Annotated in this window: 54 protein-coding genes and 1 tRNA gene; 30 read left to right on the forward strand and 25 right to left on the reverse strand. The window is 67.3% G+C overall.

Annotation, left to right across the window (positions count from 1 at the left end; all coding sequences use genetic code 11):
* Positions 1 to 253: 253 nt before the first annotated feature.
* The 8 genes from AC5RTY_RS11845 (at position 254) to AC5RTY_RS11880 (ending at position 9,645) form a co-directional block, all read left to right on the forward strand.
* Positions 254 to 1,528 (forward strand): cytochrome P450, encoded by a 1,275-nt coding sequence (locus AC5RTY_RS11845; RefSeq protein ID WP_494002247.1) that lies wholly within the window; start codon positions 254 to 256, stop codon positions 1,526 to 1,528.
* Positions 1,529 to 1,532: 4 nt separating this feature from the next.
* Entirely contained in the window at positions 1,533 to 2,708 is a 1,176-nt protein-coding gene (locus AC5RTY_RS11850) for a PEP/pyruvate-binding domain-containing protein (RefSeq protein ID WP_494139580.1), read from the forward strand.
* Positions 2,709 to 2,856: 148 nt separating this feature from the next.
* On the forward strand, positions 2,857 to 4,725 hold the full coding sequence (locus tag AC5RTY_RS11855; protein ID WP_494024371.1) for a PEP-utilizing enzyme: 1,869 nt from the start codon (positions 2,857 to 2,859) through the stop codon (positions 4,723 to 4,725).
* A gap of 107 nt (positions 4,726 to 4,832) precedes the next feature.
* Positions 4,833 to 5,636: an SDR family NAD(P)-dependent oxidoreductase gene (locus tag AC5RTY_RS11860; protein WP_494128104.1), complete on the forward strand. Its 804-nt coding sequence runs from the start codon at positions 4,833 to 4,835 to the stop codon at positions 5,634 to 5,636.
* A gap of 24 nt (positions 5,637 to 5,660) precedes the next feature.
* On the forward strand, positions 5,661 to 5,981 hold the full coding sequence (locus AC5RTY_RS11865) for a 2Fe-2S iron-sulfur cluster-binding protein (protein ID WP_494002250.1): 321 nt from the start codon (positions 5,661 to 5,663) through the stop codon (positions 5,979 to 5,981).
* 2 nt (positions 5,982 to 5,983) lie between these two features.
* On the forward strand, positions 5,984 to 7,294 hold the full coding sequence (locus AC5RTY_RS11870) for an NAD(P)/FAD-dependent oxidoreductase (RefSeq protein ID WP_494139581.1): 1,311 nt from the start codon (positions 5,984 to 5,986) through the stop codon (positions 7,292 to 7,294).
* Between the two features lie 39 nt (positions 7,295 to 7,333).
* Positions 7,334 to 8,104 carry an HD domain-containing protein gene (locus tag AC5RTY_RS11875; protein ID WP_494013088.1) on the forward strand — a complete coding sequence of 257 codons (771 nt, stop codon included), beginning with the start codon at positions 7,334 to 7,336 and terminating at the stop codon, positions 8,102 to 8,104.
* Positions 8,101 to 9,645 (forward strand): aldehyde dehydrogenase family protein, encoded by a 1,545-nt coding sequence (locus AC5RTY_RS11880; RefSeq protein ID WP_494139582.1) that lies wholly within the window; start codon positions 8,101 to 8,103, stop codon positions 9,643 to 9,645. The genes AC5RTY_RS11875 and AC5RTY_RS11880 overlap by 4 nt, the downstream gene beginning before the upstream one ends.
* 36 nt (positions 9,646 to 9,681) lie before the next feature.
* Here the strand turns inward: AC5RTY_RS11880 and AC5RTY_RS11885 are convergent, their stop codons facing one another.
* A complete protein-coding gene (locus AC5RTY_RS11885) occupies positions 9,682 to 10,701 on the reverse strand; it encodes a glycosyltransferase family 4 protein (RefSeq protein WP_494002254.1) in 1,020 nt (339 codons plus the stop codon).
* Between the two features lie 160 nt (positions 10,702 to 10,861).
* The gene (locus tag AC5RTY_RS11890; RefSeq protein WP_494139619.1) at positions 10,862 to 13,009 is read right to left on the reverse strand and encodes an amylo-alpha-1,6-glucosidase; all 2,148 of its coding nucleotides are present in this window, start codon (positions 13,007 to 13,009) and stop codon (positions 10,862 to 10,864) included.
* Positions 13,010 to 13,380: 371 nt separating this feature from the next.
* Here AC5RTY_RS11890 and AC5RTY_RS11895 point away from each other — a divergent pair, with 371 nt between their 5' ends.
* From AC5RTY_RS11895 to AC5RTY_RS11905, 3 genes are all read left to right on the forward strand, one after another.
* Positions 13,381 to 13,734, forward strand: coding sequence for a DMT family transporter (locus AC5RTY_RS11895; RefSeq protein ID WP_494002255.1), 354 nt, complete (start codon positions 13,381 to 13,383; stop codon positions 13,732 to 13,734).
* Positions 13,734 to 14,051 (forward strand): DMT family transporter, encoded by a 318-nt coding sequence (locus tag AC5RTY_RS11900; protein ID WP_494002256.1) that lies wholly within the window; start codon positions 13,734 to 13,736, stop codon positions 14,049 to 14,051. Before AC5RTY_RS11895 ends, AC5RTY_RS11900 begins: the two co-directional genes overlap by 1 nt.
* A gap of 77 nt (positions 14,052 to 14,128) precedes the next feature.
* A complete protein-coding gene (locus AC5RTY_RS11905; protein WP_494013084.1) occupies positions 14,129 to 14,437 on the forward strand; it encodes a hypothetical protein in 309 nt (102 codons plus the stop codon).
* Between the two features lie 24 nt (positions 14,438 to 14,461).
* On the opposite strand, the gene AC5RTY_RS11910 is transcribed toward AC5RTY_RS11905, so the two are convergent.
* Positions 14,462 to 15,316: a TspO-related membrane protein gene (locus AC5RTY_RS11910; RefSeq protein ID WP_494139583.1), complete on the reverse strand. Its 855-nt coding sequence runs from the start codon at positions 15,314 to 15,316 to the stop codon at positions 14,462 to 14,464.
* A gap of 26 nt (positions 15,317 to 15,342) precedes the next feature.
* Positions 15,343 to 16,002, reverse strand: a complete 660-nt coding sequence (locus AC5RTY_RS11915) for a DedA family protein (protein ID WP_494139584.1) — start codon at positions 16,000 to 16,002, stop codon at positions 15,343 to 15,345.
* 46 nt (positions 16,003 to 16,048) lie between these two features.
* Here AC5RTY_RS11915 and AC5RTY_RS11920 point away from each other — a divergent pair, with 46 nt between their 5' ends.
* Positions 16,049 to 16,570: an O-acetyl-ADP-ribose deacetylase gene (locus AC5RTY_RS11920; RefSeq protein WP_494139585.1), complete on the forward strand. Its 522-nt coding sequence runs from the start codon at positions 16,049 to 16,051 to the stop codon at positions 16,568 to 16,570.
* Here AC5RTY_RS11920 and AC5RTY_RS11925 read toward each other — a convergent pair.
* The 3 genes from AC5RTY_RS11925 to AC5RTY_RS11935 form a co-directional block, all read right to left on the reverse strand.
* Complete coding sequence (locus AC5RTY_RS11925; protein ID WP_494139586.1) at positions 16,567 to 17,478, reverse strand: FRG domain-containing protein; 912 nt, start codon at positions 17,476 to 17,478, stop codon at positions 16,567 to 16,569. The two genes, AC5RTY_RS11920 and AC5RTY_RS11925, sit on opposite strands and share 4 nt — an antisense overlap.
* Positions 17,478 to 18,221 (reverse strand): MBL fold metallo-hydrolase, encoded by a 744-nt coding sequence (locus tag AC5RTY_RS11930; RefSeq protein WP_494024363.1) that lies wholly within the window; start codon positions 18,219 to 18,221, stop codon positions 17,478 to 17,480. The genes AC5RTY_RS11925 and AC5RTY_RS11930 overlap by 1 nt, the downstream gene beginning before the upstream one ends.
* A 61-nt stretch (positions 18,222 to 18,282) precedes the next feature.
* On the reverse strand, positions 18,283 to 19,164 hold the full coding sequence (locus AC5RTY_RS11935; protein WP_494002263.1) for a manganese catalase: 882 nt from the start codon (positions 19,162 to 19,164) through the stop codon (positions 18,283 to 18,285).
* Between the two features lie 278 nt (positions 19,165 to 19,442).
* Between AC5RTY_RS11935 and AC5RTY_RS11940 the strand changes: the two genes are divergently transcribed.
* Positions 19,443 to 19,790, forward strand: a complete 348-nt coding sequence (locus AC5RTY_RS11940; RefSeq protein ID WP_494002264.1) for a hypothetical protein — start codon at positions 19,443 to 19,445, stop codon at positions 19,788 to 19,790.
* Here the strand turns inward: AC5RTY_RS11940 and AC5RTY_RS11945 are convergent.
* Entirely contained in the window at positions 19,787 to 20,830 is a 1,044-nt protein-coding gene (locus AC5RTY_RS11945) for an SDR family NAD(P)-dependent oxidoreductase (protein WP_494139587.1), read from the reverse strand. The two genes, AC5RTY_RS11940 and AC5RTY_RS11945, sit on opposite strands and share 4 nt — an antisense overlap.
* 304 nt (positions 20,831 to 21,134) lie before the next feature.
* Between AC5RTY_RS11945 and AC5RTY_RS11950 the strand changes: the two genes are divergently transcribed.
* Complete coding sequence (locus tag AC5RTY_RS11950) at positions 21,135 to 21,614, forward strand: DUF4383 domain-containing protein (RefSeq protein ID WP_494002266.1); 480 nt, start codon at positions 21,135 to 21,137, stop codon at positions 21,612 to 21,614.
* Between the two features lie 45 nt (positions 21,615 to 21,659).
* Here AC5RTY_RS11950 and AC5RTY_RS11955 read toward each other — a convergent pair whose 3' ends face one another.
* From AC5RTY_RS11955 to AC5RTY_RS12010, 12 genes are all read right to left on the reverse strand, one after another.
* Positions 21,660 to 22,655: an RluA family pseudouridine synthase gene (locus tag AC5RTY_RS11955; protein WP_494075741.1), complete on the reverse strand. Its 996-nt coding sequence runs from the start codon at positions 22,653 to 22,655 to the stop codon at positions 21,660 to 21,662.
* Between the two features lie 44 nt (positions 22,656 to 22,699).
* The gene (locus AC5RTY_RS11960; RefSeq protein ID WP_494139588.1) at positions 22,700 to 24,652 is read right to left on the reverse strand and encodes a DUF6541 family protein; all 1,953 of its coding nucleotides are present in this window, start codon (positions 24,650 to 24,652) and stop codon (positions 22,700 to 22,702) included.
* 145 nt (positions 24,653 to 24,797) lie between these two features.
* Positions 24,798 to 25,586, reverse strand: a complete 789-nt coding sequence (locus AC5RTY_RS11965; RefSeq protein WP_494139589.1) for an Fpg/Nei family DNA glycosylase — start codon at positions 25,584 to 25,586, stop codon at positions 24,798 to 24,800.
* Positions 25,579 to 30,549: an Lhr family helicase gene (locus AC5RTY_RS11970; RefSeq protein ID WP_494139590.1), complete on the reverse strand. Its 4,971-nt coding sequence runs from the start codon at positions 30,547 to 30,549 to the stop codon at positions 25,579 to 25,581. The genes AC5RTY_RS11965 and AC5RTY_RS11970 overlap by 8 nt, the downstream gene beginning before the upstream one ends.
* Positions 30,550 to 30,625: 76 nt before the next feature.
* Positions 30,626 to 31,264, reverse strand: coding sequence for a DUF4232 domain-containing protein (locus AC5RTY_RS11975; protein ID WP_494139591.1), 639 nt, complete (start codon positions 31,262 to 31,264; stop codon positions 30,626 to 30,628).
* 102 nt (positions 31,265 to 31,366) lie between these two features.
* Positions 31,367 to 32,083: a YcnI family copper-binding membrane protein gene (locus tag AC5RTY_RS11980; RefSeq protein ID WP_494139592.1), complete on the reverse strand. Its 717-nt coding sequence runs from the start codon at positions 32,081 to 32,083 to the stop codon at positions 31,367 to 31,369.
* A gap of 101 nt (positions 32,084 to 32,184) precedes the next feature.
* Complete coding sequence (locus AC5RTY_RS11985; RefSeq protein ID WP_494139593.1) at positions 32,185 to 32,811, reverse strand: hypothetical protein; 627 nt, start codon at positions 32,809 to 32,811, stop codon at positions 32,185 to 32,187.
* Positions 32,808 to 33,275: a 23S rRNA (pseudouridine(1915)-N(3))-methyltransferase RlmH gene (gene rlmH / locus AC5RTY_RS11990; RefSeq protein WP_494002273.1), complete on the reverse strand. Its 468-nt coding sequence runs from the start codon at positions 33,273 to 33,275 to the stop codon at positions 32,808 to 32,810. The genes AC5RTY_RS11985 and rlmH overlap by 4 nt, the downstream gene beginning before the upstream one ends.
* Positions 33,272 to 34,132 carry a thioesterase family protein gene (locus tag AC5RTY_RS11995; protein ID WP_494139594.1) on the reverse strand — a complete coding sequence of 287 codons (861 nt, stop codon included), beginning with the start codon at positions 34,130 to 34,132 and terminating at the stop codon, positions 33,272 to 33,274. The genes rlmH and AC5RTY_RS11995 overlap by 4 nt, the downstream gene beginning before the upstream one ends.
* An 80-nt stretch (positions 34,133 to 34,212) precedes the next feature.
* Complete coding sequence (locus AC5RTY_RS12000) at positions 34,213 to 35,838, reverse strand: hypothetical protein (protein WP_494139595.1); 1,626 nt, start codon at positions 35,836 to 35,838, stop codon at positions 34,213 to 34,215.
* Positions 35,839 to 35,847: 9 nt separating this feature from the next.
* Entirely contained in the window at positions 35,848 to 38,133 is a 2,286-nt protein-coding gene (locus tag AC5RTY_RS12005) for a transglycosylase domain-containing protein (RefSeq protein ID WP_494139596.1), read from the reverse strand.
* A 463-nt stretch (positions 38,134 to 38,596) separates the two neighbouring features.
* Positions 38,597 to 38,806 carry a hypothetical protein gene (locus AC5RTY_RS12010; protein WP_494139597.1) on the reverse strand — a complete coding sequence of 70 codons (210 nt, stop codon included), beginning with the start codon at positions 38,804 to 38,806 and terminating at the stop codon, positions 38,597 to 38,599.
* Positions 38,807 to 39,106: 300 nt separating this feature from the next.
* Between AC5RTY_RS12010 and AC5RTY_RS12015 the strand changes: the two genes are divergently transcribed.
* The 13 genes from AC5RTY_RS12015 (at position 39,107) to AC5RTY_RS12075 (ending at position 49,222) form a co-directional block, all read left to right on the forward strand.
* Positions 39,107 to 39,295 carry a hypothetical protein gene (locus AC5RTY_RS12015; RefSeq protein WP_494013067.1) on the forward strand — a complete coding sequence of 63 codons (189 nt, stop codon included), beginning with the start codon at positions 39,107 to 39,109 and terminating at the stop codon, positions 39,293 to 39,295.
* 126 nt (positions 39,296 to 39,421) lie between these two features.
* The gene (locus AC5RTY_RS12020; RefSeq protein ID WP_494013066.1) at positions 39,422 to 39,775 is read left to right on the forward strand and encodes an ArsR/SmtB family transcription factor; all 354 of its coding nucleotides are present in this window, start codon (positions 39,422 to 39,424) and stop codon (positions 39,773 to 39,775) included.
* Between the two features lie 298 nt (positions 39,776 to 40,073).
* A complete protein-coding gene (locus tag AC5RTY_RS12025; protein WP_494013065.1) occupies positions 40,074 to 40,682 on the forward strand; it encodes a gluconate 2-dehydrogenase subunit 3 family protein in 609 nt (202 codons plus the stop codon).
* Positions 40,675 to 42,393 carry a GMC family oxidoreductase gene (locus AC5RTY_RS12030; protein ID WP_494024649.1) on the forward strand — a complete coding sequence of 573 codons (1,719 nt, stop codon included), beginning with the start codon at positions 40,675 to 40,677 and terminating at the stop codon, positions 42,391 to 42,393. The genes AC5RTY_RS12025 and AC5RTY_RS12030 overlap by 8 nt, the downstream gene beginning before the upstream one ends.
* 12 nt (positions 42,394 to 42,405) lie before the next feature.
* Positions 42,406 to 42,606: a tautomerase family protein gene (locus tag AC5RTY_RS12035; protein WP_494013062.1), complete on the forward strand. Its 201-nt coding sequence runs from the start codon at positions 42,406 to 42,408 to the stop codon at positions 42,604 to 42,606.
* A gap of 83 nt (positions 42,607 to 42,689) precedes the next feature.
* Positions 42,690 to 43,502: a cyclase family protein gene (locus tag AC5RTY_RS12040; RefSeq protein ID WP_494139598.1), complete on the forward strand. Its 813-nt coding sequence runs from the start codon at positions 42,690 to 42,692 to the stop codon at positions 43,500 to 43,502.
* A 153-nt stretch (positions 43,503 to 43,655) separates the two neighbouring features.
* Positions 43,656 to 45,065, forward strand: coding sequence for an MFS transporter (locus tag AC5RTY_RS12045; protein ID WP_494013060.1), 1,410 nt, complete (start codon positions 43,656 to 43,658; stop codon positions 45,063 to 45,065).
* A 73-nt stretch (positions 45,066 to 45,138) separates the two neighbouring features.
* Entirely contained in the window at positions 45,139 to 45,537 is a 399-nt protein-coding gene (locus tag AC5RTY_RS12050; protein ID WP_494013059.1) for a GlcG/HbpS family heme-binding protein, read from the forward strand.
* A 9-nt stretch (positions 45,538 to 45,546) separates the two neighbouring features.
* The gene (locus AC5RTY_RS12055) at positions 45,547 to 46,302 is read left to right on the forward strand and encodes an SDR family NAD(P)-dependent oxidoreductase (RefSeq protein WP_494013058.1); all 756 of its coding nucleotides are present in this window, start codon (positions 45,547 to 45,549) and stop codon (positions 46,300 to 46,302) included.
* Between the two features lie 259 nt (positions 46,303 to 46,561).
* Positions 46,562 to 46,765, forward strand: coding sequence for a cold-shock protein (locus AC5RTY_RS12060; RefSeq protein ID WP_494002279.1), 204 nt, complete (start codon positions 46,562 to 46,564; stop codon positions 46,763 to 46,765).
* Between the two features lie 328 nt (positions 46,766 to 47,093).
* Positions 47,094 to 47,273 (forward strand): zinc-ribbon domain-containing protein, encoded by a 180-nt coding sequence (locus AC5RTY_RS12065; RefSeq protein ID WP_494013750.1) that lies wholly within the window; start codon positions 47,094 to 47,096, stop codon positions 47,271 to 47,273.
* A 269-nt stretch (positions 47,274 to 47,542) separates the two neighbouring features.
* Entirely contained in the window at positions 47,543 to 48,850 is a 1,308-nt protein-coding gene (locus AC5RTY_RS12070; RefSeq protein ID WP_494013057.1) for a Glu/Leu/Phe/Val family dehydrogenase, read from the forward strand.
* A gap of 174 nt (positions 48,851 to 49,024) precedes the next feature.
* Positions 49,025 to 49,222, forward strand: a complete 198-nt coding sequence (locus AC5RTY_RS12075) for a hypothetical protein (RefSeq protein WP_494002281.1) — start codon at positions 49,025 to 49,027, stop codon at positions 49,220 to 49,222.
* 138 nt (positions 49,223 to 49,360) lie between these two features.
* Here the strand turns inward: AC5RTY_RS12075 and AC5RTY_RS12080 are convergent.
* Both AC5RTY_RS12080 and AC5RTY_RS12085 read right to left on the reverse strand, forming a co-directional pair.
* Positions 49,361 to 49,448: transfer RNA gene (locus AC5RTY_RS12080), tRNA-Ser, on the reverse strand.
* Between the two features lie 60 nt (positions 49,449 to 49,508).
* Positions 49,509 to 49,988 (reverse strand): nucleoside deaminase, encoded by a 480-nt coding sequence (locus AC5RTY_RS12085; protein WP_494013022.1) that lies wholly within the window; start codon positions 49,986 to 49,988, stop codon positions 49,509 to 49,511.
* 61 nt (positions 49,989 to 50,049) lie between these two features.
* On the opposite strand from AC5RTY_RS12085, the gene upp reads away from it, so the two are divergent.
* A complete protein-coding gene (gene upp / locus AC5RTY_RS12090) occupies positions 50,050 to 50,685 on the forward strand; it encodes a uracil phosphoribosyltransferase (protein ID WP_494024648.1) in 636 nt (211 codons plus the stop codon).
* 653 nt (positions 50,686 to 51,338) lie between these two features.
* Positions 51,339 to 52,202 carry a winged helix-turn-helix domain-containing protein gene (locus AC5RTY_RS12095; RefSeq protein ID WP_494013021.1) on the forward strand — a complete coding sequence of 288 codons (864 nt, stop codon included), beginning with the start codon at positions 51,339 to 51,341 and terminating at the stop codon, positions 52,200 to 52,202.
* A 26-nt stretch (positions 52,203 to 52,228) separates the two neighbouring features.
* On the opposite strand, the gene AC5RTY_RS12100 is transcribed toward AC5RTY_RS12095, so the two are convergent.
* On the reverse strand, positions 52,229 to 53,680 hold the full coding sequence (locus AC5RTY_RS12100; protein WP_494139599.1) for a dihydrolipoyl dehydrogenase family protein: 1,452 nt from the start codon (positions 53,678 to 53,680) through the stop codon (positions 52,229 to 52,231).
* 55 nt (positions 53,681 to 53,735) lie between these two features.
* Here AC5RTY_RS12100 and AC5RTY_RS12105 point away from each other — a divergent pair, with 55 nt between their 5' ends.
* Positions 53,736 to 54,257 carry a SixA phosphatase family protein gene (locus tag AC5RTY_RS12105; protein WP_494002286.1) on the forward strand — a complete coding sequence of 174 codons (522 nt, stop codon included), beginning with the start codon at positions 53,736 to 53,738 and terminating at the stop codon, positions 54,255 to 54,257.
* 62 nt (positions 54,258 to 54,319) lie between these two features.
* On the opposite strand, the gene AC5RTY_RS12110 is transcribed toward AC5RTY_RS12105, so the two are convergent.
* On the reverse strand, positions 54,320 to 55,237 hold the full coding sequence (locus AC5RTY_RS12110; RefSeq protein WP_494139600.1) for an NAD(P)-dependent alcohol dehydrogenase: 918 nt from the start codon (positions 55,235 to 55,237) through the stop codon (positions 54,320 to 54,322).
* Complete coding sequence (locus tag AC5RTY_RS12115) at positions 55,231 to 55,407, reverse strand: hypothetical protein (protein WP_494139601.1); 177 nt, start codon at positions 55,405 to 55,407, stop codon at positions 55,231 to 55,233. Before AC5RTY_RS12115 ends, AC5RTY_RS12110 begins: the two co-directional genes overlap by 7 nt.
* Positions 55,408 to 55,453 lie beyond the last annotated feature (46 nt).

Below are 55,453 nucleotides of genomic sequence, written 5' to 3' on the forward strand. Positions count from 1 at the left end.
CGTTGCCGGGCAGCCATGAGGCGCCCAAGGCCTGGGCGCCCGGCCCAACAGCCCACCCGGGCTTATTGCTGGCCAGTCACATCGCGCCCAAGGGCCGTACGCCGCCGCATGCCACGAGATGCTAAGCACTATTCGTTTCCACTCAGTGGAAGAGCCCCTTAGGCCCCGCGAGTGACGTGGGCAACACTGGAGTCTAATCAGCCCGCTGAAACCGACAACGGCGACGGCGGGAGCAGACCCCAAGGAGTTCCAGATGTCATCTTCGACCGAAACGGCAGCTTGCCCGTTCGGCCACGGTGCCGAGGCCCCCGCAGGACACCACGGCTATGAGCCGTTCCAAATGAAGGACCCGTTCCCGGCCTACGCGGAGTTGCGGAACGAGCAGCCCGTCATGTTTGACGAGCGCGTCGGCTACTACGTGGTTTCCCGCTACGACGACATCAAGGCCGTTTTCGAGGACTGGGAGACCTTCTCCAGCGAGAACGCCCAGGCACCGGTCCGCCGGCGCGGCCCGCAGGCCACCAAGATCATGGAAGAGGGCGGCTTCACCGCATACTCGGGTCTTTCCGCCCGCCGCCCGCCGGAGCACACCCGGATCCGCGCCGTCGCCCAGAAGGCTTTCACCCCACGCCGCTACAAGGCGCTGGAACCGTTCATCCGGCAGAACGTCGTGGACCAGCTGGAAGCCATGCTGGCCCGCCCCGATCGCCGCGGCGAACTCGTGAAGGACCTGGCCTACACCGTCCCGACGGTCACGATCCTGACGCTGATCGGCGCCGACGTCTCCCAGGTGGACACGTTCAAGCGCTGGTCCGATTCCCGCGCGGCGATGACCTGGGGCGACCTCAGCGACGAGGAGCAGATCCCGCACGCCCACAACCTGGTGGAGTACTGGCAGGAATGCCTGCGCCTGGTCCGTGTCGCCCACGAGGAAGGCGGCGACAACCTGACCGGTGACCTGGTCAAGGCCCAGCAGGACGGGGCGGAGATCAGCGACCACGAAATCGCCTCGATCCTCTACTCCCTGCTGTTTGCGGGACACGAGACCACCACCACCCTGATCGCCAACTCCCTGCGCGTGTTGCTGGCGCGTCCGGACCAGTGGCAGCAACTGGTGGAGGAGCCCAAAAAGATCCCGGCAGCCATCGACGAGGTGCTGCGCTTCTCCGGATCCATCGTCGGCTGGCGCAGGAAGGCGCTCAAGGACACCGAAGTCGGCGGGGTCAAGATCCCGGAGGGCGGCGAATTGCTGCTACTGATGGGCTCCGCCAACCGCGACGCCGCCCGCTTCGAAGACGGCGAGGAGTTCGACATCTCCCGCGGCAACGCCCGCGAACACCTGTCCTTCGGCTTCGGCATCCACTACTGCCTGGGCAACATGCTCGCCAAGCTGCAGGCCAAGATCGCCCTGGAAGAGGTGGCGCGGCTGGCACCGAACCTGAAGCTGGAGAACCCCGGGAACATCGAGTTCCGCGAGAACATCTCCTTCCGTGTCCCCGAAACCGTCCCCGTCAGCTGGGAGGCCTAAGCCCATGCGCAGCAACGAATTTATCCAGTTTTTTGACGGCGGCATCGAGCCCCGGCTCGAGAACCTCGGCGGCAAGGGCGCCTCGCTGGTCACCATGACCTCTGCGGGCATGCCGGTGCCCCCGGGATTCGTCGTCACGACCGCCCAGTTTGACCGCTTCATGCAGGAAGCCGGGATCACCGAGCACATCAACCAACTGCTGGCCGGCCTGGACCCGGAAGACATCGCCCAGGTGGACGCGGTATCCGCCTCCATCCGCGAAGACATCTGCTCCCGCCCGGTACCGGCCGACATGCGCGCCCAGACCGTCGAGGCCTATGACGCCCTGATGTCCCGCTTTGACGCGCCGGTCCCGGTGGCGGTGCGTTCCTCCGCCACCGCCGAGGACCTGCCGGATGCCTCCTTCGCCGGACAGCAGGACACCTACCTCTGGCTGGAAGGCTTTGCCGCCGTCGGCGAACACATCCGCAGCTGCTGGGCATCGCTCTACACCTCGCGCGCCATCATCTACCGGCTGAAGAACAACATCCCGGACCAGGGCCTGTCGATGGCCGTCGTCGTGCAGAAGATGGTCAACGCCAGGGTCTCCGGCGTCGCCATGACGCTGGACCCGGCCAACGGCGACCGCTCCAAGATCACCATCGACGCGTCCTACGGCGTCGGCGAAATGGTGGTCTCGGGGCAGGTCACGCCGGACAACATCGTGCTGGACAAGGTCACGCTGGCCCGGGTCGCCGAACACCTGGGCGACAAGCACGCCGAACTGATCCCCGATGCCGCCGCGCGCACCCTCGTGGAGCGGGAGGTCGACGCCGAGCGGCGGGCCCGGCGCAGCCTGACCGACGACGAACTGCTCGCGGTGGCTCGGATGGCCAAGCGGGCGGAGAAACACTACAAGTGCCCGCAGGACATCGAGTGGGCGCTGGACAGGGACCTGCCCGACGGCGAAAACCTGCTGCTGCTGCAGTCCCGGCCGGAGACCGTGCACTCCTCCAAGAAGCCGGTCGCGGCGTCGTCCGCGGTACCGGGGGCCGGCGGATACGCCGCGGCCCTGGTTGCTGCGCCCGGGACGGCGGCGCCCGCCGGAGCCGGGAACGCCGGAGCCGCGAACGCAGGCACCGCCACCGGCGGCTTCAGCCTGGGCAGCATCACCGCCTCACTGCTGAAGCCCTCCGCCTGACCATTGCCCTGAACTGTTCCGCCTGTTCCACCGCAAGGCAGCAAGGCTTCAACAGCCCCACCGCAAGGAAGCAAGGCAACAAGGTTCCACCGTTCCACCGAACCGCCCACCGAAGGCTCAATGCAGAGCCGCCACCGAAAGGACCGCCATGTCTATGAAGTCCTTCCCGAAGCCCTCCGAACTGCCGGTGCCCGCCGGCGCCGAGGGCTGGGAGAAGATTTACCCGTATTACCTGGTGTTCCAGGACAAGCTCAAGGAACAGGAAGACGCCAAGTTCTGGTTCTGCGACAGCCAGCACTGGCCCACCGTCTACAAGCCGTTCGAGACCATCGGCGGCGAGTTCGCGGTCAAGTGCCTGGGCCAGTACAACGCCCGCCACCTGATGATCCCCAACGCCAACGGCATCGAGTTCCGGGTGCACCTGGGCTACCTGTACATGTCGCCGATCCCGGTGCCGGAGGACCAGATCGCCGCCCGCGTCCCGCATTTCGAGCAGCGCGTGGGCCACTACTTCCAAAACTGGGAGGAACTGCTCAAGCAGTGGCACGTGAAGGTCCGCGGCACGATCGACGAAATGGAAACCATTTCGTTCAAGAAGCTGCCGGACATGGTGCCGATGGAAGACATCACCACGGGCAAGGCCAAGGACGGCTCCGAGGTGCTGCTGGAGAACTACGACCGGCTGATCCAGCTGGCCTACCAGAACTGGCAGTACCACTTCGAGTTCCTGAACCTGGGCTACATCGCCTACCTGGACTTCTTCAACTTCTGCAAGGAAGTCTTCCCGAACATCCCGGACCAGTCGATCGCCACCATGGTGCAGGGCGTGGACATGGAACTCTTCCGCCCCGACGATGAGCTCAAGCACCTCGCCAAGCTGGCCGTGGAGCTGGGCCTGCAGTCCGCCTTCGGCAACACGGACGACGTCGATGCCACCTTGGCCGCGATCCGCGCCTCCGAGGGCGGCGACCGCTGGATCGTCCGCTACGAGGAAGCCAAGGACCCGTGGTTCAACTTCACCGTGGGCAACGGCTTCTACGGGCACGACAAGTACTGGAACGAACACCAGGAAATTCCGCTGGGCTACATCGCCGACTACATCCGCCGGCTCGACGAAGGCCAGCACATCATGCGCCCGGTCGAGGAGCTGGTGGCGGAGAAGGAACGGATCGTGGAGGAATACCGCGAACTGCTCGACGGCGAGACCTTGGCCGCGTTCGACGCCAAGCGCCAGCTGGCCGCGACCGCCTACCCGTACGTGGAAAACCACAACTTCTACATCGAGCACTGGACCATGGGCGTCTTCTGGCGCAAGATCCGCGAGCTGTCGCGGATGCTGCACGCCGAAGGCTTCTGGACCGAACCGGACGACCTGCTGTACTTGAACCGGAACGAGGTCCGCGACGCGCTCTTCGACCTGGTCACCGGCTGGGGCGTGGGCGCCGAACCGATCGGCCCCACCTACTGGCCGGAGGAAATCGAGCGCCGCCGCAAGATTGTGGACGCGCTGAAGACCGCGCGGCCGGCACCGGCACTCAACACACCGCCGGCCTCGATCACCGAACCCTTCACCCGGATGCTCTGGGGCATCACCACCGAACAGGTCCAGCAGTGGCTGGGCGAGGGCGAAGAAGTGGAAGGCGGCGGACTGCGCGGCATGGCCGCGTCCCCCGGCGTCGTCGAGGGGTACGCGCGGGTGGTCCACGACTCCGACCAGCTCTCCGAAGTGCAGCAGGATGAAATCCTGGTGGCCACCGTGACCGCGCCGAGCTGGGGGCCGATCTTCGGCAAGATCAAGGCCACCGTCACGGACATCGGCGGCATGATGAGCCACGCGGCGATTGTCTGTCGCGAGTACGGACTGCCGGCGGTGACAGGCACCGGCTCGGCCTCCACCACCATCAAGACCGGCCAGCGGCTGCGGGTGGACGGGACCAAGGGCACCGTGCAGATCCTGGACGTTGAGGAAGCCGCCGAACCGGCCGTCGCCGGGCCGGGAGCACACAGCCACACCTGAGTTTCCGGCAGCACTGCAGCCGACTCAAGCACACCAAGTGCCGGGCCGGGAAAAGCCCGCACCCCCAGCGGGTCCCGGCCCGGCACACCGAACATGAAAGCGTGACGATGACACAGCCTCCCCCCGACGCCACGGCCGGCCAAGGCTTCCCGAACCCCGACCAGGGGCCCGGCACCCGGACCGTGCTGGTCACCGGAGCCGCCGGAGGGCTGGGCCGCGCCTTCGCCCTGGGCTTCGCGGCCCGCGGGTACCGGGTGGCAGCGGCCGACACCAACCTGGCCGGTGCCGAAAAGACTGCCGCACTGGTCCGCGAAACCGGTGCGGAGGCCGAGGCCTTCGAAGCCGACGTCACCGACGTGGCCTCCACCGAGGCCCTCGCCCGGCGGTGCGCCGACTTCGGGCAGGGGAGCATCGACGTCGTCCTTAACAACGCCGCCATCTATGCCACGGTGACCCGCACCCCGTTCGAGGAGATCGACCCGGCCGAATGGGACCTGGTCATGAACGTGAACCTCAAGGGCCCCTGGCTGGTGACCCGAGCCGCCAGCCCCTACCTGCCCGACGGCGCCCGCGTCATCAACCTTTCCTCCGCAACCATCTACTCCGGCTCGGAGCAGTGGCTGCACTACGTCGCGTCGAAGGGCGGCGTGGTGTCGATGACCCGGGTGCTGGCCAAGGAACTGGGCCGGCGCAACATCACCGTCAACGCCATCGCGCCGGGCTTCACGCTCACCGAGGCCAGCTACGGGCTGATGGAGAACGCCGAGAACTACGGCGTGGACCGCGGTGCGCTTAAACGCGCCAGCCAGCCCGAGGACATCGTGGGCGCGGCGCTCTTCCTGGCCGGCCCGGACAGTTCCTACATCACCGGACAAACCATGGTGGTCGACGGCGGCCGCCAGTTCATCTGAACCACTGCAACCCGAAGGAGAACCATGCCTACGGTACATTTCACCGACGCTGAAGGCGCCGTCCGTGACGTCGAAGGCAACCCCGGCGACTCGGTCATGGAAACCGCGGTGCGCAACGGCGTGCCGGGCATCGTCGCCGAATGCGGCGGCTCGCTGTCCTGCGCCACCTGCCACGTGTTCGTCCGCGAGGACACCATGGACCAGCTTCCGGAGATGGAAGACATGGAAGACGAAATGCTCTACGGAACGGCGGTGGACCGCCAGGAGAATTCCCGCCTGTCCTGCCAGCTCAAGCTCGCCGAGGGCCAGGACGTGTACGTCACCACCCCGGAAACGCAGATCTGATCATGGAAACCACCACCACAACGACGACGGCGGCCCCCGCGCAGGCGGCGGAGGGTGCCGTGCAAACCGGGCTGCTGATCATCGGCGCGAGCCAGTCGGGAGTCCAACTGGCCGTTTCACTGCGGGCGCTCGGCTTCACGGAGCACATCACGCTGCTGGGCGAGGAAAACCACCGGCCCTACCAGCGCCCGGCCCTGTCCAAGGAGTTCCTGCAGGGCACGGTGGAGAGCGAATCGCTGATCTTTCGGTCGAACCAGTACTGGGCGGAACACAACGTGGCCCTGGTCAAGGGCGAGCGGATTGAGCGGATCGAGAAGGAAGCGGACGGCTCCGGGGTAGCGCACGCGGTCTCCGGGGCGCAGTTCCCGTTCCGCCGACTGGCCCTGACCGTGGGCGCCCGGGCCCGCAAGCTCCAGGTGCCCGGTGCGGATCTGGACGGCGTGGTCTACCTGCGCAACGCCGACGACGCCCTGGCGCTGAAGGCCCAATTGGAGGGCGTGCGGGACGCGGTGGTGATCGGCGGCGGCTTCATCGGACTGGAGGCTGCATCCAGCCTGCACAAGATGGGCAAGAACGTCACCGTGCTTGAGTACGGGCCGCGGCTGATCGGCCGGGCCGTGGGTGAAGAAACGAGCGACTACTTCCTGACCGCGCACCGTGAACGCGGCCTCGACATCCGGTTGAACTCCCGCATCCGGGAACTGGTGCCGGCGGACGGCGGGGGCAGGGTAGGCGGCGTCGGACTCGACGACGGCACCGTCGTTGCCGCCCAGCTGGTGTTGGTGGGCATCGGCGTCGTGCCCAACACCGAGCTGGCCGAGCAGTTGCGCCTGGAGGTGGACAACGGCATCGTGGTCGACCGGCACGCGCTGGCCTCCGACGGAACCACGGTGGCGGTGGGCGACGTGGCCAACATGCCCAACCCGCTGCCCGGCTCCCCGGAGGGCGAGCGAATTCGGCTGGAAAGTGTGAACAACGCGATCGAACACGCCAAGGTCGCCGCCTATTCGCTGATGGGCCGGCGGGAGGACTACGCCGGAATCCCGTGGTTCTGGTCGAACCAGGCGGACCTGAAGCTGCAGATCGCCGGCCTGACGCTGGGCTACGACCGGACCGTTGTCCGCCGCGACGACGAGCGCGGCAAGTTCTCCGTCCTCTACTACCGCGACGGCCGGATCATCGCCGCCGACTGCGTGAACGCCCCGCTGGACTTCATGGCGGTCAAGAACGCCCTGGCCAAGGGCCAGAACATCCCCGCGGACGCGGCAGCCGACCCCGCCGTCGTCCTCAAGACCATTGCGACGGACGACTGACTGCCCGCCGTGCGGCTGCACGACAAGGAGACCCACCCCATGAGCACCCCCGAGACACAGACCCCGGAGGCCAAGGGCCAAACCCCGGCATGGGCCGCCGGCGGCCAGCCAGACCCCGCCGAGGATCCGCGCGCCGCCGCCTTCGCGGCCGCCCACCCCGTGCGGCCGCTGCCGGCCACGGGCGACATCGACACCACGCCCATCGCCACCACCCCGGCGGCCGCCGCCGACCTGGACCCGATCTGGCAGGCCGTGGTGCCGGAGACACGCACCCGCGCCAACGACATCCACCTGCCGATTTCGCTGGCCTTCGCCGAGCGGCTGTGCCGGGCGTACCCGCAAGCCGACGCGGAACTGGTCCGGGTAGCCGTCCTGCTGCACGACACCGGCTGGGCGCACGTGGACGAGGAACGGATCCTCTCCGAGGGGTTCACCGGCGACTGGCGCAAGGCGGCCATCCGCTTCGAGCACGAGGCCGAGGGCTGCAAGGTGGCACGCACGGTGCTGCCCGGCCTCGGGTATTCGGAGGAGTTCGTCGACCGCGTCTGCGAGATCATCGACGGCCATGACACCCGCCATGTGCCGTACTCGCTGGAGGACGCCCTGGTCCGGGACGCCGACCGGCTATGGCGGTTCGACCACGCCGGCATCGCGGTGGCCGCCTCCTGGTTCGGCATGACGCCGGCCGTCTACACCGACCGGCTCGGCGCCGAAATCATTCCGGAACTGATCACCGAGGCCGCCCTTGCCATGGGAACGGCCGACCTGGAACGTTCCAGGGCCCTGCTGAAGACAGGAGTCATCCGATGACCACCACCCCCGGCACCACCACCCCTGCACCTGGGGGAGCGCCGGCGTCGTCCGCCCCGCCCGCCCTCGCCGCGCGCGCAGCGTTGCACCTGCCCTACACCCACGTCGACGACGTCTTCATCGACGGCGCCTGGGTTCCCGCCCGCGGCACCGGGCGCAATCCGGTGACCGACCCGGCCACCGGCGACGTCTGGGGGTCGGTGCCGGACGGTACCCCCGAAGACGTGGACGCCGCCGTGGCCGCGGCGCGGCGGGCCTTCGACTCCGGCCCGTGGCCGACGCTGGCGCCGTCCGAACGCGCGGCGTATTTGCTGCGGATTGCGGACGAAGTCGAGAAACGGTCCGAGGAGCTCTCGCTGACCAACACCCGCGAAAACGGTTCGCCGGTCTCCGAGTCGTCCCGGGCCGCCGGCAATGCCGCAGGAATCTTCCGATACTTCGCCACCCTGGCCGGCTATCTCGAACACGAAGACGTGCGCCCGTTCCCGCACGGCGGCGGCGAATCCGTGGTGCGCCGGGATCCGGTGGGGGTGTGCGGGCTGATCGCGCCGTGGAACTTCCCGATCAACCTCATGGTGATCAAGCTGGCGCCGGCGCTGCTGGCCGGCTGCACCGTGGTGATGAAACCGGCCTCGCCCACGCCGCTATCCTTCCGCCTCATCGTCGACGCCGTGGCCGCCGCCGGAGTGCCAGCCGGCGTGGTCAATCTGGTCACCGGGTCGGGCAGGCTCGGGGACACCCTGGTCAAGCATCCCGGCGTGGACAAGGTCGCCTTCACCGGTTCCACCCCGGTGGGACGCAAAATCGCCGCCGCCTGCGGCGAGCTGCTGCGCCCCGTCACGCTTGAACTCGGCGGCAAGTCCAGCGCGGTGGTGCTCGAGGACGCCGACCTGGACGAGATGTCGAAGGTGCTGATCCGCTCCAGCATGCGCAACACGGGCCAGACCTGCTACATCTCCAGCCGCATCCTCGCCCCGGCCGGCCGCTATGACGAGGTGGTGGACATGGTGACGGCGACCATCGCCGCCGGCGTCCAGGGCGACCCGCTGGACCCGGCCACGGACTTCGGCCCGTCGGCCACCGAGTCGCAGTACCGGACAGTGCTCGACCATCTGGAGGCGGCCAGGGCCGAGGGGGCCCGGGCCACCACCGGCGGGCGGGCCGCGCGGCTCGGCGGCGGGCTCGAGGGCGGTTACTTCGTGGAGCCCACGGTGTTCGCCGACGTGACACCGGATATGCGCATCGCCCGCGAGGAGGTCTTCGGGCCTGCCCTGGCCGTGTTGAAGTACACGGACCTGGACGAAGCCGTGGCACTGGCGAACAACACCGGGTTCGGGCTGGGCGGACTCGTGTTCGGCCAGGACCAGGACGCGGCGCTCGCCGTGGCCGATCGCATGGACACCGGCTCGGTGGGCATCAATTTCTTCGCTTCCAACCACTCCGCTCCGTTCGGCGGCAGGCACGACTCGGGCCTCGGCACCGAGTACGGGATTGAAGGACTCAACGCCTACGTCAGCTACAAGTCCATCCACCGTCGCTAGCCCTGTGCGGCCGTCGGTAGGCCTGTCCCGCCGTCGTTAGGTTTGTCTGGCCAGCAGCCGGGCGTAGAGGTTCAGGTGGTCAGCCGTCATGCGTGCCGCGCTGAAGCGATCCTCGGCGGCCGCCCGGCAGGCGCGGCGGTCCAGCGCGGCGGCCTGGGGCAGGAACCTGGCCAGTTCCCGATGGTCCTCGGCCAGATGCCCGGTGGCGCCGGGCTCGACGATTTCCCGGGCGGCTCCCCGCGGCGTGGCGACCACGGGGGTCCCGGCGGCCAAAGCCTCGATCATGACGAGGCCGAAAGGCTCGGCCCACTGGAGCGGGTTCAACAGGGCGACCGCCTCGCCCAGCAACCGGTATTTGTCGCCGCCGGCGACTTCGCCGAGGAACTCCTCATCCGGCCCGAGCATGGGTTCGATGACGTCGTGGAAGTACCGCAGTTCCTCGGGCTCGCGCATCTTGGCGGCGATCTTCAACGGCATCCCCGCCATGCGGGAAATCCCGATGGCCTCGGCCACTCCCTTGTCCGGACACATCCGGCCCAGGAAACAGGCGTACCCGCCCCCGCCCGCGCCCACCGGGATGGCGGCGGTATCGATCCCGTGGTGAATGACGGCGGAGACGTCGAGGCCGGTACCGGCCACCTGCTGGTGAGAGATGGCGACGAGGGCGACGTGTCGTTCTGCGGCGCGGTAGATACCGGTCAGCTGCGCGGTCAGCCCGGTGTGGATCGTCATGACCCCCGGCACCGAACCCGGCCGGTCCCGGTAGAACGGCCCCGTCAGGGTGTGGTCGTGGATCAGGTCGACGCCGTGGAGCCCCTCGTAGGCGCGGATGATGTGGTGGAGCTCCGACCAGTTGGTCCCGATGGCCTCCGGATCGGACGGCTCCGTGCCCGGCACCAGGGGAACGGGGCATGTGCTGTCGGCGGCGGCGGCCAGCACCACGTCGTGTCCTGCGTCCACGAAGCCGCGGGCGAGGTTGTCAACGACCTCTTCGATACCGCCGTAGCCGCCCGGCGGAACCGGAAACCACGGTGGGGCGATCAGCCCGATACGCATCGTTGGCCTTTTCTCCCGGAGGGGCTCCGGCGTACGACTGCGCAGCCGGGGTTGGCGAGGCGCGCAGGTTCGACGCCTGTGGTCCGGCGGAGCGGCGGCCGGTCACCGGCGGCGGGCGGCGCGGGCCGCAAGGGTCGGCCAAGCAGGGCATCGAGGCGGCTCATCTGTCCCCGGCGGAGCTTTCAGACCCTTCCGTTTCCCGGCCGCTGAGCACCAGCAGCTCCGCCAGCGGCGACCGCGCGCCGTGACGCACCCTCACCTCGGGAGCCAGGCCCTCCACCGTAAAAGTTTTCCCGGTGGCGGCCAGTGACACCCGGGATTTCCCGAGCAGCAGGTTGTCCGCGCGGAACGAGCCGAAGTCTGCCGGAATCTCAGGAGCGAGCCACAGCTCATCCGCCGGGAGATAAGGATCCAGGCGCAGGAGCATGCGCATCAGATGGACCGGCGAGGCGGCGGCCCAGGCCTGCGGCGAGCAGGACGTGGGGTAGGGCACGGGCACGTCGTATTCGCTCCGGTCGAAACCGCAGAACAGTTCGGGCAACCGTCCGTCGAAGTGAACGGCGGCATCAAAGAGCCCGCCCGCCACCCTCCGGGCCTCCTCGACAAACCCGTAGCGCATCAACCCGCTGGCGACCAAGGTGCTGTCATGGGGCCACACGGAGCCGTTGTGGTAGCTGACCGGGTTGTAGGCGCCCATGTCCGATGCCAGCGTCCGGATCCCCCAGCCCGTGAACATCTCGGGGGACATGAGCCGGGCGGCCACTTGCGGTGCCTTGTCGTCATCGACGATGCCCGACCACAGACAATGCCCCATGTTGGAAGTGCAGGCGTCCACCGGCCGCTTTTTTCCGTCCAGGGCCACGGCGTAGTACCCCAGGTCGGGAAGCCAGAAGCGCTCGTTGAACTCCTCCTTCAGCCTTGCCGCGCGGCGCCCCCACTCGGCGGCAAGGTCCTGATCACCGGCCGCGGCGGCCAGCAGGCCGCGGCCGATGTAGGCGCTGTAGACATACCCCTGAACCTCGCACAGGGCGATCGGCGGCTCTGCCAGCCGCCCGTCGGCGAAGTTAATGCCGTCCCAGGAATCTTTCCAGCCCTGGTTGAGCAGGCCGTGGGGAACAGCCCGGTTGTACTCCACAAAGCCGTCACCGTCCCGGTCCCCGAAGTTTCGGATCCAGTCCAGCGCACGGTCCGCGTGCGGCAGCAGCGACTGCAGGACGTCCCGCTCCATGCCCCAGCGGTTCAACTCCGACATCAGGACGACGAAGAGGGGAGTCGCGTCCGCCGTCCCGTAGTACGCCGCGTGGTCGCCCAAAACTACTCCGGCCGCCACCCCCAGGCGCACCTCGTGGAGAATCCGGCCGGGCTCCTCCTCTGTATCGGGATTGAATTTGGTGCCCTGCCGGGCGGCGAGCGTCTGCAGCGTCCCGCGTGCCAGCGAGGGGTCCACGGGCAACGCCATGTAGGCGGACAGGAGCGAGTCCCGGCCAAAGAGCGCCATGAACCAGGGGGCACCGGCGGCAACCACGGCGCGTCCCGGATGGGCGGGGTCGAAGATCCGCAGCGCACCGAGGTCCTCGTGGCTTCGCCGCAGCACCGCTTCAATGTCGGTGTTGGCAATGTCCAGCTGCGGCGTTGATTCCCCCCAGGCCCGGTGGCGGCGTGCCGCTTCCAAGTCGGCGACGGAGCCGGTGGCTTCGAACGGCTCGGCGGGCCGGTCCTGTTCCACCAGCGGAGTGACGATGACGCTCGTGGTCCACTTCCCGCGCGCCGGAATGATTGCCTCGAAGTGAAGGACGTCCTCGTTCACCGCTGCGCCGCGCCCGTGCACGAGGATGCCGCGCCGGCGGCCGCGGCGTACTACTTCGAGCTGGAGTTCATCACCGTGGGCCTGCCGGACCAGCTGGACCGCAGGCGCCGCCCGCCCGCCTTTCACGTCAAAGAGGTCGGCAAAGTCGGCTTCCACCCGCAACTCCAGGACGCACTCCGCCGGCAGGGCCGAGTGATTGGTCACCACCAGGTCCTCGCGCAGGCCGGCCCCGACGAGGCGTTCGCGTTCGACCACCAACTGGGAGTCGGCCAGGCCGTCCGCTCGGCGGGCCCGCCCGACGAAGAGCGCACGGTACGGCTCCAACACGCGGGACAACAGGGGTTCGAGGGGAAGCCCGTTGACGGTCAGGCACCAGCCGGACAAGATCCGGGTGTCCTGGTAGAAGGCGCCCTGCGTCAGGCCGGGAAACATGTCGCCTCCCGCCGAGGAGATGCAGAAGGACGAACCCTCCACCACCGTCACCGCTCCGCCGGCGCTCATCGGCCCGGCCGCGGTATCGGCATTCCAGCCGCCGTCGGACTGCGCCTGCCCCGGCGCGGCGCCTTCTTGTTGAGCGGATGCAGGGGCGATCGATTGCTTTTCCACAGTTGACTCTCTTGAACTGCGCAGCGGAACCCTGATGCTGAAACCGGCTGTTGAGGGAGGCTGCTCCGGCGGCCCGCCTCAGCGGTTTCTCTTTATTTGATGTTCTGGCGGATTAGTACGTCAAGATGGCGGCGCCATAATTCCGGTTCGTCCTGCCTTTTGCCCGGGCACGGCGCGCGCCGCGCCGTCATACCGCACCCGGCGATCCGTGCTCCGGGCGTGCAATGAACTCCGTAACCTGTTGTGCTGGTGGGGGAGGTTGATAGATGAAGAATTGGTTGCTCCTCGCGGGAGCGATTGTTTGCGAGGTGGCGGCGTCCCTGTCGTTGAAGGCTGCCTTGGATTCGCCGGGAATGTACGCGGTGGTGGTCGCCGGCTACGTCACGTCGTTTGCGCTCCTCGCCGCCGTCCTGCGTGCGGGAGTGCCCGTCGGGGTCGCCTACGGGATATGGGGTGCGCTCGGCGTCGCCCTCACGGCCGTCCTAGCGGCAGTGTTGTACCAGGAACCGTTAACGGCCTTGATGGTTGCCGGCATGGCGCTCGCCGTCGCCGGGGTGGTGCTCGTGCAATGGGGCGGGCACCGGGCTTCGTCGCGCCGGGCAGAGCGGGCGCGTACCTAATGGCCTGGGTCTTCCTCGCTGTCGCGATCGTCCTGGAGGTAGCCGCCACGCTCTCGCTGCGGGCCAGCATCGACGGGCACAAAGCCTGGCTGGTGGCCGTCGTGTCGGGCTACCTCGTAGCCTTTACCTGCCTGTCCTTCGCCCTGCGTCAGGGGCTGGGAATCGGGATTGCTTACGGCATCTGGACTGCCTGCGGCGTGGCCTTGACGGCGCTGGCCGGAAAGTTCCTCTTCGACGAACCGCTGACCAAGCTGATGGCGGCCGGAATCGCCTGCATCGCGGCCGGCGTGCTGCTGATCGAACTGGGCACGCCGTGACGCCCTCCGCCACAGGGCTGCGAACGCGCCCGGTTGACCGCCGAGGCGGGTGGCCCGGACGCAGCTAAAGTTGAGGTATGCCATCCTTCCGCGCCCAGTTGGAGATCACCGGACTACGGCCCGGCAACCCTCCGGAAGCGGTGATGGACGCCGCAACGGCAGCTGTGGGTTCCGCCCACGTGGTGGAAGCACACCAGTTGGACGTGGTGGCCGGCGTCCCGCGGATCACCGTCCGCTTCACCGTTGACGCCAACGCTTATGCCGTGGAGAACCGCCAGGCGTTGCAGGCCGGCGCCAACATGCGCCACGCGGTTGAAGAAGTCGCCGGTACCGCCGGTCTTGCCGTGCTGCGCCGCTCGCGCGGCAAGTGGGCTCCGGTCCGCTAAGGGGGAGATGCGCCGCCCTCGGGGTTAGTCCAACGGTTCGCCCCGGCGGATGGCGAGGCGCTCGGCATGCCCCACCTGGAATCGGCGGGACATGCCGCACACGAGCACGAAGAACAGGCCGAAGCCGGCCGCCATCGCCACCGGCGGGGACGGTGAATCGCCCAGGAAACGGTCGTAGAGCAGCCAGCCCAAACCCCAGCAGACTGCCAGCACCACCGCCATCCGGCCGCGGCCGGTCATGGCTGCCACGGCCGCGGCAAAGGACACGGCCGCCACCGCCAGCACGGCCCAAGCCGCGGCGCCCCAGCCGAACAAGTCGGCGCCGCGACCGGTCAGCCAATCCGCGGCATGGACCGCCGCTGCGAGCAGCATCCACCCGGTGAAGAGACCGATCGGAGCATCCGCCAAGAGGGCTTCCACCGGTTCCCGGCCGGGGTGGCGGGTCAGTCCGTAGACCGCCCAGCCCAGGGATGCCAGCACCAACAGGGTAAGGGCCAGCGTCAGCCCCGCCTGTCCGGCCCGCGCTGCCACGACGGTGCCCGCGGTCAGCAGCATCGCCGCCGCGACCGGCCATCCGGTGGAGCGCTGCCGTGCCGACTCGCGCACGGCCGGCCACCACTGGAAGATCGTGTAGCCGAAGAGGCCCAGGTAAATCAGCGACCAGATCTCGGCTGCACGGGCGTCCAGCGACAGCAGGGTCTGGTCGGGGGAGGGAGGCCCGCCGCCCGCATCATGGATGGGAGTGCCGCCGAGCAGGCCCACGGTGCTGGCTCCTGCCAGCAGGCACGCGACCAAAGCGACGGTCACCGCGCTCTGGCGTGCCAGGTCGGCGGCCAGCAGGGATCGAAGCCGGCGGACCGGGGGCGGCGCGGTAGCCATCAAGGGTTCCATGGAAGGCGCAGTTTTCACTCTGCTCCCAGGTCGGCGGAAGGGGATGCGGCGGGACGCGGGACGACGGCGTCGGCAGCGCCAGCGGCACGCAGGTAGGCCCGCCGGCGGAAGCCGATCACGGCCGTGATCACCGAAGCCACCAGGACGCCCACCACCGTCCCGATCAGGATGTTGACCCAAAACGGGAAGGTGGACACCGTGCCCGCGACGTAGCCCAGCCCGATCATCCACGCGGCCCACAGCACCGATCCGGCGGCGGAGGCGAGCAGGAACGGCTTGAACGGCACATCCGCCAGCCCGGAGGCCGCAACCGAGGCCGTCCGGCCGCCCGGGATGAAACGGGCCGCCACTACCGCGGCGTAGGTGGAGGATTCACCCGCTTTGCTCAGGGCCAGCGTCACCCCTCGGTCGATCATCCGGCCCCAGCTGTAACGGTTAAGCCAAGCGTTGACGCCGCGCTGAAACAGCAGGAAAAGCAGGAGGTCGCCGAGCCAACTGCCCAGCACCGCGGCCAGGATAACCAGCGGCAGGATCAGTTCACCGTTGGCCAGCAGGGTGCCGCCGCCGATCACCATCACTTCCGACGGAGATGCCGGCATCGCGGCGTCGAGAATAACCAGCAGCAGCGTCATGGGGTAATACACCCACTGCAGCGGCCCCTCGGGAATCTCCATTGGCCCAATCTATCGGGAATACAGGCCCGGTGGCAGACTGGAAAAGATGGAAATCCGCATCCTTGAAGGCGACATCACCCAGCGTCAGGTGGACGCCATAGTGAACGCCGCCAATTCCAGCCTGCTCGGCGGCGGGGGAGTGGACGGGGCCATCCACGCCGCCGCGGGACCGCAACTGCTGGAAGCCTGCCGACGGCTGCGCGCCACCGAACTGCCGGACGGGCTGCCGCCGGGCCACGCGGCGGCCACCGAGGGCTACTTCCTGCCGGCCAAGTGGGTGATCCATACCGTGGGGCCAAACCGCCGCGCCGGCCAGACCGACCCGGAGCTGCTGGCCAGTTGCTTCCGCGAATCCCTCCGCGTGGCCCACGGGTTGCGGGCCGAGACGCTGGCGTTCCCGGCGATCGGTGCCGGCGTCTACGGCTGGGATGCGGAGACGGTCGCCCGCCGCGGCATCGGCGAGGCTCTGAAGTACGACGGCGGCGGGCTCCGGGTGGTCGAATTTGTCCTGTTTTCGGCGGGGCTGGCGGAGACCTTCCGCCGCGTCCACGCGGAACTGGGCGGTTAGCCCTTATCCCGAAGGCTGTAGTAGCGGCGCAGCCACAGCGAAAGGCCGTCCAGGCCCGGGAAGAGCACCCGTTCGGTGACATTGGCCTGGTCAAGGTGGTCCCGGATGCGCCACTTGAGTGGCGCCGGGATGATGATCTTGCGGTAAATTCCGGGATGGCGTCGCAGCCACTCGTCCAGGCCCGCCGATGAGTCCGACATGGTGGAAAAGATTGCCGCCTGGTTTACGATCCGCTCGTCCAGCGACGGCGGTTCGAAGAACAAGGGCACGCTCCGCCCGTCCGCGTCGGTGAAACGGTCGAACTCGTCCAGGGTGAAGGCGGCACGGGAGAGAACGCCGGTGGTGAACAGGCCGCCGCCCAGTGACTCGACCGCCGCGCGCAGTTCCTCGGGCAGCGTGCGGTGGGCGGCCGCATAGTCGACGCACCAGACGGCACCGTCCTCGTCGTACCTGCTGGTGTCCCGGGTGGCGAAGTGCAGCGCCACGTAGGGCGAATGCGACCAGTCCAGCAGGCGGGTCGGCAGGCCATGGTGCTGGGCGACGCTCAGCCAATTCCAGTCCGAGTCCCCGGGTGAGGTGTCCCGGTGGGCATACTTGCGGAAGTTGCGCAGGATGTGCCGTTCCACATCCGTCTCCTGCTGCCCGCGCAGCCGGACCAGCCCGGTGGAAAGATCCCGTGCTGCGGAGGTGTGGCCGCGGTAGGCAACCGTCGGCCTGAACTTCCCCTGCGAGGATTGCCAGCGGCTCTCGGTCAGGGTGGCGATCAGGCCAAACAGGTCGTCGCCGTCCGGGTGGACGACGGACTCCTGCCCGCCTCCCGCGGCGGCAGGGCCGTTTCCGGCCACGCCTCCCGCGGGGGCAGGGCCGTTTTCGGCCACGCCTCCCGCGGGGTGGCCGTTTTCGGCCATCAGGACGGTCCGCGCTCGATGGCCTGCTGCACCGCCGAAGCGATGCCGCCGGCGAACGGCTCCCCGTGGCCCGGGAGGGCGATTCGTGCCTCCGTCTGCGCCAAGGCCTGGAGCGACTGGAGTGCTTGCCGAGTGTCCGCGGTGGCGGCGGCAGCTACTATGTGCGGTCCCCGGGCGCCGGTATACGGGTCGAGGGTGACCAGCGCGTCGCCGGTGATCAAGGCCCCGCGCCCGGGGAAGTGCAAGGCGCAGTGCCCGGCAGTGTGTCCGGGAGTGGGCACCACCGTGGGTGCGCCGGGCAGCGTTGCGGCGGCACCGTCGTCGAGCGTCCGCAGGTCCGTGACACCCTTGACCATGAGCGCGCCGGCTGCCGTCATCCGGCTCAGGATGGGTATGCACCGGGGGTACTTGACGGGATAGATGAGGCGGTTTTTCTCGTGCTTGTACCGGTAGGGATGGGCGGCGATGTAGTAGTCGCCGGGGTGGCAGTACACCGGGACGTCGAGGTCGTGCTGCAACCGGGCGGCAAACCCCACATGATCGAAATGGGCGTGCGTCAATACCAGGGCACTGATGTCGCGGGGCGAACGGCCCAGCTCCCGGATGGCTGCCACGGTCATCTTCCACATGGCCGGCAGTCCGGCGTCGACCAGCATGATCCTGTCGCCGTCCTCGACGATGTAGAGGTTCACATCGGCATGGCCGACGCGGTGGATGTTTTCGGCGACGTTGCGTTGAAACATATCTGCCTTTCGGAGTCAGGGCATCCCCGCGGCGCTGCCGGCCGCGGGGATGCGTGGCGTGCTATTCCTTGCGCAGCTTGTCTTGGACTGCCCCGGCAGTCTTCTCGACCAGGTTGGGAAGCTCCGTGGTCCCGTAAAAGCGTGCGTCCGGGTGGGTCGGCTTGGGCATCGGGGCTGCAGTGGTGGGGCCGTCGTGGTAGGTGAACTCGCCCTTGCCGTCGGGGGAAGCCCCGCTCGCCCAGGACCCTTGTGCCGCGGCGGCCCCGTCGGAGAAGTTCTGGTACTGGTAGGCCACGTCCCGGTTCTCTTTGGACAGCGGGAAGTTGCTCGGCACCGGCAGGGTTTCGGACCCCTCTTCCTGGAGTTCCCGTGCCGCGGCGATCCACTGGTTCTGGTGCATGGTGTCCCGGGCGAGCAGGAAGGAGAGCATATCGCGCACGCCGTGGTCGTCCGTCATGTGGTAGAGCCGGGCTACCTGCAGCCGGCCCTGCATCTCCGCGTTCGCGTTGGAGGTGAAGTCTGCGAGCAAGTTGCCGCTGGCGGTGATGTAGCTTCCCGACCAGGGGTTTCCGTTGCTGTCCACCGGGCGGGCGCCCGCGCCTGCGACGATGGCCTGCTGGACATCGGTTCCGCCCACCACCGCGGCGATCGTCGGATCAGACTGGACGGCTTCGTCGGTGATGCCGAGCGGGGCTTTCTCCAGCAGCTGCGCAATCATCTTGGCCAGCATCTCCACGTGGCCAAACTCCTCCGCGGCAATGCCGAAGAGCAGGTCCTTGTACTTGCCGGGGATGTGGATGTTCCACGCCTGGAAGCTGTACTGCATGGCAACCGTGATCTCGCCGTACTGACCGCCCAGGACCTCCTGAAGTTTCCGGGCGTAGACGGCGTCCGGCTGGTTTGGTTCGGCTTTGTATTGGAGCTCTTGTTTATGGAAGAACATCTGCGGCAACCTCCGCGAAAATGGGCTCGCCGTCGCTACTGCCAACTCATCTGTCCGGGCTGGCCACGTGCGGGCCGGATGCCTTCCACGCTAGGCACGCTGAATTTAATAAGCAACCTTAGTGACCGGCAGCGGGTTGCCCGGACTTCGATTGAAGCCAGTCCTTCGGCAGCACGCGGGTCAGGGCGGCGAAGCGTGGATTTTCATAGTCCCCTGCGGCACAATTGCCGCAGGCACACCGCCCAGATCCACTCCGACGACGGCGAGAGGTGTTCCGTATGCGCCAGGCAGGTTTGGCCGTCGCCCACGGCGTGTTCAACGTGGCCTTCGGGGTGTGGCCGCTGCTGCACTACCGCAGCTTCGAAGCGGTGACTGGGCCGAAAGCGGAGCCTTGGCTGGTCAAGACTGTCGGCGGCCTGATGATTGCGGCGGGCCATGCGCAGATCAGGGGCGCCGGGACTTCCGACGGCACAGCCGCTGCCCGGCGGATTGGCATGGGGGCGGCTGCCACCTTTGCGGCCGTCGACATCCTCACCGCGGTGCCCGGACGGATCAGTAGGATCTATCTTCTCGACGCCGTGGTCGAGGCCTGCTGGCTGGTCGCCTGGGCGCGGCGCCCGGTCTAAGGGCGTCGCCGCTTGCGGGTTCCGCGGAGCCCGGCGCGCGGGTGCCGCCGCTTCCGCGTCCTTCGGTAACCGGCCACCGCCAGGCCTGCCAGTCCGCCGGCCATCACACGGGCGCGTCCCGAACGCCAGTTCCCGCTGACTTTGTTCGACGGCGGATCCGGGGCGAAAACAGTTCCCGCCGATGGCGCGACGCCCTGTCCCCGAAGTGCCAGGGTGTCCATGAGTGGCCCCGATACGCGGTCGTGCAGGCCCGGGAACCAGCGCTGGAACGGAATGAATACGTGCTGGAGCCGGCCCACCACCACCTGGCGGCGGGGCTTTGAGGCCATCCGGGCGATGACCTTGGCCACCCGGTACGGGCTGACGACCGGAGGGAGGGGGTGGACGCTGCGGCCGGTGTAGTTGGCCGCGTGCTGGAAGATCGGAGTGTCGACGGTGGCGGGCAGGACGGTGCACACGTGGATGTCCTTCTCGTCGAGCAGTTCCTGTCGCAGCGCGTTGGCCAGCCCCAGCAGCCCGGCATTGCCGGCCACATACGCGGACACGTAGGGCGTGCTGATCTTGGAGTAGACCGAGCCGACGAGGATCAGGACTCCACGCCGCTGCCGTCGGAATTGCGGCAGCACGGCCCGAATGCTGTCGGCCTGGCTTAGCAGGTTCGTCTCGACTATCTTCCGAAACACGTCGGCCGGTGTTTGTTCGAACGTGCCGTAGCCATAAACGGACGCAGCCCCGATCCACACGTCGATCCGCCCGAACCGGTCCAGCGCAGCTTGAACCAGCCTCTCGGAGCCGCCCTCATCCGTGATGTCGGTGGGCACCGCGATGGCCTGTGCACCCAGCCTTGAGCACTCGGCCGCCGCCTCGTCGAGGCTGGAGGCGCTGCGCGCCGCCAGCACCAGGGCAGCTCCGCGCTTGGCCAGGATCCGGGCTGTCGCCCTGCCGATTCCGCTGGAGGCTCCGGTGATCACGGTGACCGGGCCGGTGGTCTGATCGGTGGACCGGCCGGTTGCCCGGCTACGGGGTGATTGCTCTGCCAATGCTTCTCCTCGCCTGGCCCTCTGGCGGACGTGGCATCAGCGTAGACCGCTACCCCGGGCCTGGCTAGGCGGCGGGACCTTAAACCGGCAGTGGCCCTGCCGTGTGACGGCCCGCCGGTCCGGAACAGCGGCGGCAGGAGCTGCCGCATCTGGTTTTCCGCACAGTAAAGGCAGCCGAATTCGGCTGAGGCTGGCTGCGGGGGCTTAACTAGTAAGCAAGCTTATTGTAGAGTGTTTTGATCAGGGTCCATATCGAACGGCGTCGGGGCACGCACCTGCCAAGGCGTCAGAGGGGAAGATCGCCATGGCAAGAGAAGGCAACGTCCAGGCCCGAAGCACCGGACGGACCCCGCTCCAGACGGCGGCAATGGTCTTCGGTGCCGTTTTTCTGTTGATCGGGCTCTTGGGCTTCATTCCGGGAATCACCTCAAACTATGACCAGATGTCATTCGCGGGACACCAGTCCGAAGCCATGCTGATGGGCGTGTTCCAAGTTTCGATTCTGCACAACATCGTCCACCTCCTGTACGGCGTGGCAGCATTCGCGCTCGCGAGGACTGTGTCCGGTGCCCGGAACTTCATGATCTGGGGCGGCGCGGTCTATCTGGTCCTCTGGCTGTACGGCCTGTTTATTGACCAGCAGAGCGCAGCCAACTTCGTGCCGTTGAACACCGCGGACAACTGGCTGCATTTCGTCCTGGGCGTGGTCATGATCGCCCTCGGCCTGCTGCTCGACCGCCGGCGCGACACCAGCGCTCGCGGAACCGCTGCCGGCCGGGCCTGAAGCGGCCGAATATCGTAGTCCGCCAGGCCCGAATCCCGTAGTCCGCTAGGCCTGCGGGGCAGGGGCGAACGCGCCGCCGGCAGCAATTGCTCCGGCGGCGCTATCTGCTGCCCCTCCGCGTCGTGCTGCCCATTCGGCTGGCGCTGCCCATTCGGACAGTTCCAGTTGGCTGCGGTATTCCACCGGTCGTCCGCTGATCGGGTCGGTGAAGGAGATGCCGCGGGCCAGTAATTGCAGGGGACGCTCGAAGTCGTCAGGAGCCTGGTCCAGCAGCACCGGGTAGAACGGGTCGTGCAGGATCCCGATGCCCAACGACGCCAGGTGCACGCGCAGCTGGTGGGTCTTCCCGGTATGCGGTTCCAGTTTGTAGCGGCCCAGCCGTCCGCGCTGTTCCAGCAACTCGATCCGGGTCTCCGCGTTGGGCTCTCCCTCGACGACCTCGGCCAGCAGGTAGGTGCGGGACTTGACCATGCGGTTCCGCACCGTGTGCGGGAACTGCAGCCGCGGATCCACCGGTGCGATGGCCTCATATTCCTTCTGCACCAAGCGTTTCTCGAAGAGCACCTGGTACTTGCCGCGTGTGGCGGGATTAGTGGAGAAGAGCAGCACTCCGGCGGTGAGGCGGTCCAGCCGGTGCATGGGAATCAGATCCGGGATATCCAGTTGACGGCGCAGCCGGACCAGCGCCGACTCCTGGATGTAGGTGCCACCGGGGGTGGTCGGAAGGAAATGGGGCTTGTCCACCACCAGGATGTTCGCGTCCTGGTGGAGGATGCTGATCTCCACCGGCAGCCGCTTCTCCCGCGGCAAGGTCCGGTAGTACCAAATGAACGTGTGGGCATCCAGCGGGGTGGTCCGGTCCAGCACGGCTCCGCCTTCGCCAACGATCTCGCCGCGGTCGAAGCGGTCCCTGATACCGTCGGGATCCACATGGCCCCACCGGTGGAGCATGTAGTCCAGCGCCGTTTCCCACGGCCCCTCCCCGGGGAGGCGCAGGCGGGTGGCGTTGACGCCGTCGCGCACCGGTAGCGGGGATTCCATCACCCATCAAGGGTACCGGGTGGCACCACCCGCAACCGCAATGCTCAGGGACAGCCGGTGACCCGATAGAGCTTTGCTTCGCCTTCGGAGTCCACCAGCTCGAACCCGTTGGCCTCGGTCAGCTCCTGGAGGCCCGGCACCGAGGTCCTCTCGCCGGGGTGCACCGAGTGGTCTCCGAAGTCCAGCACGAACTGCACGTTCTGGGCCTCGACGGCGGCGCACACCGCCGGATCCGTCTTCATCTGATCCAGTTTGTCCATGATGAGCTTGCCGTCCACCCGCGGGGACGTGACTCCCGACGGGACCAGCGCGGGACGCCCGGTGTAGGCGTAGGACAGCGAGGCGCCGGTGAGCGGGTTGCCGGCGATGACCGCGCCTTCCGGAACGTGGGCGGGAATCCTCTTGATCAGCGCGAGCTCGTCCGCGGTGAGCAGGTGGGAGCTGTCCGTGAACCGGTACTTGGCGGCGGCCTCGGAAATGCCCCGCTGCACGGCAAACAGCGGCACCACTGCCAAACTGGCGACCACCAGCAGGCCTGTGGCGGCCGGCCGGAACCACGACGGCTGCTTCTTCTCGCGACGAACCAGCGTGGCCCGGAAGAAGGAGCGCGCCGTCCCGGCCAGTGCGACGCCGCCGATGGCTGCGATCAGCAGTCCGGCCACCGGAAGCATGGCGCTGATGCGGAAGAAGTCGTTGTACCAGATACCGGTCACCCACCAGCGCAGGCCCGGCATCTGGTGCCAGTTGCCGATCACGTAGAGGGCAGCCGCGATAGCGTACATTGCCAGCGCGAAGCGGTTTTTGCGGAGATTGAAGACGACCGCGGCGCCCACGATCGTCAGGACGGTCGCGAGGATGGAGATGGGGCGCTCGAGCGGCGAATGCAGCACCACGTCGGCCAGGGCCTCGGCGGCACTGCCCAGGTTGTCCCAGTTGGTGCTGCTGCTGCGGGCGGGCCGGAGCGTCATCCAGAGCGCGGCCAGCACCACCAGATAGGCGACGGTGCCCGCCAGGGCGCGCCGTCGTCGTCGTTGTTCGCCGGAGCGCAGCGCCGGGTGGGCGGCCGCGAAGATCGGCGGCACCGAGAGCGCCAGCAGTCCCATGATGGTGGCGGGATGGGACAACGCCATGCCCGGCAACAGTCCGATCAGCAGCAGCACGTTGCCTTCCGTTGACACACGCGTGTGCACGCCCACCCGGAGCAGTTGCAGCACCACCCCCAGCGCGGCCGGAAGCATGGCGATGGAGAGCATGAACGGATAGACGACGCCGAACTCCAGCAGCAGGTAGGGGAAGCTGCTGTAGGCGAGCGAGAGCACCGCGGCGACCAGCAGCGGCATGGTGCGTTCACCGGTGATCCGGCTGACCAGGAACAGGCAGCCGCTGCTCCAGATGCCGGTGATCAGCACCAGGTTGGTGATGTTGATGGCGGCCGCCGGCTGCAGCCCCGCGGTGATCATCACCAGGGAGACCACGTCGTGCCAGCCCGCCGGGTAGAAGGTGCCCCGGTCCGTGGTGCCCAGATAGCCCAGCGTCAGCGAGGAGGCGTTGCCCGAGTCGGAGATGTAGCGCAGCGCGTTGAGGTGGAAGATGTTGTCGTGTGACTGCGCGATGTTGTCCGGGGCGCCGAAGATCCAGAGCATGGCGGCCGCCAGCGGCACCGCCGACACCGCCCAGGCCAGCACGACCGACCGCCAGGGCGCCGGCCGGTCCGGGGTTTCGGGATCGTGGTGCAGGCGGTGGCCGACGCTGCGGCGGAGCAGCCAGAGCAGGACGGCCACGACCACGGTCACGGCCAGAAGTTGCGGCCAGGCCCAATCCAGCCCGACCAGGCGGCCAAGCTCGGCGGCGACCACGATGGCGGTGACGCCGAACGGGCCGGCCAGTGCGACCAGGGACAACCGGCGCAGACCGAGCACTGCACCCCAGAGCAGGCCGGGTCCGAAGACGAGGACGATGGCCAACAGCGCGGCCGGAATCGTCTGCAGCCAGCTCATGGGCCCCCTTCGTCGGTCATCGTCACCATATTACGGTTTGTGCTGCCCGGCCGCCGTCGGAGCAGGCCACGGGGGGCCTGTGGCAGGCGGAGGGCGGCCCCCTGAACCGGGGGCGGCGGGGTGTGTCGGGCGAACGCCCCGCGCGTCAGGGAGCCAGCGGTTGGCAGTGCGGGCAGAAGTAGACGTCGCGCTGGTCGGCGTCGGTATTGCCTTGCTGGTCGTGGACAATCGGGGTGCCGCAGCGGCCGCACGGCCGGCCGGCCCGCCCGTAGACCCAGAACGATTCGCGGCGGGCGGGCGACGCGGTGGTGCTGCGGCTGCCGCGATCCTTGTTGACCTCCAGCAGTTGCTTGGACTTCAACACCATGGCAGGGAGATCCGGCACCTGGCCCACCGGGGTGGACGGGTGCACCCGGGCAATGAAACAGACCTCGCAGCGGTAGACGTTGCCGATCCCGGCGAGGTTGCGCTGGTCCAGCAGGGCCAGCCCGATCGGGCGGTCCGGCTCCTGCCGCAGCCGCCGCAGCGCCTCCGCCTCGTCCCAGTCCGGCCCAAGCAGGTCGGGACCGAGATGCCCCACCAGCGTGTCTTCCTCGGTCCGCGGCACCACGTCCAGCGCGGCCAGCGCGAAGCCAACCGCCGTCGTCGCGCCGGTGGAGAGGATGAGGCGGGCCTGGAAGGCGGGTTTGCGCCAGCGCTCGCCGGGTTGGTAGATCTGCCAGCTGCCGTCCATGCCCAGATGCGAGTGCACCGTCAGCGGGCCGATCCGCATCAGCAGGTGCTTGCCGCGGGAGCGGACTTCGTCCACGGTCTGCCCGGACAGGTCCAGCGTGGCATAGCGCGGCACGCGGAAGTCGCTGCCGGTGAGCTGTTGCCCGGCCAGCGCCGCATGCAAGCGCCGGGCGGCACGCCAGATGGTGTCCCCTTCAGGCACGGAACCTCAATCCCCGTGGGGTGGAATAGAAGCCGGCATCCATCAGCGCATGGGCCAGGGGCGTGTCCAGGATGCCGGCCCCATTGACCTTTTCCACGGCCATCTTGTCCGCGGCACCGCGACGGATCACCTGCACCAAGGCCCGGGCACACAACGCCAGCGCCTCCTCATCCTCGGTGAAGGCCAGCAGCGTCTTGCCGCCACGTTCTGCGTAGAGGGCAAGCTCTCCGTCCACCAGGACCACCAGCGCGCCCGCCTTGCGGCCGGGCCGGTGGCCGGAGTCCTGCGGGGGCCAGGGCAGGGCGGCCCCATAGGGGTTGGCCGGATCGGTCGCAGCCAGGGCCACGGCCGACGGCGCCTGCTCACCCAGCTGCGCATCGCGGCTGAAGGAGCGCAGCCGGTCAACGGTGGGGGAGACCGCGAACTGGGCCGCCCCGAGGTGTTCGATGAAGTAACCGCGGCGGCAGCGGCCGGTTTCCTCCAGTTTGCCCAGCACCTTGTACATCAGCCCGAACCCGCCCGGGATCGACTCGGCGGCCACCGAGCCCCGGGTGACCACGCCGTAGCGGTCCAACAGCAGTTCGGCGGTGGCATGTGCGCGCACGGTGGGCTCGGTCTCCGGCGCCGGCAGCAGCGACCAGCGCCCCGCGACGGTCGGTGGCGCGGTGCGCGGCTGGCCGGGACCCCTGCCGGTACCCGCCCCGGCGCCGCCGGGTTGCAGGCCGGTTCCGTGCAGTCCGGGCAGGCGTCCGAGCCGGCCCAGCCGCGCCGAGCGTGCCCGCGGCGGTGCGTTGCGCTGCCGGTGCGAGGTGGTCCCGCCGGCCAGCAGCGAACGCACCGGGGCGAACGTGTCGTTGGTGATCCGCCCGGCCCACAGCAGGTCCCACAGCGCGCTGGCGACGGCGTTGTCCCCCGGTTGGGTGCCGCTGGCCGCGAGCAGGTCGGTGAGCTGTCGGAAGAAGTAGGCGCCGCCGTAGCCCCCGGTCCCGGAGAGCGCGTTGAGCAGTTCGTATTGCAGCACGCTGGGTTCGAAATCGGGTTGGGGATTCAGCGTCAGGTGCGCGGCGTCGGCCAGATGCAGGCTGATCCAGCCGTCGTTGCCGGGCATCGAACCGGCGCCGGCGATCAGGATTTCGCCCGTGGCGGTCAGCTCGTCCAGCATGGCGGGGGCGTAGTCGCTCACGCGGGACGCCAGGATGAGGGGTTCCCACGCCGACGCCGGGATGGGTACCCCGGACAGTTGGTCCACCACCGTGACTACGCCGTCCAGGCCGCGCAGCTTCGCCCCGACGTTCTGCCAGGTCGGCAGGAACCGGCCGTAGGTGGCAGGATCCACCGGTTCGACTTCCTTGCGCAGGGCGGCCAACGACCGGCGGCGGATCTTGCGCAGCACCTCGACGTCGCACCATTCGGTCTGGCGCTGATCCGCCGGGGCCGGAGAAGCCACGTCGGCCGTGCCGTGGGCCCCGCCCTCCTCTGCGGGCGGTGCGCCGCCGGGCCGGAACTCGCCTTCGACCACGCGGCCGTCCTTGAGCAACCGCTGCAGCGCGGTGTGCACGACGGCGGTGCCCAGGCCAAGCCGCCTGGCACATTCGGCGGCGGTGAACGGGCCATGGGTGCGGGCGTAGCGGCTGACCAGGTCGCCGAGCGGGTCGGCCACCGGCTCGATGAACGCCAGCGGCACGCCCACGGGCAGCGGCACGCCGAGGGCATCGCGCAGTCGGGCCGCGTCTTCCACCGCCGCCCAGCGTTCGGCGCCGGCGACGCCCACTTTCAGGGCGCGGTTGGCCCTCGCCAGCTCGGCGACCAAGGGCTCAACGTCGGCAATCCCGACGGGCGCGCCGCCGGCGGGAGCGGGGCCGTCGACCGAGGCATCCGTCGACCCATGCGCCGGTCCGTCCACCGGCGTCACGGGTCCGCTCGCCGGTTCGGCGGGCCGGACGCGGGCGGCGATCTCCGCCGTCGTCAGCGGTCCCAGCAGCCGCAGCAAGTCGGCGATGCCCTCCGCGCCCCGCACCTTGCGGTCCTCGGTCAGCCGCTGCAGCTCCTGCTCGGTCCGGGCGATGATCCCTTCGTCCAGCAACTCACGCAGTTCGGCCCGGCCGAGCAGGTCGTTGAGCAGGCCCGGGTCCAGCGACAGGGCCGCGGCCCGGCGCTCGGCCAGCGGGGAGTCGCCTTCGTACAGGAAGCTGGCCACGTAGCCGAAGAGCAGCGAGCGGGCGAACGGCGACGGCTGCTGGGTGGTGGTTTCCACCAGGCGCAACTCCCGGCGCTCGATCCCGGCGGCAATCTCCTTGAGCGCGGGCAGGTCGTAGACGTCCTGGAGGCATTCGCGCACCGTCTCGAGGATGATCGGGAACGTCGGGTACTTGCGCGCCACATCCAGCAGCTGGGCGGAGCGTTGGCGCTGCTGCCAGAGCGGGCTGCGCTTGCCCGGATTCTTGCGCGGCAGGAGCAGGGCGCGGGCGGCGCATTCGCGGAAGCGGGAGGCGAAGAGCGCGGAACCGCCCACCTCCGCGGTGACGATCTGGTCCAGTTCCTCGGGGTCGAAGAGGAACAATTCGGCGCCGGGCGGCTCTTCTTCCATCATGGGCACGCGCAGCACGATTCCGTCGTCGGCGGCCATGGCGGAACCGTCCAGCCCGTACCTCTGATGCAACCGGGCGCCGACCGCCAGCGCCCAGGGCGCGTGAACGGGCATGCCGAACGGGCTGTGCAGCACCACGCGCCAGTCGCCGAGCTCGTCGTGGAAGCGCTCCACCACCAGGGTGCGGTCGCTGGGAACATCGTTGGTGGCCTGCTGCTGCTCGGCCAGGTAGGCCAGCAGGTTCCCCGCAGCCCAATCGTCCAGCCCGGCGGCGGCCAGCCGCTCGCGTGCCGGCTCCTCGGCCGTGCCGGACACTTCCCGGACGAAGCGGCCCAGCGCCCGCCCGAGCTCCACCGGCCTGCCCAGTGAATCGCCTTTCCAGAACGGCAGCTTGCCCGGCTGCCCGAAAGCGGGGGAGACGAGGACGCGGTCGTGGGTGATGTCTTCGATCCGCCAGCTGGTGGCGCCCAGCGCGAAGACGTCGCCCACGCGGGATTCGTAGACCATTTCTTCGTCCAGCTCGCCCACCCGGCGGCCGCCGCTGTTCTTCGCGTCCTCGGAACCCACCAGGTAGACGCCGAACAGCCCGCGGTCCGGGATGGTTCCGCCGGAGGTCACGGCCAGCCGCTGCGCCCCGGGCCGGCCGGTGATGGTCCCGGCGACCCGGTCCCAAACGATCCGCGGGCGCAGTTCAGCGAATTCGTCGCTGGGGTACCGCCCGGCCAGCAGGTCCAGGGTGGCCTCGTAGGCGGAACGCGGCAGCGTGGCGAAGGGCGCGGACCTGCGCACGACGTCGAACCATTCCTCCACGTCGACGGCGCCGAGGGCGGTGGCGGCCACGGTCTGCTGGGCGAGGATGTCCAGGGGATTGGCGGGGATATACAGGGGCTCGATGCGGCCGGCAAGCATCCGCTCGACCGTCACCGTGGTATTGACCAGGTCATGGCGATGCTTGGGAAACAGCACGCCTTGGGACACCTCGCCGACCTGGTGCCCGGCACGCCCTACCCGCTGCAGGCCGCTGGCCACCGACTGCGGGGATTCCACCTGCACCACCAGGTCCACGGCACCCATGTCGATGCCCAGCTCCAGGCTCGACGTCGCGACCACGCAGCGCAGACGTCCGGACTTCAGGTCGTCCTCGATCTGCGCGCGCGCCTCCTTGCTGACCGAGCCGTGGTGGGCTCGGGCGAGGACGGCATCCGCGCCGGAGGCCGAACCGGCCTGGGCCATGATCTGGGCCGGCGGCTTGGTCTGCGTGCGGGAACCGGAACCGGAAGCTGAACCCGAACCGGAACCGGAACCCGAGCCGGGCCCCGGACCGGGAGCGTTCTCGGCAGCGTCTTCATGGGCGGCGGCGGTGCCCCAGACGTCCTCGCCGGACAGCGGGAGGGACTCGCGTTCGGTCCAGATTTCGTTGAACCGGGCGGTGAGCCTCTCCGCCAACCGGCGCGAGTTGGCGAAGACGATGGTGGACCGGTTTTCGGCGATCAAGTCCACGATCTTCTCTTCGACGTGCGGCCAGATGGACGCGGGCTGCGCGCCGGCGCCCAGTTCCTCCTGGCTGGGCGAGGCCAGCGCGGTCATGTCCTCCACGGGCACCGTGACCGTCAGGTCCCATGACTTCCGGGCGGGAGGGGCGACAATCTCCACCGGGGAATTGCCGCCCAGGAACCGGGCCACGGTATCCAGCGGCTCGACGGTCGCGGAGAGGCCGATCCGCTGGGCGGGCCGCTGCAGCAGGGCGTCCAGCCGTTCCAGGGTGACCGCCAGGTGCGCGCCGCGTTTGGTCCCGGCCACGGCGTGCACTTCGTCGATGATCACGGTGTCCACCGACGCCAGGGTTTCCCGCGCCCTGGAGGTCAGCATCAGGAACAACGATTCCGGCGTGGTGATCAGGATGTCCGGCGGGTGGGTGAGCAACCGGCGCCGTTCATTGGGCGGGGTGTCGCCGGAACGGACGCCGACGGTGATGGACGGGGCGGGCAGGTCAAGCCGTTTGGCGGTCTGGGTGATGCCGATCAGCGGCGCGCGCAGGTTCCGCTCCACGTCCACACCCAGCGCCTTGAGCGGCGAGATGTACAGCACCCGGGTGCCGCCGGACTCCTCGCGGGCGGTGCGTCCCCGTTTGGGCGCCGCTTCCGGCACAGCGGCGGGAGGTTCGGCCTGCGTCTGTGCCCGGGAGATGAACGTGTCCAGCGCCCAGAGGAAGGCCGCCAGGGTCTTGCCGGAACCCGTGGGCGCCACCACCAGGGCATGGGAGCCGGCGGAAATGGCGTTCCACGCACCGGCCTGTGCGTTGGTGGGCGCGGCGAAGGCGCCGGCGAACCACTCGCGGGTGGCCGGGCTGAAGCGTTCGAGCACAGACGTCGTCATACCGATGTCTTGAGCCTAGCGGCCGGCACCGACGCTGTGCAGTTCCCGGTGTGCAGTCCGGGGAGCGGGCGGGCGGCTACGGGGCCTGGAAGGTGCCCACGGTCATCAGCACCACGGAGGAGTCCGAGCAGCCGACCGTCTCCTGCTTCGCGACGAGCGATTCCTTTTGGTTCGGCGGGTAGACCCTGACCCCCGCCACATCCGTGAGTCCGCATTCCTCGCCGTAGTTCTGCGCGTTGGTCTGCTGCAGCTGCGCCTCGGCGGTTCCGCCCGGCTCCAGCGTGACGGCAGCCGCCGCTGCGGCCGGGTCCCGTTCGGCCGGCGCGCCCACCTGTGCGCCGTCGGCGTCGACGTAGGAGACGCCGGGGTACCCCTGGAGCGTGCAGGACCCGGTGCCGGTGTTCGTCAGTACCAGCGTGCGGTAGACGCTGCCGGCGGCCCCGCCGCCGGGTTTGGTTTGAATGGCCGCTTCCAACTGGTCGGTGCGGCAGGAACCGTCCGCGGCGCCGCCGCCGGACTCTGGGGACGCGGTGGCGCTCCCCGCGCTTCCCGTCTCCGGGGCGGGTGCGGGGGACGACGACGGCGCGCTGGCCGCGGGGGCGGACGACGCAGCGGCGGTGCCGGGTTCCTGAGCCGGTTGCCCGCATCCGGCCAGCAGCAGGGCGGATCCAACGAACAGGGCCGCGGCGGCCGGGCGCGCTTGGAAACGATTCATCATGGTCATATTAAACACCCTCGCCAGCCGCCCTCCGGCTTGGGACTCCAGCCGGCGGACGGCCGCCTTCAGGCGGGCCGCCCGCCGGGAGCAGCTTGTGGGTCAGGGCCTCTTGCGTGTGCGGACCAGCGCGGTCACGCCGGCGGCCAGGCCCAGCACGCCGGCCCCGAGCCCGGTCCAGCCTGCCACCGTCGCCGCGCCGTTGCCCGCTGCCCCGGCCGCCCCGGCATCCGGAGCCGCGCCGTCGTCGTCGTGCCCTCCGTGGCTGTTGGCGGATGCTTCGCCGATCACGAACGACGGAGCCGGGGAGTCCAGGTCATGGGGATCTTGGCCCTCCGCGGGCAGCTCTGCCCAGTCGATCTCGCCCTTCTCGCAGGTCTGCAGCGTGGGGAAGGCCAGGCTCTCGCCGGGGGCATCGGGCAGCAGCATTTGGAGCTGCAGCGCGTCGCGCAGCCCGTCGGCCACCGGTTCCTTGGCCGTGTAAACAATCTGGCTGACCCGCTCGGTGATGGTGGCCCCGCTGTCCAAGGTTATGGGGGCATCGAGGGTTTCGGTCACCTTCTCAACGTCCCAGTTGGGGTGCACGGTGGGCGTGGCGTCGGCCAGCTGCTCGGGCAGCGAGATAGCAATCTTCGTGGTCGGTGAACCCTCACATCCATGGGAGAAGGAGAACGTCAGCACGGAGCTGCTGCCGGCGGCGTTGTCCTCGGGGGTGACGCCCACGTGGGCGGAGGCTGCTCCGGCGCCAACAGCCAACAGGCCAGCCGTGGCTCCGACGGCCAGTAAAGAGCGAAGGGTAGTGCGGTGAATGGTAGTCACAGAATGCCTTTCGGGAGGCGCTGGGCCGCGGTCCGCGTAGCAAGGCCATAGCGGCCCGTCGCGGCGCAGGGCCGGGGAATCGATGATGTTTAGGACTTGGGTTAGGTCCGGTTTTGGAAGCTCGCCGGCACCGGCGGTCCCCGCAGCGGCACGAGTGTGACCAGGTACTGGGTTAGGAGAGGCAACGGATCCTGCTTGGCGGCAAGGGTGACGCCGGCGGGCGGCAGCGCCGTCACGGTCGACTGGCGGACCAGCGGACGCAGCCAAGCGGCCAGGCTCCACAGCGCAGCCTCGCCGCGCGCCAACATGAGCGCGGTCAGTGCTGTGGCCAGCACATGGGCGGCGAGCATGGCAGGCGAACTCCCGGCGTGGGATGTGGCCGCACAGTCGAGTGCCACGGCAGTGGATCCGGCGTGGCCCGCATGGCCCACGTGTACGGCGTGTCCGTCAGAGTATGGGTCCGGCGCGCAGCGGACGGCTGCGAGAAGTTCAAAGGCTTGGTGCAGTGCGAGCTGTCCGACGGCCAGTACCGCAAGGATCGTCACCAGTTGGAGTTTCCGCCCGGCCAGGATCATCACCGGCAACCATGTCAGCGCGCCCAGCGCCAGGACGACGGCGGCGGGTGGCAGGGTTCCTCCGGCCGCAGTGTGCGCGCCGGCGGCTACGCTGAAGACAGCGGCGGCGACTGCCGCGGACCGCCCGAATCGCAGCGCGCTACCCAAGATCATTCATGGTGGTAGGGACGCCCGCCGGCGATCTCCTGGGCGCGGTAGAGCTGCTCCATGAGGATCAGCCGGACCAGCTGGTGCGGGAAGACCAATTTGGAAAGGGACCAGACGAAGTCGGCCCGCTGGTGGATCGAGTCGTCCACCCCGTACGCCCCGCCGATGATCAAGGTGACGTTGCGGGAGCTGTCCAGCGGCTGCTGGAGGGTGCGCGCGAGGGTGGGCGAATCGATGTTCTTGCCGCGTTCGTCCAGCAGCACCACGAAGTCGTTGGCGTACTTGCCGCTGAGTTTGGCGAGCAGGGTTTCGGATTCTTCCTTGCGCGCGGCGTCATGCTCCCGGGAGGAATGGGGGATCGGCTGCCAGCTGACGTCGAAGGGCTTCTTCATCCGCTTCTCGTAGCGGTCGATTCCTTCCGCCACCCACGACTCGTGTTTGCGGCCGATGGTCAGGATGCGCAGGGTCATCCGGCTGATCCGGGGAATTTCCGGACGGTCAGGATCTGGGCGGCGCGGCCCACCGGACCCTGTTCGTCGAACAGTTCGGTGTCCGTCAGGCCGACGCCGTCGTCGCCAAAGCTCACGCGGGTGTCCAGGCCCGTCCACTCGCCCTGCGGCTGGCGGAACAGGTGGATGGTCAGGTCAAGGTTGGGGAACATGTACTCGCGCGGATCCTGCCGCACCGCGATGCCGTTGGCGGTGTCCACGATGCTGACGAAGCGCGCCAGCGGGTGGCTGTCCTCGCCCTGAACCAACGGGTGCAAGGTGCGCGCCCAGACGGTCCGGTTGCCGGGACCGAGGTCCGCCGCGGTGCGGAACTCCGTGGACCGGATGAAGCCGCCGTCCCAGACGCTGGTCATGGGCGCCGGGGGGCAGCCGGCGGGTCCGGGAAGGGGCCCGCTGAAGGTGCCGGCGACGGCAGCGGTATCACCGGTGAGCAGGCGCCAGGCCTGGGCGCGGATGGCCGTGCGGCCTTGCGCGGTGAAAGTGGCCTCCAAGAGCTCAATCGTCTTGCCCGGCCGCAGGACCCGGGTCTGGACCTCGAACTCGCCGCCGTGGATGATGCCCAGGATCTCGAAATTGATCCGGCTCATCACCATCTCGGGGCGGGGATGGTTGCGCAGCAGCTCGTGCACGATCAGGCCGGAAGCCGGTGCCATGTGCTGTTCGTGGTCGTTCCAGGCTCCTTGGGAATGCAGCGTGGATTGGAATTGTCCACCGTCCAGGCGCACGTAGTAAGCATCCGGAACTGTACCTCCATCGGCGCCGAGGTGCTCGGTGGCGGCAATGCCGGCGGTGGCCGCGGTGGCGGTGGAATCAACCATGCCCCCACTCTAGCCAAAGCGCGCGGCAGCCCCGCCTCCCGCACCACGGGCCCCACGCCGGCAAACGGCCGCTGCCGGGGTCACCGTTCTCCGACAGGGCGGGGATCGGGCGGGGGCGTCGGGGCAACCGGCTTGGCCGGCGGCGCCCAATCCAAGATGGCCGGCGGGCCTATCGCGTCACAATCCGCCGGCTCGGGCCGTGAGGGCTCCCGGGGCGGACTGGGCGGCTCCGGCTGCTCTTCCTCCTCGTCTTCGTCGCCCTGGTTTTCTTCGGCTGCTTCCACCGCTTTCCGGTAATCTTCCAGCGCCTTCTTGTACTCCTGCCGCGCGTTTTTGTACTCCTGCTCCGCGTTCCGGTTGTCCGCTTCGCACTGCGCCAGGGCGTTCCGGTAGCCGGCCCGTGCATTATCCCGCTGGGTGAAGAATGCCGATCGCTCCGCCAGGGCCTGCTGGTAGACGGCGTATTCGGCCCAGTAGTCATTCCACTGTGCCGCAATCTTGTCCCACTCCTTGTTCACCTTGGCCACCGCGGCGGCGTAGTCCTTGTACTCCTGCACGTCCGTCCGGTAGTGGTCGTAGGCGGCCCAGTAGTTCAGCACGGCCTGTTGCCATTTCCTGGCGCCGGCGGCGAGTCTCGACTCTGCGGCCTGGACACGTTCCCGGTTGGCGGCGGCTGCGTCCCTGGCGTCGAAAGGCACCGGTGACATGCCGGTGAACTCCCAGCCGCAGCCCGGCCCGGCGGCGTCCTCCGTCAGCAGATGGACCTTCGCCGACCTCGCGGGCTCCTTCGCGGGGCTCTTGGGCGGCCGGGGGAACTCCCGGGCGTCCGGCATCGGCGGCCAGACCGGGTAGGCCGGTAGGGCCGCCGGATTGGCCGGCTTGACCTTCAGGTCCGGTGCCGGGAAGGACACGGTCTCGTAGTCGGCGTCAGCCGGGGCCTTCGGCAGCGGAACGGCGGGGATGGATACCGTTCGGGTGATCGTGAACGGCTTGTAGCCGGCGGTCGACCAAGGGGAGCGGGCAGCGTCGCCGGCTTTGGATTCCTGGTCTGTGCAGACGTCGGCGAGCGCGGCCGCGAGCTTCTTGTCCAGTTGCCTGGCCAGTTTCTGCAGCGGTGCGGCTGTCTTTCCCGTCACGAAGGCCAGCACGTCCCCGCGCCGGAAGGTGAGCACCTGCATGGTGCCGTGGCCGTTCTTGGCCGCGTAGATCCGGTGGGCTTGGACGCCGGGGCCGTCCAGTTCCTCGCTCCGGACAGCAATCGCCGCCCCGGCGCAGTTGGCCGCGTTGTCCGCCAGCTCGTCCATGGCTTCGGCGCCGAGGCCGGCGGTGTAGGCGGCGGCGAGCACCTGCACCCTCTCGCCGCGCACCCTGAAGGAACGGGACAAAGCCACCGAGGGCGCCGCGCCGATATCGCACGCGTAGGGCACCGGCAGCGCCGCTCCGCGCTCCACCGGACCCTCCGGCTTCCACTTTCCGGGCGGTTCGGCCAGCAGCCCGGTCAAGGAAATGGAAGCCGGGCTGTCCGTGAGCACCGCGCTGATTGCCACCGGTGTGGCAGGCTCGGCCACCGCCGCGGCCTGTTCCTGCGCGAAGAACATTGGCAGCCCCGATGCCTGCAGGGCCACCAGCCCCGACGCGGTGAGGGACGCCAGGCACAGCGCACCGGTGGCCAGGGCAAGGGCCGGATGTTTCTCGAAGATGGACACCGGGACTCCTTACAACCCGTCGGGGACCGTGATGGCAGTGTTGCTGCCGGCGCTGAGCGTGATGGTCACTTCCTGGCGGAAGGTCAGCCTGCTGCCCGGCGGTGCCGACTGCGCGGTCACCACGTTTTGATCCACCCGCGGGTCCGGTTTGGCCGTTTCCTGCCCGACCACGGGCACCAGGTTGTTGCGCAGCAGCACCGTGATGGCCTCGTTTACGCCCAGTCCGCGGACGTCGGGCATGGACCGGGACGTTTTAACGCTGGTGGTCAGCGGGTCGGCCTCGGGCATCGGCTCGGCGGGCAGGCCCTTGTGCAGGCCTTCCATGGTGTCCTTCCATACGGGGCCGGCCAGTTCGGAGCCGGTGAGGTCGTAGAAGGTTTTGCCGTAGGCATGCACCGTCTTCAACGGGTGCTGGGCCCCGCCGCGGGGGTCGCCGAGCCACACCGCCGTCGCATACTGCGGGGTGACGCCCACGATCCAATTCGCGGCGAAGTCGTTCGTGGTACCCGTCTTGGCTCCGGCCTGGCGGCCCTTCGGCATGCCCAGGGCGCCCAGCGTGCCCGCCGGGTGGAACGGTTCGGTCAGCGCGTCCGCTACCGTGGCCGCCACCGAAGGGTCGATGGCCTGGTGGCAGTTTGAGGCGGGAACCGGGAGCTTCTCCCCGGTATCGCTGCGGATGGCTGCGGTGATGGTGACCGGCCGGCACAGCACCCCGCCGCTGACGAAGGTGGAGTAGGCGTTGGCCATCTCAAGCGGGGAAATCTCGTAGGAGCCGAGCGCCAGCGATGCCTCCCGGCCGTGCAGCTTATCGACGGGGATCGAGGTGATGCCCAGGGTTTCCGCGAACTCGGCGACTTCCTTCACGCCCGTGCGCTCGATCAACCGCACGAAGTAGATATTCACAGAAGCGCGCACGGCCTGGTAGGCGTCGATAGAGCCGTAATTCTCGTAGCCGTAGTTGTGGAAACCACCGGGCGGATTATCCAGCGAGGAGTAATAGGGGCCGTTGGCCAGCAGCTTTTGGCGCGGTGAAATCCCCTGGGACAGCGCCGTGGCGAGCACGATCGGCTTCATCGCCGACCCCACCTGGAAGGCGCTGTCGGCGAAGACCACCTCGGTCTTGCCCTTGCCTTCGCCCCAGGACCGGTTCTGTGCCACCGCCGTGACATGCCCGGTGCCGGGTTCGACGACGGCGGTGCCCAGCGCCGCGCGGTTCTTGTTGCCCATCGCTTTGCGCACGGCCTTTTCGGCCGCGTCGATGGCCTTGCGGTCCAAGGCCGTGGTCAGCGTCATGCCGCCGCGCGAGAGCCGGTCCCCGCGTTCTTCCTGGGTCTTGCCGAAGGCAGGATCGGTAAGAATTTCATCCCTGACCAGATCGCAGTAGAACGGGTACTCGGAGCCGCCGCAGCCCGAGGGCACAGACCCCGGGTCAAGGCCGAGCCCGCTGCCGCGGGCCGCCGCGGCTTCGTCCGCCGAGATCGCGCCATGCCGCTCGAGCACATTGAGCACGGTGTTGCGGCGGCTGAGCGCTCGATCCGGGTATTTCATCGGATCGTAGTAGACCGGTCCCTTGAGCAGTCCGACGAGCAGGGCCGACTGGGGCAGGGTGAGCTTGGCCGCCGTCGTATTGAAATAGATGCGCGCCGCCGCCTGGATGCCGTAGGCGCGGTTGCCGAAGTAGACGGCGTTGACATACATGTTCAGGATCCGGTCCTTATCCAGGCGCTTTTCCAGCTGGACGGCGTACTTGGCCTCCCGGATCTTGGCGTTGTAGGTTTCGCCCACCGCCACCGACTTCTCGGTTTCATCCCGGGCATTGTTGACGAGGATGTTCTGTACCAACTGCTGGGTGATGGTGGAGCCGCCCTGGCGCTCGCCGCCCACCGAGTTGCTCACCATCGCGCGGGTGACGCCCAGGGGGTCCACGCCGTGATGTTCGTAAAACCGGGAGTCCTCGGTGGACAGCAGCGTGTCCAAAAACGCGGGCGAGACCTGATCCAGGTCCACGTCAATCCGGTTTTCGCTGTAAAAGCGGGCGAATTCCTTGCCGTCCTTGTCGAGCAGGACCGTATGTTGCGGCAAGGCGGTGTCCAGCGGAAGCTCGGCGGGCAGGCCTTCCCACAGGTCCAGCACGGAATCCGTGGCAGCAGAGAAGGCGATGGCTCCCGGCGCTACCAGGGATCCGGTGCTGAGCGCGACGACGGCGACCGCACCGGCCCATCCGGCCACGCGGATCAGGGGGCCCTGCCGGTGCTCCGGCCGGGCCGCAGGCCGCAACAGCTCATCCAGCCCCACGGTTTCCCGTCGCCGGGGCCACCACCGCCGCGTTTTTCTCCGCAGGTGGGCGGCGCTTGGGCCCGCCGGAGCCGGTGTCTGACCGGCAGCCGTTATCGGGGCGCCGCTGGTTGCGCTGCCCGCCGGATCACGATCCTCGTGGTTCACCCGTAGCCCCCGTCCCCCTCAGCAGGCCCTGGACGTCCCCCGACGCCACCACATGGAAAACCTGCAGACGAATTACCTCAAGATGGCGGCTTTCGTCAGCCGCCGCGACCTGTGAGGTGGTCTTAGCGTACGGCTAAAATTCCACGACTCAACCTCTTTTTCCGGCGCTTTTCGATAGCTGTCGAAATGTGACATGGGCGCCATTTTTGTGATGGATGTGAAAGGCCGGATTGCACTTGAAAGCATTGACAGGACCGCTGCCTGGCACTAAAGATGGCACCCGCCCAAGCGCCATCTGCGGCATGGAAGCACGCTGCTAGAGCACGCGCTGGTGAACGACGGCCGACCCTTCGGCGGGTACCGGGACCGGTTGCGGAACTCCCTGCAGATAGACCAGGAAATCCTCGCTGTGCTGCCTTCGGTGGAATGCAGTCAGGACGCCGACATGCTCATCCCCGTTGGCCGTGGTCACTGAGACGACCCGGCCGATGGCGGTGGGCCTTAAAGCCTTGGCAGGGGTGGCCATTCTCTTACCTCCGAAAGCCAGAGAAGGTGCATGGATTAAGGCTACGCCCCACGTGGCGCAGCGGCAGGATGTTCAGCGAGACCAAAGCCCCGGCGAGGTTCGGGTTGGTTGGGCCGCGCCCGAGGGGTTGTGGACGTGTGCCGGATCGGCGACAGTGATAAGGAGCCGTGCTACGGGTTGGATGAGGGCGTATGAAAAGAGCGCTGGACATCGACGCCTTCGTTGCGGGCGTGCTCCGGGGCCCCCTGACGAACACCTGGTAAATCAGCTAAACAAAGTATCTCCGGATCAGGAGCAGTAATGACGGAAAACGTTCAGCCCGGCGGCGAAGACGCCGTCAGCGAAAACATCGAAGAGTATCAGCAGGATGACCGGCTTACCCCGGCCGACCGCATGGACCTCATTGCCAACGCCGTCGCCGAGGACGCCGACCGGGACGACGAATCCCGCAACCCCGTCAAGGACGAAGGAGCCGGCGACTCCTCCTAGAGAACCTGCGGCACGCTGCGGGACCGGCGGGCAGCCGAGGTAACGGCAGGACAGTGCTCCGGCGACCGCTCGCGCCGACAACCCGCGGGCCTGGCCCCTCCGGTACGTGTTGAGGAAACAAGCACCATGATCGACTCCGTCCGGGCATCGAGTCACGGGCACCCGATCGCACTAAACCGGCACCAGCTTGAGGGTGCCGCTGAGACGCTGCGGCTGCTTGGAGAACCCACGCGATTGCACCTGCTGTTGGTCCTGACCGCCGGACCGGCGGGTGTCGCGGAGCTGGTCGAGGCGACCGGTTCTGCCCGCACCATCGTGAGTCAGCACTTGGCGAAGCTGCGCCTCAGCGGCCTGGTCAGTGCCCGCAAGGAAGGGCGCAAAGTCATTTATTCGATAAGCGACAACCACCTGAATCGGTTGATTCAGGAAGCCATCAGTCACGCTGGCCACGCCACGCCCGGGCAGCCCGAGAAGGACTGAGGGCAGGTATCGGCCGGGCTCCGACATCCAGCGTGCCGAACCGGCAGCACCACCCGACGGAGGCGCCGTTACGCAGTCCTTCAAGCCGCCACGGGCATCTTTTATTGGGCAAGGCACTCCCGTTGACACTGGGTAATTACGGGGTGGAAAATTCTGAACATACCGATAGGTGCGCAGTTGCGGGGATATTTTTGCAACGGCGCAAACCTTCGTCCGGGTCTTCCCTGGTGGCGCTGAGGCAACCAGAGCGTCGGCGCATCTCGCGATTTGACGCGGGCGACGCCGAAGGAGGCGTTCTATGGACGCGAAGGATGGATCTCGGGGCGCGGTTACCTTCCTCAACAGGCATGAGGCGGAGACCCTCGATGCGCTGGCAGGACTGATAATACCGGGATCAGAGGAAGATCCAGGGGCCCAGGAAGCGGGAGCGGTTATCTATATCGACCGCGCTCTTGCGGGGCCTTACGGGAAACTGCAGCGGTTGTACCGTGCCGGCCTCGCAGCCCTTGACGAGAGTTGCGTCCAGCGACAGGGGCGTACGTTCGTCGAGCTTGACGAGGGAGAGCAGAACTCCGTCCTGGAACAGCTTGCAGGAAGTGGGCTGGACAGTGCGGTGGGCGCCGAACGTGCGGAATCCGACGGGGCGGAGAGGCCCGACCTCGGATTGCTGCCGTATTTTTTCGCCGTAGTGAGGCAGCACGTGGTCGAGGGGACATTTGGAGACCCCGTCTACGGGGGCAACAGGAACGCCGTCGGTTGGCGATTAGTTGGATTTCCGGGCGCCCATTGGGGATACGGCGAAGACGAGATGGACTACGGATTCGACGCCGCGGCCCTGCCCGTCGTAACCCTTCAGGACCTGCGGCATGAGCGAGAGCAGCGTAAAGGAGAGCCGGACCATGGCTGAGCATGTGGACATCGTGATTGTCGGCCTTGGTGCAGCCGGCGGGGTAATGGCGAAAGAGATGGCTCAGGCCGGCATGAGGGTTGTTGCCCTCGACAAGGGTCCGCGCTATGTGGATGAAGATGTCGAGGTCAAGCACGACGAGTTGCGGTACTTCGTCCGGCAGGAAATTTCCCCCAACATGGGCAGCGACCCCGTGACGTGGCGGCCCAACAGGGAGGGAACCGCAAGCGTTTTGCCGTGGTCGGTCGGACCACTCGCTCTCGGTCCTTTGTTTGTGCCTCCCTCCATCGGGGTGGGCGGGGGAACGATCCACTGGGCCGCGTGGGCTTGGCGGTTCCGCGATGCGGAGCTGCGCCTGCGGACTACGCTGAGCGAGCGTTTAGGCGCGGAAGCAGTGGCGGACACCGCCATTGTTGACTGGCCGATGGGGTACGACGAACTCGAACCGTATTACGAGCGGGCCGAGTACGAGATCGGAGTCGCGGGCAAGGCAGGTAACCTCGACGGGGAGATTCAGGAGGGTGGGAACCCGTTTGAACCGCCGCGGAAGCGTGACTATCCCATGCCGCCGCTGCGGATGACGGCGGGTGACAAACCATTCTCGGAGGCAGCGAAGCGGCTTGGCCTTCACCCCTTCCCTGCTCCGGCAGCGGTGAACTCCGTGGAGTACCAGGGAAGAAGCGCTTGCGTGTACTGCGGATTCTGTCGGGACTACCCCTGCCACGTTGGCGCCAAGTCGAGCAGTGCGGTCGCCCTCCTTCCGCAGGCTCTCGAAACGGGCAACCTCGAGATCCGCCCGTACTCGCGTGTTTTCGAGGTGAAGCGGGATGCGACCGGGAGGGCCTCCGGTGTGCGATACATCGATCTCGTGCGGGAACAGGAACGAGAACTCGACGCCGACTACGTAGTGCTCTCGGCATACGCCTTGGAGAACACCCGGCTGCTGTTGGCTTCGGGCATCGACGGGAACGGCGTCGTCGGCAAGTACTTCATGACACATAACTACGGCTGGTTCACCGGCACTCTTCCGGACTGGACTAACCCGTTTGCCGGTCCCGCGGTTGCGACCAGCGTGATCGATGACTACACCTCGGAGCTCGTATCCGGTGACGGCGCGGTCTGGGGCAGCCCGATTATTGGCTTTGGCGGGGATGTTCAGCCGGTGGAAGCCACCCGGAATATGCCGGATTCGGCACCGAAATTCGGGCAGGGGTTCAAGGACTGGATGCGGGACAACTACCGGCGTACTTTCAGCATGTACCACCAGACCGCGACCTTCCCACGTGAAGACTTCTGCTGCGATCTGGATCCGAAGGTTAAGGACGCGTTCGGTCAGCCGGCGCTACGGATCACCCATGACTGGACGTCGCGCGACGAACAGGACGTGCAGTTTATGCAAGGCAAGAAGCGTGAAATCGCACGTGAGATGGGAATGCTTGAGTGGTGGGAGGCGCCGACCGCGCCGCCTTACCACGTGTCCACCCACGAGGTAGGTACCCACCGAATGGGCGACGATCCGGGCACCTCGGTCGTGGATCGCTACGGCCAATGCCACTCCGTGCCCAACCTCTTAGTTCTCGGCGGAGGACAGTTTCCCACCTACGGCGCCTATAACCCCACGTTGACGATCTATGCGCTGGCTTACATGGCGGCTGATCATCTTCGGGCGGAGACCGGGGCGAAAGCGCGCGCCGAGGTTCCTCATCGCTGAAAGGTTGGAAAGATGCCGGTCGTACAGGTCCACATGCGGGCGGGCCGGTCCGCAGAGGACAAGCGCAGGCTCATCGAGTCCATTACCGACGTCGTGGTAGATGTCCTGGGCTCAAAGAGGGAAAGAGTAGTGGTCCTCTTGGATGAGATCGATCCGGGGAGCTGGGGTCAGGGCGGCCGGCTTCTTGCTGACGAGTTATCGGAGAAGACGTGATGGGTGGTTCCCATGTCCTGTCCGGTGAACGATCTTTCGACGCGGTTCCGTAGCTCGAAACCTGGCACAGGGCGGGCGATGAGATGACTGTTTCCTCGGTGGCCTCGCTGCTGGCGACGCTCAACCAGGCCACTGTCTACGACCTTGAACAGCCCCGGTACGCCGGTGCCCCGATCTTTGCGGCGCACCGTCCCGGGTTCATTTACACACTCCACCGGCGGCATGAATCCGGGCTAGGTGAAGCCAGGACCAGTGCCTCCGGATTGATCGTCACCGCAGAGCACGCCGGCACGCACATTGATGCGCTCTGCCACCAGGCGGTGGACCTGCGGATGTTCGGCGGCCTGCCGGCTGACGCCAAGACGCAGACTTCTTCCGGTTTCACGGAACTTGGCGTGGAGACAATAGCTCCCATCATCGCCCGCGGCGTGCTGGTCGACATCCCGCGGCATCGCGACGTGGAGCGGCTTCCAGCAGGCACGGTCGTTGGAGCGGATGAGCTGGAGGCTGCCGCCTCAGAGCAGCGTGTTCGGGTGACCGCGGGCGACGTCGTCCTCGTCCGCACAGGCAGCGGGTCTCTTTGGAACGAACCGGATGAATATCTTCAAGGCGCCGGCCTTTCCGCCGAAGCCTCGGAATGGCTTGCGGATCGTCGGGTGCAGGCTGTAGGAGCTGACAACGTTGCATGGGACGCCGTGCAACCGGACCCCCGGCGCGGGAGCCTGCCGGGGCACGTGGTGCTCATCGTCCGCAACGGGATTTACATCATCGAGAATCTGCAGCTCGAGGAGCTCGCTGCCTCCGGCAGTCAAGAATTCATGTTCATATGCCTGCCGCTCAAGATGGTCGGCGTGACAGGATCACCTGTTCGCCCGTTGGCTGTGGTGCCGGCATGAACAGCCGGCTGGATGCCGCCTTGCGGGCTATCTGCCGAGCCGACCCTTGCCTGCGCGCCCGGTGCCTTCGGCGGCTCCCCGGGACCCAGGGCCAGGCTATTGCAGACGCGTCAAGACCACTACGGTGACCGCCTGAGGAAAGGAGAAGGCGAAATGGCACACAAGGACGTGCCGGCTACCGGGCCGGCACAGGAAGGTCCCAAGAATCGAGGCCGCGTTCCGGCAACCGCCGTTGGAGCGCTCATTTTCCTGTGGCTCGTCTATGCGATGAACGCAAATACGCGCCAAATCTTCTACTACGTCCTGCCCCCGATGGTTGAAGAGTTCGATCTGACGCCGGAGGAAGCCGGTGTCGTCAGTACGATCGTGACGGTAGCTGTGGCATTGGTGGCAATTCCCGCCGGCGCCTGGTTCGATCGGGGCGGACATGGCTGGGCCCGCAAATACCGCAACGCGATCGTCGCGGCCGGATACTTCCTGTTCTCCATTCTCACGGGCATAGTCGCACTCACGAAGACGATCTGGAACGTCGTCGTCATCCAGTCCATCAAGAACGCCTTCGGCGGCGCAGGCGAAGCGGTCGAGGTCACGTCGATGGTCGAGTGGTATCCCGTGGAAAAACGGGGTCTGGCGCTCGGGATACAGCACGCGGCATACCCTTGGGGCACAGGCTTGGGCGCCATCGCCACCGGGGCGATTCTGGCCACCTTCGGGCCGGAGAACTGGCGGTATGTATTCCTGATCATTCCGCTGGCGATGATTCCTATCTGGATCGGCTGGTGGTGGTATAGCTCTCCGAAGCGCTACGAAAAGTTCGAAGACGACACCCAGGCCGCGGGGCTAACCAAGCCTCTCGCCGGTGGGGCCGGCGCCGAGCAGCGGCACGCCGAACCCGGTGCGCTGCGCCGCAGCCTTGCGAATCCGAACATCTTGGTTCCCGCGCTGGCATCAATGTTCGGGATCATGATCTACACGGGGATCAGCTTCTGGCTGCCACAGTACATCGCCTTCGTGGGCGGTTTCAGTTTCGCGGAAGCCGCCGCCTACAGCGCCGTGTTCACGATCACCGGCGGTATCGGGCAGATCTTCTGGGGTGTCGTTTCCGATTACATCGGGCGAAAGCTGAGCCTGATCATCGCCTTTGTGTGGCTGGCGATCGGCCTCTATCTCCTGCGGTTTTCGGCGGTGAGCTTGACCGTTCTGATCGTGGTGCAGCTCATCGCAGGTCTTGCGACGAACGCCATCTTCCCTGTCCTTTACGCGTTCGGCTCTGACTCGGCAGAGCCTGGTGCCATGGGGACGGCGAACTCGATTCTCCTGTTCTTCCTTTACATTGGAGGCGTTTCCCCCCTCGTCCTTGGATGGCTGATTGGACTCGGAGGCGGGTTCGAAAGTGAAACCGGATACTTCTACGGCCTCTACTTCCTGGTGGCCGTGGCGGTCATCTCGGCAATCATCATTGCGCTGTTCACACGCGAGACGGTGGGGCGGTTTAAGGACCGCGATAGGGCCCTGGTCTCCCGCGAGCGCACCCACGTGCGTCCGGGGCTGCCCCAGGAGTAAGTCGTCACCCTTGCGTCCCCGGCCGCGGCCCATGGCAGTGATCTCAATCGATGATAAGGAGAAACCGATGGGAATGAGTTACGAGCAAGCACGGCAGGCGCTGGAAGCGGCGCTCGACAAGGCCACGGAGATCGGGTCCCCCTCCAGTGTGGCCATCGTCGACTCCGGGCGTGAACTGGTTGCGTTCGCGCGGCAGGACGGGGCGCTTCTGGCTAGCACCGAGATTTCGGTGGGCAAGGCCTACACAGCGTGTTCGATGAAGATGGCAACGAAGGACATCGGACCCTTGACCCAGCCAGGCCAACCCCTCTATGGGCTCGAGTACACACACCATCGCCCCCTCGTTACCTTCGCCGGAGGACGGCCCTTGGAGATCGCGGGGGAGATCGTCGGTGGCGTCGGAGTAGCCGGGGGAACCGTCGACCAGGATGACGAGATTGCGGCCGCCGCGCTCGCGGCTCTCACCTCGTAGGAGGAATGCATGCAGCTCCAGGGGAAAAAGGCGATCATCACGGGGGCGGCAACGGGTATCGGGGCGGTCACCGCCAGGGCGTTTGCTCAAGAAGGTGCGGCCGTCGTTGTGGCCGACATCAACGAGGACAACGGCTGGCGTGTGGTCGAGGAAATCCGCAGTCAGGGCGGCGCAGCAGAGTTCGTCCGCACCGACGTAACCAAGGAAAGCGACGTAGAGGCGCTCGTGAAGCAAGGCACAGAGACGCTGGGTGGTCTCGACGTCTTGTTCAACAACGCAGGGGCCCAGCGCTCGGGGGCCATCACCGGTTTCGAGCAGGATCAGTGGGACCTGCTCATGGCGGTCAACCCCCGCTCCTGCTTCTTCGGTGTCAAGCATGCCGTACCTGTCCTTCGCGAACAGGGAGGCGGGTCGATCATCAACATGGCATCGCTGGCTGCAGTAAAGGGAGGTGCCGGCTTGACTGCCTACTCCGCGTCCAAAGGCGCCATAGTGGCGTTCACCAAGGCACTGGCCCCCGAGCTCGCGCCTTACCGCATCAGAGTTAACAGCGTTTGCCCCGGATGGATCGACACTCCGTTCAACCGGCCGGCAATCGAGTTCATGGGCGGTGCGGAGGAGCAGGAACGCGTCGTCAAACAGATCGTACCCATGGGCCGTCAGGGAACGCCGGAGGAAATCGCGCCCATCGTGGTGTACCTCGCCTCGGACGGCTCCACCTATATGACCGGACAAGCACTGGTAGTGGACGGAGGCGTGTACTGACGGGGCGCTTTACGGGTTTGCTCATGGATCGGGTCGATGACCTCGTCGTCGCTCGCCCTGCCAGCGGAGTGTGAAAGGCGGTAGCGGTGTGGCCGGGGCAGGAGCTCACCTCAAAGTAGGGGAATCTCCCACTGCTTCTTTTGCGGTCCGGGCGTCGGCTCTTGCTGCACGGCCGGTGCTCACCTAGGTTGAAGGTGGACGGTCGCGGGCAGGTTCCCGTTGGGGGAGTCGGCGCTGCCGTTCCAGAAGGAAGATCAGCATGGCAACAGGCACCGTCAAATGGTTCAATGCCGAAAAGGGGTTCGGCTTCATCAGCCAGGACGACGGCGGGCCGGACGTGTTCGCACACTTCTCGGCCATCGCCGCCAGCGGCTACCGCTCGCTGGAGGAAAACCAGAAAGTTGAGTTCGACGTCGTTCAGGGACAAAAGGGACTGCAGGCCGAGAACATTCGCCCGCTTTAACACACGCTCAAACCAACGCCCCGCTCTCCGAAAGTGCGGGGCGTTTGTGTTGCAGCCGCCGTGAACCGCACAGGCTAGGGGACTCATTACTTACGCTGCGTCATCTTGGCAGACGTGAGAGCCCTCGAATTCCTTTCGCTCCGCGCTGGTAGGTAATCGCCAAGTATGCTTACTATCTTGACAAGGGCGTCCTCTGCCAAGAGAACGGAGATCCATGTCTGCGATGCCCGCATCCCATCCGGGACTGACTGGAAACAACCTCTGAAAGGCACGCACAGTGTTTCTTCTCTTCGGTCTCAAGACCGCCCTTCGCGATCTGCCCGGACGGATGGCTACGTGCCAGTATTGCGGCCGGTTCGTGCACCATCGCCTGCAGGAACGCGCCACCAAACTCACAGTCTTCTTTATTCCGGTCTTCACAACATCCAGGGGCTTAGTCATCACCTGCACGAACTGCGGGCGGAGCTCCACAACGAAATCCCGACAGAAGAACGCACTCTTTAGCTAGCTGAGAGACTGCGTTTCACCTGGAAGGACATTTTTCCGAGGCGGCATAGGGCCTCGTTGTCTTGGCCGCGCCGTTCATACCGGCAGGCGCGCGGCGAAGCGGAGCGGGCGTCTCGTCCCCGCTGGCCGGGTCTCAGGCCGCGGCCGCTGTTGAAGCTGCTAGTTGCGTCACGCCGTTTTGTGCACTCGCACACTGACGTCCCTTTCGCGCCCTTGTAGCGTCACATGCACACCCTCCGAAAGACCTAAGCCAAGAAGGAACCTCTGTCGATGACGACACCTGTCTTATCTCTGTCAACCGCACAATCCGAGCACGGCACGTCGGCTCCCACCCAGGACGCGGGACCGCTGGAGAACGCCCACAGGCAGCTTGCTTCAGCAATCCGTACGCTGGGATACAGCGAAGGGCTGCACCAGTTGCTGGCCCAGCCGCGCCGGGAGCTTTCCGTGAGCATCCCCTTGCGCCGGGACAACGGCAGCGTTGAGGTTCTCACCGGTTACCGCGTGCAACATAATTTTTCCCGCGGACCCGCCAAGGGCGGACTGCGTTACAGCCCGCACGTCTCCTTGGACGAAGTGCGTGCACTGGCAATGTGGATGACGTGGAAGTGCGCTCTGCTGGACGTCCCTTACGGCGGCGCCAAGGGCGGGATCACTATTGATCCGCGGAATTACTCGCAGCAGGAATTGGAGCGCGTTACGCGCCGCTACACCAGCGAAATCCTGCCGATCATCGGCCCTGAGAAGGACGTGCCGGCGCCCGACATCGGCACTGACGAACAGACCATGGCATGGATGATGGACACCTATTCGGTCAACGTCGGATACACGGTTCCAGGCGTGGTGACGGGCAAGCCTGTCAGCGTTGGCGGTTCCCTCGGCCGTTCGAGCGCCACATCCAGGGGCGTCGTGCACGTCGCGCTGGCAGCGCTTGCCCACGCCGGGCTTGATCCACGGCAGAGCACCGCGGCTGTTCAAGGCTTCGGCAAGGTGGGAGCCGGAGCCGCAGAGTTCCTTGCCGACGCCGGAGTCAGCGTTGTGGCTGTGGGCGACCAGTATGGGGCCATCCATAATGCTGACGGCTTGAACATCCGTGCCCTGCAAGACCATGTCAAGGAGACTGGCAGCGTCGTCGGCTTTGCCGGCGCAGGTGCCATGCCTTCGGATGAGCTGTTGGAGCTTGAGGTGGACCTGCTGGTCCCCGCAGCAGTAGAAGGCGTGCTGCACGGCGGCAACGCCAACAAGGTGCGCGCCAAGGTCATCGTGGAAGGCGCCAACGGCCCCACCACGGCGGCGGCGGACGTCATGCTGCAGGACAAGGGCGTGCTCGTTGTTCCGGACATTCTCGCCAATGCGGGCGGCGTCATCGTCTCCTACTTCGAGTGGGTGCAGGGCAATCAGGCCTACTGGTGGACTGCTGCCGAAGTTGAAGAAAAACTGGAACACCGGATGTTGGCGGCGTGGGAGAACGTCCTGTCCATTGCGTCCAAGCGCGGCCTGAACCTGCGCGAAGCCGCTACCGTGACGGCCGTCGAGCGTGTGGCACAGGCGCACCTGACCCGCGGGCTCTACCCCTGATCCTGACTGCGCGCGTCGGCGGGGTTTCGCATGCCCCGCATCAGGGACCGGGCCGGTTGGGGGATGTTGCGGAACGATGGCGACATCCCCCAACCGGTGGCGGCACCCTCGTTTTACCTCTCTTACCACCACGCAGCGGTCAAAATACTGCACAAGATTGAGGAAAGGTCTCCCATGACGGTAGACAATTGGAAAGACCTAACAGGCCAGCACGTTCAGATCCGCAAGGACGGGAAAGCCGTCCGGAAGGGCCGGGTCGAAGAGGTGACGCGGGCAGCGGACGCGTTGTGGCTGGAATGGCACGGTGGACACCTGAGGCAGCTGTACGAAAAAGCTGAAGGTTATTCGGTAGAGCTCGTTCCAAGCCCGTAAGGCGCGGAAACAGAAGAAGCTCTGGCCGTTACGGGTGGTCGTCAAACGCGCGACTCAAGCTTGGCAAACTGTCCCGATCTGCGGCGAAAGCAAAAGGCCCCACTTCCCTTCTTTAGGAGGGGAGCGGGGCCTTGCTAGTGGCGGTGACGGTGGGATTTGAACCCACGTTGGCTTTCACCAAACAACATTTCGAGTGTTGCACCTTCGGCCGCTCGGACACGTCACCAACGCGTCAACTTTACCCGCTGTTGGCTTGAGCCCCAAAACGGCGCGGTCGGCACCTGAGTCAGAGGGGGAGTTCGCCGCGGTGCTGCGCGAAGAACTCGCGAAGCATGGCGGCCGACTCCTCCCTGCGGACCTCCGGGTAGACCTCCACCCAGTGGTTCAGCCGGCGTTCGCGCAGGATGTCGAAAACACTGCCCGCCGCCCCGGCCTTCTCATCCCACGCCCCGAAGACAACTTTCGGGATGCGGGCGAGCACGATGGCGCCGGCGCACATGGCGCAGGGCTCCAGCGTGACCACCAGCGTGCAGCCTTCCAGGCGCCAGGAGCCGAGCTTTCTGGCCGCCTCCCGAATGGCCACCATTTCGGCATGGCCGGTCGGGTCGTGCAGCGCCTCCCGTTCGTTGCGTCCGGAACCCAGAACCGCGCCGTCGGGCCCCATCACCAGGGCACCGATCGGCACGTCGGAGGTCTCCAGGGCCAGGCGGGCCTGGTCCAGGGCAAGGCCCATCCACTGGTGGTGCTGCGGATCAATCGGGCCCATGCCTCCATTCTGGCAGGCTCGATGTTTGGCCCTGCTATCCGGCTGCCGGTAGTTTTGTGGGATGCGCGTACTCGAAGTGGATCATCCCCTTGTTGCCCACAAACTCACCGTTCTCCGCGACAAGACCACTCCGTCGCCCGTATTCCGCCAACTCACCGAAGAACTGGTGACCCTGCTGGCCTACGAGGCCACCCGCGACGTCCATACCGAGCCGGTGGAAATCGAGACCCCGGTGACGCGGACGACCGGGACCGCCTTCACCAAACCCACGCCGCTGGTGGTGCCCATCCTGCGCGCGGGCCTCGGCATGCTCGAGGGCATGACCAAGCTGGTGCCGACCGCCGAGGTCGGCTTCCTGGGCATGGCGCGCAACGAGGAAACGCTGGACATCATTACTTATGCCGAGCGGTTGCCGGCCGATCTCACAGGCCGTCAGGTGTTCGTGCTCGACCCCATGCTGGCCACCGGCGGCACGCTGCGCGAATCCATCAAGTTCCTCTTCGCCCGAGGCGCCGCCGACGTCACCTGCATCTGCCTGCTGGCGGCGCCGGAGGGTCTGCAGGCCCTGCGCGATGAGCTCGAAGACAAGAACGTCTCGATTGTGGTGGCGTCCATCGACGAGCGGCTGGACGAGAAAGCCTACATCGTGCCCGGCCTGGGTGACGCAGGGGACCGGCTGTACGGCGTTGCCGGCTGAACCAGCCGGCGAGGTGGCACCACTCACGGAACTGCCGGCTGACCCAGCCAACGAGGGGCACCACTCACGGAACTGCCGGCTGACCCAGCCAACGAGGGGCACCACTCACGGAACTGCCGGCTGACCCAGCCAACGAGGGGCACCACTCACGGGAACTGCTGGACCGAAGATCGGGGGCCCGCACGTTCCAGTGCGTGTCCACATTTTGGACGGTTTGCAAACGCCGGTGCTTTGCTTCTAGTGCGCCTCACCACGAGGCAAAACCAACAATGCATATTTATTCATCGGCGGCCCGGAAGGGCGGTGATCGGCTGATATTTATACACGGCCGTGGTGTGATGTGTGGCACAAAAGCGCTGGTTCTTCTCACTATGTGAGACAAGCAAGCTTATATTACTTGCACGTAGGCATTGTTACGAGCCAAACTCATGGTTGTGAACAACAACGCAACAGCATCTGCAGCCGCAGCCTTCAGTTACGGGACGTATCCCGGCGCACTGGCGGACTGTTGCCGAATGCAGGCCTAACTCACCACCCCTCGAGTTATTCCAGGCAATTCATCTGTCCAATGGCGGGCGCCAGAAACACATCCCGTGCGGGCATACCCATGCATTCGCGCCGTGATGACGGCCATTTTCACACATGAGGTTCTAATGTCAGTTTCATCCGGATACGTCCACATCTCCGTCCGCAACGCCCAGAACCGAGCGGCAGCCGCGCAGCGACAGGCAGCCGGGCAGAACCCGCAGTTCGCCGGGCAGCCGTCTTACCCGGGTGAGCAGCAGGCCTACCGCGTGCTGCGTGCGGTTCCCGGCCAGTTCGACGCCGCTGCCCCCCATCCGACCACTGCCCCCACCCCCGTGGTCACCCCCAATGGAATTCCCGGCCCGCAGGCGGTGTCGAATGACACTGTTGCCCGCGGGTTCGTTCTCTATGTGGGCCTGGACGAGGAGGCTGCCGCCGCCCAGGGGACCACGCTGAGCAAGCTGGCTTCCCAAGTTCGCGCCTACGTGCAGTCGCTGGCTCCCGACGCCCAGACCCACGGGGCCGTGGCCCTGGCGCCAGCCGACGCCCCGGGCGAGAACATTGACGTAGTGCGCCAGGCCTTGGGCGATCCGACTGTCAGCCGCCGCCCGCGGACCGCGGCCGTGGAGATCCAGCGGCAGCCGCAGCCGGCCTCGCACGCCAGCCGTCCCAGCGGCGTCCTGATCGATCTGTCCCGCCGCGAGGTGCACCTGGACGGCGAGACCCTGAACCTGACGTTCAAGGAATTCGAGCTGCTCAACTACCTCGTGGAGAACGCCACCCGCACCGTCGGCCGCGAAGAGCTGCTCTCCGGGCTGTGGAAGAACGCCGAGGAAGTCCCGAACGAACGCACCATCGACGTGCACATCCGCAGGCTCCGGTCCAAGCTGGGCCGCCTGGCCAACACCGTGCGCACCGTCCGCGGCCAGGGCTACCGCTTCTATGAGCACCCGGAAGTAGTGGTCTGGGCCGCGCCGGAGTACTCCATCTAGGTCCTGCCTGACTTCGCCCCGCCGCGCTACAGCCCGTAAGCCTCGAGCAGGCGGAGCCAGACTTCGCTGATGGTGGGGTAAGAGGGCACCGCGTGCCAGAGCCGGTCCAGCGGGACCTGGCCGACGACGGCGATGGTCGCCGAGTGCAGCAACTCGCTGACACCGGGGCCGGCGAACGTCATGCCCACGATGACCTTGCGGTCCTCGTCCACCACCATCTGGGCCCAGCCCTGGTAGCCGTCGGCATACAGCGAGGAGCCGGCGACGGCGATCGGCAGTTGGGTGGCGGAAACGGCGAGCCCGCGCTCCCGGGCCTGCTCTTCGGTGAGACCGACGACGGCGACCTCCGGATCGGTAAAGATCACCGAGGGGACCGCCGCGTCGTCGGCAGTGCTGGCGAAGCGGCTCCACGCTTCCGGGTCGCCGTCCAGCTCGCCAGCCGCCCGGGCGGCGATCGCGTCCCCCGTGGCCCGCGCTTGGTACTTGCCCTGGTGCGTCAGCTGAGCTTTGCCGGCGGCGTCGCCTACCGCATACAGCCAGCCCCCGTCGACGGCGGCCACGCGTCCGCTGGCGTCGACCTGCAGCCGCTTCGGATCCTGTCCCAGCTCCTCCAAGCCAAGGCCGGAGAGGGCCGGCCGTCGTCCGGTGGACACCAGGAGCTTCGCGGCCGTGACTGTGTCCGCCGCCCCGGTCTCACCGTCCGCACCCGCAGCAGTCAGGGTGAGGCTAACGCCGCCGTCGTGCGCAGCCACCCGTGACGCCGCCGTATGGAGCCGGATCCGCACCCCGTCGCGGCGCAGCCCGGCTTCCACCAGCCGCCGCGCGGGTTCGGGGACGCTCGCCAGCAGGTCCCCGCGCGCCACCAAGGTGACGTCGCTGCCCAACCGGGCATACGCCTGCGCGAGCTCGCAGCCCGAGACGCCGCCGCCCAGCACCAGCAGGCTCTCCGGAACCTTCCGCGCGGCGGTGGCTTCGCGCGTTCCCCAAAAATTGACGCCGTCCAGCCCGGGCAGCGGCGGCACGTTCGGCGAGGAACCGGTGGCCAGCACGACGGCGTGCCGTGCGGTGATGCGGGTCCGGGTCCCGTCGTCGTCCGTTGCCATCACTTCGCGCGGACCGCTAAGCCGGGCGGTGCCCCGGACCAGTTCGATGCCGACGCCCTTCACCCACTCCACCTGCGAGGCGTCGTCCCAGCCGGAGGTGAAGGAATCTCGGCGGGCCAGCACGGCCTCCGCCGCCAGGCCGCCGGTCACGGCTTCGGCCGCGCCCTTGACGCTTCGCGCGGCCTGCAGGGCCGTGCCCGGGCGCAGCAGGGCCTTGGAGGGCATGCAGGCCCAATAGGAACACTCGCCGCCGACCAGCGCCGATTCCACCAGGATGGTCTTAAGTCCGCCGCGGGTGGTCCTGTCCGCCACATTCTCGCCGACCGCCCCGGCCCCGAGTACCACGACATCCGCTTCCAGGGTCCGCTCTGCCATGTCCCGAGCTTCGCATCGCGCGGAGGCGCTGACAAGGGCCGCATACACTCGTGGTGTGAACGACCACCACCTGAAGAAGCTGATGATCATGCGCCACGCCAAGGCCGCGTGGCCGCTGGGCGTCGAGGACCACGAGCGGCCGCTGGCCCAGCGCGGCCACGACGAGGCGCCGCAGATCGGACGGTGGATGGTGGAGCACAACTGCATCCCGGACTTCATCCTGTGCTCGTCGGCACTGCGGACCCGCCAGACCTGCACATGGGTGTGCAGCGAGCTGGGGGAGAAGGCGCCGACCCCCATGCTGTCCGACGAACTCTACGACGCGCCGGCCGTGCGGGTCCTGTCCGAGATCAACCGGCTGCCCGACACCATCACGTCCCTGCTGGTGGTGGCCCACATGCCGGCGGTGCAGGACCTGGCGATGCGGCTCGCATCGCTGGATTCCGACGAGGAGGCCGTGGTGGACATGGCCACCCACTATCCGACCTCGGGCCTGACCGTGCTGCAGCACGGCAAGAGCTGGGCGGAGCTGGACGGGCGCGACGCCGCGGTGACCGACTTCGTGGTGCTGCGCTGAGCGTGGCCGGGCGGCGCCTCGCGGACGCGTTTCAGCCGGGGCGGATTCCGCCGGTCAGCCGGTCAGAAGAGGAGGATCGGCTTGATCGTGGAACCGCTGGCCGAATCCTCGAACCCCTGGTTGATGTCGGCAAAGGGGTAGGTCTTGACCAGCTTGTCGTACGGAAACCGTCCCTGCTTCCACAGCTCGATCAGGCGCGGGATGAAGACCTGGTACACCGAGCTGCCCTGGACGTTCATTTTAAACGTCCATCCCTTCACCTGGGACTCGCCGATCTCGAACGGTGCCTCGGTGCCGAAGGTCGTGTTGCCCACGGCCACGAGCGTGCCGCGGAAGGCCAGCGCGCGCGCAGCCTGGTTGAGCACAGCGGGCACCGAGGTGGTATCGACGATGTAGTCCACACCCTCCCCGCCGGTGATGCGGTTCAGTTCCTCGCCCATGTCCGTCTTGGCGGAGTTAATGGTGTGGGTGGCGCCGAGTTCGAGGGCCGTCTCCAGGCGGTTGTCGTGCAGATCCACCGCGATCACCGTCGTGCAGCCGGCGATCTTGGCCGCCATGATCGCCGCCGAGCCGACCGCCCCGGCGCCGATCACCGCCAGCGATGATGCCGCCTCCGGCCGCAGCTCGTTGAGCACCGCCCCGGCACCGGTCTGCAGCCCGCACCCCAGCGGGGCGAGCATCTCCAGCGGAACGTCGGGGTCCACCTTGACCACGCAGCGCTCCAGCACGTTCGCGTACGACGAGAAGGACGACTGGCCGAAGAAGTGGGAGGCCACGGATTCACCGTCGGCCGAGAGCGCGGTACGGCGACCACTGAGATTGATGGCGATGTAGTGCTCGCAGTATGCCATCTCCCCGCGGCGGCACTGCTTGCACGTACCGCACGATGCCGGCGCCAGCACCACGTGGTCACCGGCCTTGACGCTCGTCACCGCTATGCCCACATCCTCCACAACGCCGGCGCCCTCGTGTCCTAGCACCGCCGGCCATGGAGGGGATACGCCCCGTCGCGTGCGGTCGAATCCGTGTGACAGATGCCGGTGGCGACCATGCGGATCCTCACCTCGTCGGGCCGGAGATCGGCGAGCTCCAGTTCTTCGACTGAAAGCGGTGCGCCCGTCTCGCGTACGACGGCGGCGGTGACCTTCATGGGTATTCCTCCTCAATACGGGACCAACACATAACAGGAGCGCACA

This window comes from Arthrobacter sp. Y3224055 (assembly GCF_059090825.1).

Excerpts from the sequence above, each read along its gene's own strand:
- AC5RTY_RS11845 (WP_494002247.1), top strand. The coding sequence starts at position 254 with ATGTCATCTTCGACCGAAACGGCAGCTTGCCCGTTCGGCCACGGTGCC.
- AC5RTY_RS11850 (WP_494139580.1), top strand. The coding sequence starts at position 1,533 with ATGCGCAGCAACGAATTTATCCAGTTTTTTGACGGCGGCATCGAGCCC.
- AC5RTY_RS11855 (WP_494024371.1), top strand. The coding sequence starts at position 2,857 with ATGTCTATGAAGTCCTTCCCGAAGCCCTCCGAACTGCCGGTGCCCGCC.
- AC5RTY_RS11860 (WP_494128104.1), top strand. The coding sequence starts at position 4,833 with ATGACACAGCCTCCCCCCGACGCCACGGCCGGCCAAGGCTTCCCGAAC.
- AC5RTY_RS11865 (WP_494002250.1), top strand. The coding sequence starts at position 5,661 with ATGCCTACGGTACATTTCACCGACGCTGAAGGCGCCGTCCGTGACGTC.
- AC5RTY_RS11870 (WP_494139581.1), top strand. The coding sequence starts at position 5,984 with ATGGAAACCACCACCACAACGACGACGGCGGCCCCCGCGCAGGCGGCG.
- AC5RTY_RS11875 (WP_494013088.1), top strand. The coding sequence starts at position 7,334 with ATGAGCACCCCCGAGACACAGACCCCGGAGGCCAAGGGCCAAACCCCG.
- AC5RTY_RS11880 (WP_494139582.1), top strand. The coding sequence starts at position 8,101 with ATGACCACCACCCCCGGCACCACCACCCCTGCACCTGGGGGAGCGCCG.
- AC5RTY_RS11885 (WP_494002254.1), bottom strand. The coding sequence starts at position 10,701 with ATGCGTATCGGGCTGATCGCCCCACCGTGGTTTCCGGTTCCGCCGGGC.
- AC5RTY_RS11890 (WP_494139619.1), bottom strand. The coding sequence starts at position 13,009 with ATGAGCGCCGGCGGAGCGGTGACGGTGGTGGAGGGTTCGTCCTTCTGC.
- AC5RTY_RS11895 (WP_494002255.1), top strand. The coding sequence starts at position 13,381 with ATGAAGAATTGGTTGCTCCTCGCGGGAGCGATTGTTTGCGAGGTGGCG.
- AC5RTY_RS11900 (WP_494002256.1), top strand. The coding sequence starts at position 13,734 with ATGGCCTGGGTCTTCCTCGCTGTCGCGATCGTCCTGGAGGTAGCCGCC.
- AC5RTY_RS11905 (WP_494013084.1), top strand. The coding sequence starts at position 14,129 with ATGCCATCCTTCCGCGCCCAGTTGGAGATCACCGGACTACGGCCCGGC.
- AC5RTY_RS11910 (WP_494139583.1), bottom strand. The coding sequence starts at position 15,316 with ATGGCTACCGCGCCGCCCCCGGTCCGCCGGCTTCGATCCCTGCTGGCC.
- AC5RTY_RS11915 (WP_494139584.1), bottom strand. The coding sequence starts at position 16,002 with ATGGAGATTCCCGAGGGGCCGCTGCAGTGGGTGTATTACCCCATGACG.
- AC5RTY_RS11920 (WP_494139585.1), top strand. The coding sequence starts at position 16,049 with ATGGAAATCCGCATCCTTGAAGGCGACATCACCCAGCGTCAGGTGGAC.
- AC5RTY_RS11925 (WP_494139586.1), bottom strand. The coding sequence starts at position 17,478 with ATGGCCGAAAACGGCCACCCCGCGGGAGGCGTGGCCGAAAACGGCCCT.
- AC5RTY_RS11930 (WP_494024363.1), bottom strand. The coding sequence starts at position 18,221 with ATGTTTCAACGCAACGTCGCCGAAAACATCCACCGCGTCGGCCATGCC.
- AC5RTY_RS11935 (WP_494002263.1), bottom strand. The coding sequence starts at position 19,164 with ATGTTCTTCCATAAACAAGAGCTCCAATACAAAGCCGAACCAAACCAG.
- AC5RTY_RS11940 (WP_494002264.1), top strand. The coding sequence starts at position 19,443 with ATGCGCCAGGCAGGTTTGGCCGTCGCCCACGGCGTGTTCAACGTGGCC.
- AC5RTY_RS11950 (WP_494002266.1), top strand. The coding sequence starts at position 21,135 with ATGGCAAGAGAAGGCAACGTCCAGGCCCGAAGCACCGGACGGACCCCG.
- AC5RTY_RS11955 (WP_494075741.1), bottom strand. The coding sequence starts at position 22,655 with ATGGAATCCCCGCTACCGGTGCGCGACGGCGTCAACGCCACCCGCCTG.
- AC5RTY_RS11960 (WP_494139588.1), bottom strand. The coding sequence starts at position 24,652 with ATGAGCTGGCTGCAGACGATTCCGGCCGCGCTGTTGGCCATCGTCCTC.
- AC5RTY_RS11970 (WP_494139590.1), bottom strand. The coding sequence starts at position 30,549 with ATGACGACGTCTGTGCTCGAACGCTTCAGCCCGGCCACCCGCGAGTGG.
- AC5RTY_RS11975 (WP_494139591.1), bottom strand. The coding sequence starts at position 31,264 with ATGAATCGTTTCCAAGCGCGCCCGGCCGCCGCGGCCCTGTTCGTTGGA.
- AC5RTY_RS11985 (WP_494139593.1), bottom strand. The coding sequence starts at position 32,811 with ATGATCTTGGGTAGCGCGCTGCGATTCGGGCGGTCCGCGGCAGTCGCC.
- rlmH (WP_494002273.1), bottom strand. The coding sequence starts at position 33,275 with ATGACCCTGCGCATCCTGACCATCGGCCGCAAACACGAGTCGTGGGTG.
- AC5RTY_RS11995 (WP_494139594.1), bottom strand. The coding sequence starts at position 34,132 with ATGGTTGATTCCACCGCCACCGCGGCCACCGCCGGCATTGCCGCCACC.
- AC5RTY_RS12010 (WP_494139597.1), bottom strand. The coding sequence starts at position 38,806 with ATGGCCACCCCTGCCAAGGCTTTAAGGCCCACCGCCATCGGCCGGGTC.
- AC5RTY_RS12015 (WP_494013067.1), top strand. The coding sequence starts at position 39,107 with ATGACGGAAAACGTTCAGCCCGGCGGCGAAGACGCCGTCAGCGAAAAC.
- AC5RTY_RS12020 (WP_494013066.1), top strand. The coding sequence starts at position 39,422 with ATGATCGACTCCGTCCGGGCATCGAGTCACGGGCACCCGATCGCACTA.
- AC5RTY_RS12025 (WP_494013065.1), top strand. The coding sequence starts at position 40,074 with ATGGACGCGAAGGATGGATCTCGGGGCGCGGTTACCTTCCTCAACAGG.
- AC5RTY_RS12030 (WP_494024649.1), top strand. The coding sequence starts at position 40,675 with ATGGCTGAGCATGTGGACATCGTGATTGTCGGCCTTGGTGCAGCCGGC.
- AC5RTY_RS12035 (WP_494013062.1), top strand. The coding sequence starts at position 42,406 with ATGCCGGTCGTACAGGTCCACATGCGGGCGGGCCGGTCCGCAGAGGAC.
- AC5RTY_RS12040 (WP_494139598.1), top strand. The coding sequence starts at position 42,690 with ATGACTGTTTCCTCGGTGGCCTCGCTGCTGGCGACGCTCAACCAGGCC.
- AC5RTY_RS12045 (WP_494013060.1), top strand. The coding sequence starts at position 43,656 with ATGGCACACAAGGACGTGCCGGCTACCGGGCCGGCACAGGAAGGTCCC.
- AC5RTY_RS12050 (WP_494013059.1), top strand. The coding sequence starts at position 45,139 with ATGAGTTACGAGCAAGCACGGCAGGCGCTGGAAGCGGCGCTCGACAAG.
- AC5RTY_RS12055 (WP_494013058.1), top strand. The coding sequence starts at position 45,547 with ATGCAGCTCCAGGGGAAAAAGGCGATCATCACGGGGGCGGCAACGGGT.
- AC5RTY_RS12060 (WP_494002279.1), top strand. The coding sequence starts at position 46,562 with ATGGCAACAGGCACCGTCAAATGGTTCAATGCCGAAAAGGGGTTCGGC.
- AC5RTY_RS12065 (WP_494013750.1), top strand. The coding sequence starts at position 47,094 with ATGGCTACGTGCCAGTATTGCGGCCGGTTCGTGCACCATCGCCTGCAG.
- AC5RTY_RS12070 (WP_494013057.1), top strand. The coding sequence starts at position 47,543 with ATGACGACACCTGTCTTATCTCTGTCAACCGCACAATCCGAGCACGGC.
- AC5RTY_RS12075 (WP_494002281.1), top strand. The coding sequence starts at position 49,025 with ATGACGGTAGACAATTGGAAAGACCTAACAGGCCAGCACGTTCAGATC.
- AC5RTY_RS12085 (WP_494013022.1), bottom strand. The coding sequence starts at position 49,988 with ATGGGCCCGATTGATCCGCAGCACCACCAGTGGATGGGCCTTGCCCTG.
- upp (WP_494024648.1), top strand. The coding sequence starts at position 50,050 with ATGCGCGTACTCGAAGTGGATCATCCCCTTGTTGCCCACAAACTCACC.
- AC5RTY_RS12095 (WP_494013021.1), top strand. The coding sequence starts at position 51,339 with ATGTCAGTTTCATCCGGATACGTCCACATCTCCGTCCGCAACGCCCAG.
- AC5RTY_RS12100 (WP_494139599.1), bottom strand. The coding sequence starts at position 53,680 with ATGGCAGAGCGGACCCTGGAAGCGGATGTCGTGGTACTCGGGGCCGGG.
- AC5RTY_RS12115 (WP_494139601.1), bottom strand. The coding sequence starts at position 55,407 with ATGAAGGTCACCGCCGCCGTCGTACGCGAGACGGGCGCACCGCTTTCA.